Annotated in this window: 55 protein-coding genes and 1 pseudogene (2 of these 56 cut by a window edge); 36 read left to right on the top strand and 20 right to left on the bottom strand. The window is 68.5% G+C overall.

Annotated features, from left to right (window positions below; all coding sequences use genetic code 11):
- Positions 1-66, top strand: the 3' portion of a protein-coding gene (locus tag IG65_RS0111100) for a formylglycine-generating enzyme family protein (protein WP_030514795.1). Its footprint begins 912 nt before the window's first position; only the last 66 of its 978 coding nucleotides appear in the window; its start codon lies off the left edge, out of view; it ends in the stop codon at positions 64-66.
- A gap of 40 nt (positions 67-106) precedes the next feature.
- Positions 107-379 (top strand): SulP family inorganic anion transporter, encoded by a 273-nt coding sequence (locus IG65_RS0111095; RefSeq protein ID WP_030514794.1) that lies wholly within the window; start codon positions 107-109, stop codon positions 377-379.
- On the opposite strand, the gene IG65_RS0111090 is transcribed toward IG65_RS0111095, so the two are convergent.
- The 6 genes from IG65_RS0111090 to IG65_RS0111065 form a co-directional block, all read right to left on the bottom strand.
- The gene (locus tag IG65_RS0111090; RefSeq protein WP_030514793.1) at positions 340-948 is read right to left on the bottom strand and encodes a TetR/AcrR family transcriptional regulator; all 609 of its coding nucleotides are present in this window, start codon (positions 946-948) and stop codon (positions 340-342) included. The two genes, IG65_RS0111095 and IG65_RS0111090, sit on opposite strands and share 40 nt — an antisense overlap.
- 120 nt (positions 949-1068) lie before the next feature.
- Complete coding sequence (locus IG65_RS0111085) at positions 1069-1803, bottom strand: ABC transporter ATP-binding protein (protein WP_030514792.1); 735 nt, start codon at positions 1801-1803, stop codon at positions 1069-1071.
- Positions 1800-2924, bottom strand: coding sequence for an FtsX-like permease family protein (locus tag IG65_RS0111080; RefSeq protein WP_030514791.1), 1125 nt, complete (start codon positions 2922-2924; stop codon positions 1800-1802). The genes IG65_RS0111085 and IG65_RS0111080 overlap by 4 nt, the downstream gene beginning before the upstream one ends.
- A 183-nt stretch (positions 2925-3107) precedes the next feature.
- On the bottom strand, positions 3108-3821 hold the full coding sequence (locus tag IG65_RS0111075; protein ID WP_030514790.1) for an MBL fold metallo-hydrolase: 714 nt from the start codon (positions 3819-3821) through the stop codon (positions 3108-3110).
- Between the two features lie 104 nt (positions 3822-3925).
- Positions 3926-4897 (bottom strand): carbohydrate kinase family protein, encoded by a 972-nt coding sequence (locus tag IG65_RS0111070; protein WP_030514789.1) that lies wholly within the window; start codon positions 4895-4897, stop codon positions 3926-3928.
- Positions 4898-4999: 102 nt separating this feature from the next.
- The gene (locus IG65_RS0111065; protein ID WP_030514788.1) at positions 5000-5350 is read right to left on the bottom strand and encodes an iron-sulfur cluster assembly accessory protein; all 351 of its coding nucleotides are present in this window, start codon (positions 5348-5350) and stop codon (positions 5000-5002) included.
- A 290-nt stretch (positions 5351-5640) separates the two neighbouring features.
- Here IG65_RS0111065 and IG65_RS0111060 point away from each other — a divergent pair, with 290 nt between their 5' ends.
- The 5 genes from IG65_RS0111060 to IG65_RS0111040 all read left to right on the top strand — a co-directional run bounded on the left by IG65_RS0111060 (position 5641) and on the right by IG65_RS0111040 (position 12990).
- A complete protein-coding gene (locus IG65_RS0111060; RefSeq protein ID WP_228798044.1) occupies positions 5641-6333 on the top strand; it encodes a DUF3043 domain-containing protein in 693 nt (230 codons plus the stop codon).
- A gap of 226 nt (positions 6334-6559) precedes the next feature.
- Entirely contained in the window at positions 6560-8464 is a 1905-nt protein-coding gene (gene cobT, locus IG65_RS0111055; RefSeq protein ID WP_081879392.1) for a nicotinate-nucleotide--dimethylbenzimidazole phosphoribosyltransferase, read from the top strand.
- A 184-nt stretch (positions 8465-8648) separates the two neighbouring features.
- Positions 8649-9389: an adenosylcobinamide-GDP ribazoletransferase gene (locus tag IG65_RS0111050; RefSeq protein ID WP_030514785.1), complete on the top strand. Its 741-nt coding sequence runs from the start codon at positions 8649-8651 to the stop codon at positions 9387-9389.
- A 518-nt stretch (positions 9390-9907) separates the two neighbouring features.
- Positions 9908-10948, top strand: coding sequence for an acetyl-CoA carboxylase biotin carboxylase subunit family protein (locus IG65_RS0111045; protein ID WP_369801516.1), 1041 nt, complete (start codon positions 9908-9910; stop codon positions 10946-10948).
- A gap of 38 nt (positions 10949-10986) precedes the next feature.
- Positions 10987-12990 (top strand): hypothetical protein, encoded by a 2004-nt coding sequence (locus IG65_RS0111040; protein ID WP_030514783.1) that lies wholly within the window; start codon positions 10987-10989, stop codon positions 12988-12990.
- A gap of 96 nt (positions 12991-13086) precedes the next feature.
- On the opposite strand, the gene IG65_RS0111035 is transcribed toward IG65_RS0111040, so the two are convergent.
- Positions 13087-14679: a metallophosphoesterase family protein gene (locus IG65_RS0111035; protein WP_030514782.1), complete on the bottom strand. Its 1593-nt coding sequence runs from the start codon at positions 14677-14679 to the stop codon at positions 13087-13089.
- Between the two features lie 286 nt (positions 14680-14965).
- Here IG65_RS0111035 and IG65_RS38440 point away from each other — a divergent pair, with 286 nt between their 5' ends.
- Positions 14966-15535: a hypothetical protein gene (locus tag IG65_RS38440; RefSeq protein ID WP_197039817.1), complete on the top strand. Its 570-nt coding sequence runs from the start codon at positions 14966-14968 to the stop codon at positions 15533-15535.
- 13 nt (positions 15536-15548) lie between these two features.
- Here the strand turns inward: IG65_RS38440 and IG65_RS0111025 are convergent, their stop codons facing one another.
- From IG65_RS0111025 to asnB, 3 genes are all read right to left on the bottom strand, one after another.
- On the bottom strand, positions 15549-15818 hold the full coding sequence (locus tag IG65_RS0111025; RefSeq protein WP_030514780.1) for a DUF2277 family protein: 270 nt from the start codon (positions 15816-15818) through the stop codon (positions 15549-15551).
- Positions 15819-15870: 52 nt separating this feature from the next.
- Positions 15871-16224, bottom strand: a complete 354-nt coding sequence (locus IG65_RS0111020; RefSeq protein WP_051755728.1) for a hypothetical protein — start codon at positions 16222-16224, stop codon at positions 15871-15873.
- A gap of 222 nt (positions 16225-16446) precedes the next feature.
- Positions 16447-18372: an asparagine synthase (glutamine-hydrolyzing) gene (gene asnB / locus IG65_RS0111015; RefSeq protein ID WP_030514778.1), complete on the bottom strand. Its 1926-nt coding sequence runs from the start codon at positions 18370-18372 to the stop codon at positions 16447-16449.
- Positions 18373-18827: 455 nt separating this feature from the next.
- Here asnB and IG65_RS0111010 point away from each other — a divergent pair, with 455 nt between their 5' ends.
- Together IG65_RS0111010 and IG65_RS0111005 are read left to right on the top strand one after the other, a co-directional pair.
- Positions 18828-19826 carry a cytochrome c oxidase subunit II gene (locus IG65_RS0111010; protein WP_051755726.1) on the top strand — a complete coding sequence of 333 codons (999 nt, stop codon included), beginning with the start codon at positions 18828-18830 and terminating at the stop codon, positions 19824-19826.
- 18 nt (positions 19827-19844) lie between these two features.
- Positions 19845-20261 (top strand): cytochrome c oxidase subunit 4, encoded by a 417-nt coding sequence (locus IG65_RS0111005; protein ID WP_030514776.1) that lies wholly within the window; start codon positions 19845-19847, stop codon positions 20259-20261.
- Positions 20262-20405: 144 nt separating this feature from the next.
- Here the strand turns inward: IG65_RS0111005 and IG65_RS0111000 are convergent, their stop codons facing one another.
- Entirely contained in the window at positions 20406-21689 is a 1284-nt protein-coding gene (locus IG65_RS0111000; protein WP_030514775.1) for an FAD-binding oxidoreductase, read from the bottom strand.
- Positions 21690-21717: 28 nt separating this feature from the next.
- Positions 21718-22629, bottom strand: a complete 912-nt coding sequence (locus IG65_RS36770) for a CPBP family intramembrane glutamic endopeptidase (protein WP_063833574.1) — start codon at positions 22627-22629, stop codon at positions 21718-21720.
- A 366-nt stretch (positions 22630-22995) separates the two neighbouring features.
- On the opposite strand from IG65_RS36770, the gene IG65_RS37705 reads away from it, so the two are divergent.
- Positions 22996-23763: an SDR family oxidoreductase gene (locus IG65_RS37705; protein ID WP_030514773.1), complete on the top strand. Its 768-nt coding sequence runs from the start codon at positions 22996-22998 to the stop codon at positions 23761-23763.
- 35 nt (positions 23764-23798) lie between these two features.
- Here IG65_RS37705 and IG65_RS0110985 read toward each other — a convergent pair whose 3' ends face one another.
- The 3 genes from IG65_RS0110985 to IG65_RS39565 all read right to left on the bottom strand — a co-directional run bounded on the left by IG65_RS0110985 (position 23799) and on the right by IG65_RS39565 (position 26126).
- Positions 23799-24575, bottom strand: a complete 777-nt coding sequence (locus IG65_RS0110985; protein ID WP_030514772.1) for a hypothetical protein — start codon at positions 24573-24575, stop codon at positions 23799-23801.
- A 90-nt stretch (positions 24576-24665) separates the two neighbouring features.
- Positions 24666-25127: a PASTA domain-containing protein gene (locus IG65_RS35775; protein ID WP_051755723.1), complete on the bottom strand. Its 462-nt coding sequence runs from the start codon at positions 25125-25127 to the stop codon at positions 24666-24668.
- A gap of 117 nt (positions 25128-25244) precedes the next feature.
- Positions 25245-26126, bottom strand: a complete 882-nt coding sequence (locus IG65_RS39565) for an IclR family transcriptional regulator (RefSeq protein ID WP_030514771.1) — start codon at positions 26124-26126, stop codon at positions 25245-25247.
- A 415-nt stretch (positions 26127-26541) separates the two neighbouring features.
- Between IG65_RS39565 and cysD the strand changes: the two genes are divergently transcribed.
- Genes cysD through IG65_RS0110945 form a run of 5 tightly spaced genes read left to right on the top strand, consistent with a single transcriptional unit; the run spans position 26542 to position 32548 of the window.
- Positions 26542-27447, top strand: coding sequence for a sulfate adenylyltransferase subunit CysD (cysD, locus tag IG65_RS0110965; RefSeq protein WP_030514770.1), 906 nt, complete (start codon positions 26542-26544; stop codon positions 27445-27447).
- The gene (gene cysC, locus IG65_RS0110960) at positions 27447-29336 is read left to right on the top strand and encodes an adenylyl-sulfate kinase (RefSeq protein ID WP_030514769.1); all 1890 of its coding nucleotides are present in this window, start codon (positions 27447-27449) and stop codon (positions 29334-29336) included. The genes cysD and cysC overlap by 1 nt, the downstream gene beginning before the upstream one ends.
- Before the next feature lie 35 nt (positions 29337-29371).
- Positions 29372-30610: a hypothetical protein gene (locus IG65_RS0110955; RefSeq protein WP_030514768.1), complete on the top strand. Its 1239-nt coding sequence runs from the start codon at positions 29372-29374 to the stop codon at positions 30608-30610.
- Complete coding sequence (locus IG65_RS0110950) at positions 30607-31398, top strand: SDR family oxidoreductase (protein ID WP_030514767.1); 792 nt, start codon at positions 30607-30609, stop codon at positions 31396-31398. Before IG65_RS0110955 ends, IG65_RS0110950 begins: the two co-directional genes overlap by 4 nt.
- Positions 31399-31411: 13 nt before the next feature.
- Entirely contained in the window at positions 31412-32548 is a 1137-nt protein-coding gene (locus IG65_RS0110945; protein WP_030514766.1) for a sulfotransferase, read from the top strand.
- A gap of 74 nt (positions 32549-32622) precedes the next feature.
- Here the strand turns inward: IG65_RS0110945 and IG65_RS0110940 are convergent, their stop codons facing one another.
- Entirely contained in the window at positions 32623-33288 is a 666-nt protein-coding gene (locus IG65_RS0110940; RefSeq protein WP_036523997.1) for a TetR/AcrR family transcriptional regulator, read from the bottom strand.
- Between the two features lie 140 nt (positions 33289-33428).
- Here IG65_RS0110940 and IG65_RS0110935 point away from each other — a divergent pair, with 140 nt between their 5' ends.
- The 5 genes from IG65_RS0110935 to IG65_RS0110915 are packed head-to-tail and all read left to right on the top strand — an operon-like array spanning position 33429 to position 38517.
- Positions 33429-34580, top strand: a complete 1152-nt coding sequence (locus tag IG65_RS0110935; RefSeq protein WP_030514764.1) for an acyl-CoA dehydrogenase family protein — start codon at positions 33429-33431, stop codon at positions 34578-34580.
- A gap of 25 nt (positions 34581-34605) precedes the next feature.
- Positions 34606-35364, top strand: a complete 759-nt coding sequence (fabG, locus tag IG65_RS0110930) for a 3-oxoacyl-ACP reductase FabG (RefSeq protein ID WP_030514763.1) — start codon at positions 34606-34608, stop codon at positions 35362-35364.
- Positions 35365-35384: 20 nt separating this feature from the next.
- Positions 35385-36542 (top strand): acyl-CoA dehydrogenase family protein, encoded by a 1158-nt coding sequence (locus IG65_RS0110925; protein WP_030514762.1) that lies wholly within the window; start codon positions 35385-35387, stop codon positions 36540-36542.
- On the top strand, positions 36539-38023 hold the full coding sequence (locus IG65_RS0110920) for a long-chain fatty acid--CoA ligase (protein WP_030514761.1): 1485 nt from the start codon (positions 36539-36541) through the stop codon (positions 38021-38023). Before IG65_RS0110925 ends, IG65_RS0110920 begins: the two co-directional genes overlap by 4 nt.
- A gap of 41 nt (positions 38024-38064) precedes the next feature.
- Positions 38065-38517 carry a MaoC family dehydratase gene (locus tag IG65_RS0110915; RefSeq protein WP_030514760.1) on the top strand — a complete coding sequence of 151 codons (453 nt, stop codon included), beginning with the start codon at positions 38065-38067 and terminating at the stop codon, positions 38515-38517.
- A 20-nt stretch (positions 38518-38537) separates the two neighbouring features.
- Here IG65_RS0110915 and trpD read toward each other — a convergent pair whose 3' ends face one another.
- Both trpD and IG65_RS0110905 read right to left on the bottom strand, forming a co-directional pair.
- On the bottom strand, positions 38538-39590 hold the full coding sequence (gene trpD, locus IG65_RS0110910; RefSeq protein ID WP_030514759.1) for an anthranilate phosphoribosyltransferase: 1053 nt from the start codon (positions 39588-39590) through the stop codon (positions 38538-38540).
- A gap of 137 nt (positions 39591-39727) precedes the next feature.
- A complete protein-coding gene (locus tag IG65_RS0110905) occupies positions 39728-40165 on the bottom strand; it encodes a hypothetical protein (protein WP_030514758.1) in 438 nt (145 codons plus the stop codon).
- A 209-nt stretch (positions 40166-40374) separates the two neighbouring features.
- Between IG65_RS0110905 and IG65_RS0110900 the strand changes: the two genes are divergently transcribed.
- The 5 genes from IG65_RS0110900 to IG65_RS0110880 all read left to right on the top strand — a co-directional run bounded on the left by IG65_RS0110900 (position 40375) and on the right by IG65_RS0110880 (position 45190).
- Positions 40375-40986, top strand: a complete 612-nt coding sequence (locus IG65_RS0110900) for a heme-copper oxidase subunit III (RefSeq protein WP_030514757.1) — start codon at positions 40375-40377, stop codon at positions 40984-40986.
- Positions 40987-41067: 81 nt separating this feature from the next.
- Positions 41068-41946 carry a cytochrome c gene (locus tag IG65_RS0110895; protein WP_030514756.1) on the top strand — a complete coding sequence of 293 codons (879 nt, stop codon included), beginning with the start codon at positions 41068-41070 and terminating at the stop codon, positions 41944-41946.
- Positions 41947-41966: 20 nt separating this feature from the next.
- Positions 41967-43115 (top strand): ubiquinol-cytochrome c reductase iron-sulfur subunit, encoded by a 1149-nt coding sequence (locus IG65_RS0110890; RefSeq protein WP_030514755.1) that lies wholly within the window; start codon positions 41967-41969, stop codon positions 43113-43115.
- Positions 43112-44740, top strand: coding sequence for a cytochrome bc complex cytochrome b subunit (locus IG65_RS0110885; RefSeq protein WP_030514754.1), 1629 nt, complete (start codon positions 43112-43114; stop codon positions 44738-44740). The genes IG65_RS0110890 and IG65_RS0110885 overlap by 4 nt, the downstream gene beginning before the upstream one ends.
- Positions 44741-44914: 174 nt before the next feature.
- Positions 44915-45190: an Lrp/AsnC family transcriptional regulator gene (locus tag IG65_RS0110880; protein ID WP_030514753.1), complete on the top strand. Its 276-nt coding sequence runs from the start codon at positions 44915-44917 to the stop codon at positions 45188-45190.
- A 49-nt stretch (positions 45191-45239) separates the two neighbouring features.
- On the opposite strand, the gene IG65_RS0110875 is transcribed toward IG65_RS0110880, so the two are convergent.
- A complete protein-coding gene (locus tag IG65_RS0110875) occupies positions 45240-47075 on the bottom strand; it encodes a DEDD exonuclease domain-containing protein (protein WP_081879388.1) in 1836 nt (611 codons plus the stop codon).
- 551 nt (positions 47076-47626) lie between these two features.
- On the opposite strand from IG65_RS0110875, the gene IG65_RS0110870 reads away from it, so the two are divergent.
- From IG65_RS0110870 to IG65_RS0110825, 10 genes and pseudogenes are all read left to right on the top strand, one after another.
- A complete protein-coding gene (locus IG65_RS0110870; RefSeq protein ID WP_030514751.1) occupies positions 47627-48220 on the top strand; it encodes a C40 family peptidase in 594 nt (197 codons plus the stop codon).
- A gap of 174 nt (positions 48221-48394) precedes the next feature.
- Complete coding sequence (locus tag IG65_RS0110865) at positions 48395-49492, top strand: NlpC/P60 family protein (RefSeq protein ID WP_030514750.1); 1098 nt, start codon at positions 48395-48397, stop codon at positions 49490-49492.
- A gap of 53 nt (positions 49493-49545) precedes the next feature.
- Complete coding sequence (locus IG65_RS0110860; RefSeq protein WP_030514749.1) at positions 49546-50547, top strand: hypothetical protein; 1002 nt, start codon at positions 49546-49548, stop codon at positions 50545-50547.
- Positions 50548-50613: 66 nt separating this feature from the next.
- Positions 50614-51786 (top strand): glycosyltransferase family 4 protein, encoded by a 1173-nt coding sequence (locus tag IG65_RS0110855; RefSeq protein WP_030514748.1) that lies wholly within the window; start codon positions 50614-50616, stop codon positions 51784-51786.
- A 123-nt stretch (positions 51787-51909) separates the two neighbouring features.
- Complete coding sequence (locus IG65_RS0110850) at positions 51910-52293, top strand: hypothetical protein (RefSeq protein ID WP_030514747.1); 384 nt, start codon at positions 51910-51912, stop codon at positions 52291-52293.
- A 23-nt stretch (positions 52294-52316) separates the two neighbouring features.
- Complete coding sequence (locus IG65_RS0110845; protein WP_030514746.1) at positions 52317-52754, top strand: SRPBCC family protein; 438 nt, start codon at positions 52317-52319, stop codon at positions 52752-52754.
- Positions 52751-54052, top strand: coding sequence for an ArsA family ATPase (locus tag IG65_RS0110840; protein WP_336622520.1), 1302 nt, complete (start codon positions 52751-52753; stop codon positions 54050-54052). Before IG65_RS0110845 ends, IG65_RS0110840 begins: the two co-directional genes overlap by 4 nt.
- Positions 54049-54411 (top strand): annotated as a pseudogene (locus tag IG65_RS39770) (hypothetical protein); the annotation flags it as partial. The gene IG65_RS0110840 and the pseudogene IG65_RS39770, both read left to right, overlap by 4 nt.
- Positions 54412-54815: 404 nt before the next feature.
- The gene (locus IG65_RS0110830; RefSeq protein WP_030514743.1) at positions 54816-55877 is read left to right on the top strand and encodes an ROK family protein; all 1062 of its coding nucleotides are present in this window, start codon (positions 54816-54818) and stop codon (positions 55875-55877) included.
- Positions 55878-56197: 320 nt separating this feature from the next.
- Positions 56198-56923, top strand: coding sequence for a 1-acyl-sn-glycerol-3-phosphate acyltransferase (locus tag IG65_RS0110825; protein WP_030514742.1), 726 nt, complete (start codon positions 56198-56200; stop codon positions 56921-56923).
- Between the two features lie 75 nt (positions 56924-56998).
- Here the strand turns inward: IG65_RS0110825 and IG65_RS0110820 are convergent, their stop codons facing one another.
- Positions 56999-57346, bottom strand: the 3' portion of a protein-coding gene (locus IG65_RS0110820; protein WP_030514741.1) for a polyadenylate-specific 3'-exoribonuclease AS. 168 nt of this gene lie beyond the right edge of the window; only the last 348 of its 516 coding nucleotides appear in the window; its start codon lies off the right edge, out of view — the gene reads right to left on this strand; the stop codon is at positions 56999-57001.

Raw genomic sequence — 57346 nt, 5'->3', positions numbered from 1 at the left:
AGCGAGCCGGTCTCCTCGACGGGGAATCTGGGCTTCCGGGTGGTCGCGGACAGACCGGTGCGGTGAGGTCCCGCCCGGCCGAACCGACCAGGGGAGTGGAGGGCAGATGAGCAGCGCGGTGGCGCCGACGCTCACCGGTTACCGCCGCACCTGGCTGCGGCCCGATATCCTGGCCGGGCTCAGTGCGGGTGCGGTCGTGATTCCGCAGGCCATGGCCTACGCGACCATCGCGGATCTGCCGGTGCAGATCGGCCTCTACACCTGCATGGTGCCGATGGTCGTCTACGCGCTGCTGGGCGGGTCGCGTACCGCGAGCGTGAGTACTGGAGCGCGACCGACCTACGTGCCGTCGGGTGTGTGCGGGCCGGTCGCCGCGTGACGGAGATACGGAGTCAGTAGCTCTCGGACGCGCGTCGCCACAGTGTCGACGGGGGCGTGGTTTTCGACCATGCGCGAGGCGGTGAGGACGACGGCGTTGATCAGTTCGGCGGTCGTCGCCGGATCGGGTGCGCCGAGTTCGGTCAGCGCGGCGATCAGCGGCGTGCGGAGTTCGTCGTGAATGGCGCGGCCCTGTGCGGCGAGGGCATCGGGTGCGATATGGGTCGAAAGCCCTTGTACCACCGCGTGTTCGCCCTCGTCGACCAGTTCGAGATTGACCAGCGCATAGGTCAGGACCTTGGCGCCGGGGTCGTCGGCCGCGGCCATGCGCTCGGTGATCCGTGCGCTCCAGCGGGGTAGCGCATCGGCCAATACCGCCTCGAACAGTTCGTCTCGTGAGCCGAAATACTGATAGACGCTGGGCCGGGCCAGACCGGCGCGGGCGGCCACCTCGGCGAGGGTGGGCGCCGCACCGGTCTGTTCGGAGAGGATCGCGCGCGCGGCGTCGAGGAGGGCACGCCGCTGCGCCTGCCGGTGTTCCGCGACAGTCGCCGCCTGAATCCTCGGCACGAAACCTCCTTCTCGCCGCGGCCGGGACGGTGTTTCACCCGGCCGGGCCGCATCCGACCCTATGCGACAGTGCTATCACATCCTGTCGCGGTCACACTCGGTCGCGGTGTGCCCCGCCCCTCAGCGCTCGGGGGTGAGGCGGCCGTCGACCATGGTCAATACGCGGTCACAGCGGTCGAGGATGTCGTGGTCGTGGGTGACCATGACGGTGGCGACCGCCGCCGCGCGGGTTTCGCGAGCCAGCAGTTCCACCACCTCCGCGCTGCGGGCGCGATCCAGGGCAGCGGTCGGCTCGTCGACCAGCAGGACTCGCGGCGAGCCGATCAGCGCCCGGGCGATGCCGACGCGCTGGCGTTCACCGCCGGACAGCTGCTCCGGTCGCCGATTCGCCTTCTCGCCCATGCCGACCGCGCCGAGCAACTCTCGCGGATCGCGGCGGGTGCCGGTGAGGCGGGCGACCAGCCGCAGTTGATCGGCGGCCGTGAGCGCGGGCAGCAGGTTGCCCGATTGGAAGACGAAACCGATGTGGTGCAGCCGGAATCGGGTGCGCTCGCGCGGGCCCAGGGCGGTGAGATCGGTGCCGCCGATGCGAACCCGCCCGGTATCCGGAGTGGTGAGACCGCCCGCCACGGCGAGCAGACTCGATTTACCGGAGCCGGAGGGTCCCATGATCGCGACGAATTCCCCGGGGTTGACCGACAGGTGCACGTCGTCCAGCGCGGTCACCGTATCGGCGCCGTCGCCGAGGGTGAGGGTTACGCCGTCGAGTTCGAGTCCCGTCTTCGAGTCGGAAAGGTCGCCCGCGCGCGCATCCTCTTGTGTCGCAGCGCCTTTGCGTGTGGTGAAGATGCTCATCGGTTGGCTCCCAAGGCCGTGAGGGGATCGATTCTGGTGACGCGCACGATGGCGGCGGCCGCGCCCAGCACGCCGAGCAACACCAGCAGGCCGGCTCCGGTGGCGACGGCTGCGGGTTCGAGCGTGAACGGCATGCCGTGGATGAAACTGCTGCCGCCGACGGCGATCAGCACTCCGATGGCGGTCGCGCCGACCAGCACCACCACGGCCTGGGTGAGTCCGTCGACGAGCAGGAACCGCGTCGGCGCGCCGATCGCCCGCAACACCGCCAGTTCGCCCGTGCGCTGGATGGTCCACACCAGGAAGAACGCGCCGACCACCAGTGCCGAGATCGCGTAGAGGAACGCCTTGATCATCGTCATGGTCGCCATCTCCGCCGTATATCCGGGGGAAGCGTCGTAGGAGGCGGTGCGGGTCATGGCGGTCGTGTCCGCGGCCGCGTCGCCGGCGGTCAGGTCGAGTTTCGCACCCGGCTGCGCGCGCAGCGCCACGGCACTGGCCTCCCGGTAGGACTGCTCTCGCACCTGCTCACCCGGTTTCGCCCCGGCGTGGATCTGCTGCCAGGTGTGCAGCGGCACGTAGGCGACATCCACGTGGCCGAAGGTCTGTTTGCCGGCGGTGACACCGACGATCGTCAGCGTCGTGCCGAGCCGATCGATGACGACGGTGTCGCCGAGTCGCGCACCCTTGTCGAGTGCGGTCGCGCTCACGACGATGCCGTCCGGCCGATCCAGTCCTGTGCCCTGCGCCGCCGCCGGTGCCAGGAACGACTGCGGTTCGACGCCGAACAGCGCGAAGTCGACCGCGACCCCACCGCCGGTTTTGGCGTTGACCAGCGTATTGCCGAAGGGGGCCGCATCGGCCACGCCCGGCTGGGATCGCCACGCCGCTACCTGTGCGGTGTCGATCGTGCTGCGGGTGAATGCCGAATCGGTCTTCGTGCCGTGCGCGAAGGCGAAGGCGTCGACCGGCAGGGCGCGCAGGCCGGAGACACCGTCGTCGACGAGTCCGGACGACAGCCCGGACAGCATCACGGTCAGGATCGAGATGAGCGCGACCACGCCGCCCATCAGGCCGAATCTCACTCGCGCGTACCACAGTTCGCGCAGTGCCAGGAACATGACAACACTCCTCACGGCTGCCGCCGGTCGGACCGGCGGCGCGACAGCACCATCTTCCTGACGGTGCGTTGGTAAGATACCAACGCACCGTCGGCAAAAGTTCGCCGGGGTGGTGAATCGGCCGAGAAAATGCGAAAAGCCCTCTCGCACAAGGCGAAAGGGCTCGAGGTTGGAGGCGGTCGCTCAGCCGGGCATGAGCATATGCCACTGTTCGAGGGTGGTCGGGCGCATGACGTAGTTGTTCTCCCGCACCGACGACAGGGCCGCGCTGGGTTCTTCCGAGTACCAGTGGCCGGGGTAGACGACCGGGTCGCCGGACAGCTCGGCCAGGTGGCGCAGGCTGCGGAACATGGCGTCGGAATCGCCGCCGGGGAAGTCGGTGCGGCCGCAGCCATCCACGAACAGGGTGTCACCGGCGACGAGCCGGTCCTCGAACAGGAAGCACTGGCTGCCCGGCGTGTGGCCGGGGGTGTGCAGGAATTCGATCTCGACGCCACCGACGGCGAGGGTGTCGCCGTGGTCGTGCCCGGTCAGCTCACTCGGGGCGATACCGGTGACATTGGCGACCCAGGACAGTTCCTCGTGGTTCACGTGCACCGGAACCTGCACCCGCTCGAGCAGTTCCTTCACCCCGCGCAGGGTGAAGCCCATCATCGTGCCGCCCACGTGGTCGGGATGATGATGGGTTGCCAGCACACCGGTCAGCCGCAGGCCGTCGGCCTCGGCGATATCGACCAGATCACCCGCCGCGTACGCGGGATCCACCACCACACATTCGCCGGACTCGCGATCACCGATCAAATACGAGAAATTCCGCATCTGCGTGGCAATCGGATCGCCGACGGCCCAGTCCCGGCCCGCCAGCAGTTGACGAAAATATAAACGATCGGATCCCATACGCACACCCTATTGTTCGCCGGCGAACTCCGCGCATCCTGACGCAATGTTGTGAATCGTCACGGCCGCGGGCCGCCGGATGGCTCGGATTCTCGGGCCGGCGCTCAGCTCAGCAGCGCGCCGAGTTCGTCCGCGGCCTCCGGGCCGTACGCGCCGCGCAACCGTCGCAGCGCGTCGTCGCGGTCGAGCGACCACTCCTGGGTGCCCACGGTTTCCAGCACCAGCACCGCGGTCAGCGAACCCAGCTGGGCCGAGCGCTGCAGGCTGAGTCCGGCGGTATGCCCGGTGAGGAAGCCGGCCCGGAATGCGTCGCCGACGCCGGTCGGGTCGACCTGCGAAAGTTCCGGCACCACTTCGACATTCACCTCGACACCGTCACCGTCGACGATCAGCGCGCCCTTGGCGCCGAGGGTGGTGACGCGAATGCCGACCCGGCGGCCGATCTCCTCGGGGGACAGGCCGGTCTTCTGCAGCAGCAGGCCCCACTCGTACTCGTTGGTGAAAAGATATGTGGCGCCGTCGATCAGGGCGAGCGCCTGGTCGCCGTCGAGGCGGGCCAGCTGCTGTGAGGGGTCCGCGGCGAACGGGATACCGAGCTTGCGGCACTCCTCGGTGTGGCGCAGCATCGCGTCGGGATCGTTGGCGCCCACCAAAACCAGGTCCAGCGAACGGTTTTCGGCCACCTCGGCGATCGAGATGTCGCGGGCCTCGCTCATCGCGCCGGGATAGAACGACGCGATCTGCGCCATGCTCTCGTCGGTCGTGCAGACGAAGCGCGCGGTGTGCGCGGTCTCGGAGATCCGCACCGCCGAGCAGTCCACGCCGTGGCGCTCGAGCCAGTCGCGGTACTCACCGAAGTCGGGGCCGACCGCGCCGACCAGCAGCGGGTTCCCCCTCAGCAGACCCATCGCGTACGCGATGTTGCCGCCGACACCGCCTCGGCGAATCACCAGATCGTCGACCAGAAAACTCAGCGACACGTGCTGCAACTGATCGGCAAGCAGGACGTCGGAGAATTTCCCCGGAAAACGCATCAAATGGTCGGTCGCGATGGAAGCGGACACAGCGATGGTCACGAAGCCCGGTCCTTGTCTGTCGAGGGCGGAATCAGCCTTACCGTACCGTGTGCACGACACGGCGCGGAACCTCCGCAGAGATTCCGCGCCGGGAGCAGATCGTCAGTTGAAGCTGTCGCCGCAGGCGCAGGAGCCGGTGGCGTTCGGGTTGTCGATCGTGAAGCCCTGCTTCTCGATCGTGTCGACGAAGTCGATGGACGCACCCTGAACATAGGGGGCGCTCATCCGGTCGACGGCCAGCTTGACCCCGCCGAACTCGGCGGTCAGGTCGCCGTCGAGGATGCGATCGTCGAAGAACAGCTGGTACCGCAGACCCGCGCAACCGCCCGGCTGCACCGCGATGCGCAGCGCCAGATCGTCGCGGCCCTCCTGGTCCAGCAGCGCCTTCGCCTTGGACGCGGCGGCGTCGGTCAGGATCACACCGTGGGTGGTGGTCTCGTTCTGCACAGTCATGAAGTCTCCTCGCAGACCCTCGTTACCCGTGAACGTTGTTTCCGTGAACAGCGCACGGCTCGGTAGCTGTCAACGCCACGTCGCGGGTGGCTATTCCAATCTTGCCACTGCGCGCGCCGGCGTGGGCCCGTCGGCCCCGGAATTGCCGGGTGGACGGCGCTCGGACGTGCGAATCACCACACCCGCGGGGCGTGTCGCGGGGTACAGACCGGCCGGTCGGAGCCGGTTTGCCGGTATGGGCGGTATGACCGATCACACAGGCTCAGCGGAGACCGTATTTCCAGGCCGGTATGCCATCCAATAGCCTGGTCGGCGTGAAGTTCCTGCGCCGTGGCGATGCCAGCACCACCGACGACCACGTCGACGACACGTCGGCCGCGACCGACGACGACACGGCCACGGCAGCGCAGCGGCCCTCACCGACCGCCGGCAAGGGGCGTCCGACGCCCAGGCGCCGCGATGTCGAGGGCAGGCGCCGCGGGCCGGTCGCGCCCGCGCCGCTGACCGCCAAGGAGGCCCGGGCCAGGCGCAAGGCCACCCGCGGCAACCGCGAGGAACGCAAGGTCGCCTCGGCCGAACGCCGGGCCGCCGCCGCCGATCGCCGCGCCCGGATGCTCGCCGGTGAGGACAAATTTCTGCTGCCGCGCGACCGCGGCCCGGTTCGTGCCTACGTCCGGGACCTGGTCGACGCCCGCCGCAATCTGGTCGGACTGTTCATGCCGCTGGCGCTGGTGCTGATCCTGACCATGTTCCTCACCCCGCAGGTGCAGGCCTACGTCACCCTCGCGATGATCGTGATGATGCTTTTCATGGTCGCCGAGGGCTTCGTGATCGGCCGCCTGATCAACAAGCGGGTGCAGGAGCGCTATCCCGACGACACCACCTCGAGCTGGTCGCTGGGCTGGTACGCCTTCGTCCGTGCCTCCCAGATCCGCCGCATGCGCGCCCCGAAGCCGCGGGTGTCGCCCGGCGACGCGGTCTGAGTTCCGGGGATCCGGCGCCGGACCGCACGATCGTTCTCCGCGCGGGCGGCCGCATGTCCGGTCGGCGGGGCGGTTGCTGTGTACGTCCGGTCGAGGGCCGCCGCGAGTGTGCTGAACAGCCGCGCCGGACGGATCGGACTCGGCCGTTGCGGGGGCTTCGGGCTCGGAGAAGCAGCGCCTCGGGTGTGCGGCGGTCGGGGTACGGGCCGATTGGTACCGTGCTGACGTGGTGAACGATGCTGCGGGCGGCCGAGGGCTGCGGACGCTGGTGCTCGGTGGGGCGCGCTCGGGGAAATCCGCCTATGCCGAGGAGGTGGCCGGCCGCAGCGGACCGGTGCGCTACGTCGCGACCGCGGTTCCCGATCCCGCCGACGCCGACTTCGCCGATCGTATTGCCGCCCATCGCGTTCGGCGCCCCGGCAGCTGGCATGTGGTGGAGGGCGATCCGATCACCGTGCTCGGTGACTCGGCGCCGGTGACGTTGATCGACGACCTCGGCACCTGGTTGACCGCCCGCATCGACGCGCGCGCGGCCTGGGAATCGCCGCGCGGAACCGTCGGCCCCGATATCGACGCGCTGGTCGCGGCGGTGACCGGCTATGCGGACCGCTTGCTGATCGTGAGCCCGGAGGTGGGACTGGGTGTGGTTCCGGCGACCACGTCGGGACGACTGTTCCAGGACGAGATCGGGACGCTGAATCAGCGGCTCGCGGCGGTGTGCGACGAGGTCGTGCTGGTCGTCGCCGGAGTGCCGGTCGTGCTGAAGGGGGCCGGTACTTCGACCGGAAGCGGGATCGCGGCGGCCTCCGCCGCGGTCGCGGCCGCCGGGCTGGGAGATGTCGCGGCGCAGCGAGTTCCGGCTTCCGACAGCGCTGATTCCGCGGGCCGGGAGCGTCCGGTCCACGGGTCCGGTTTCGCCGACTCCGCTGCGGCGGAGAAAGCGTTGTCCTCCGGTCACGATGCGGACGGCGGCGCTACGCCGGCCTCGGGCGCCGGAGCTACCGCTGCCGGCTCGGTGGTGGGTTCGACCCCGCGTGGCCTCGCCGAATTCGACGGCACCACACCGGCGTTCGGTCCGGTCGCCGCGCCCGACGCACGGGTGCGGACCGAGGCCGAGCAGCGGCAGTTGCAGTTGACCAAACCGGCGGGGGCGCTCGGGCGGTTGGAGACGCTGGGCAATTGGGTGGCGGCGTGCCAGGGGGAGTGCCCGCCGCATCAGTTCCGGCGTGCCCGGGTCGTGGTGTTCGCGGGCGACCACGGTGTGGCGCGACACGGCGTGTCGGCGTATCCGAGCGAGGTGACCGCGCAGATGGTCGCCAACTTCCTGGCCGGTGGGGCGGCGGTGAACGCGCTGGCCCGCCTCGCCGACGCGACCGTGCGGGTGGTGGACATCGCGGTGGACGCCGACACCGATCCGTCGGTCTCGGCACACAAGATTCGCCGCTCCAGCGGCGCCATCGACCGTGAGGACGCCCTCACCGAAGCCGAGCTGTACGCCGCGCTGGCGGCGGGCCGCGCGATCGCCGACGAGGAGATCGACAGCGGGGCCGACCTGCTGATCGCCGGCGATATGGGGATCGGAAACACGACACCGGCAACGGTTCTCATCGCCACGCTCACCGACACCGAGCCGGTGGTGGCGATCGGCCGCGGCACCGGCGTCGACGATGCCGGATGGATGCGCAAGGCCTCGGCGATCCGCGACGCCATGTGGCGTGCGCGCCCGCACCGCCAGGACCCGTTCGCGTTGCTGCGGATCGCCGGTGGCGCCGATTTCGCCGCCACCGCTGGCTATCTCGCTCAGGCCGCCGCGCGGCGCACGCCGGTGATTCTCGACGGTGTGGTGGTCACCGCCGCCGCACTCATCGCCGAAATGCTCGCTCCCGGTGCGAAGCGCTGGTGGGTGGCGGGGCATCGCTCCACCGAGCCGGCGCACCCGCTGGCCCTCGCCAAGCTCGATCTGGAGCCGCTGGTCGAGCTCAACATGCGGCTCGGTGAAGGCTCCGGTGCGGTGAGCGCGCTGCCGCTGCTGCGCGCGGCCGTCGCCGCGCTCTCGGAGATGTCGACCTTCGGTGAGGCGGGGGTGAGCACCGCCGAATCCGATTCGGCCGCACCGGAAGTCGTGTCCTGAACGAGGGGCGCGGACCGGATCGCCCGGCCCGCACGGCCGGCCCCCTGAGCACGCGGCGGAAGGCCGGCCGGATCGGGTATCTCGTCGATCACCCGCGCGCCGGGTGTCGCGGTCGGTCGGCGGCACGGCACGCAGCATCGAGATGTGCGTGCTGTGGCATCGCCGGATCGGGGTTCCGGCCGTGATCGCGGCGGCTCGTCTCGCGCTCTCATGGTTGACGGTGCTGCCGGTGCGCGGACCCGAGACGGTCGACCGCAGGGCGGCGGCGGGAGCGATCGCGGCCGCACCGGTGGTCGGGGCGGTGCTGGGGGCCGGCGCCGCCGGGTTGCTGTGGGTACTGATCCGTGCCGGAACGGGTTTCGCGCTGGCCGGGCTGATCACCGTCGGTGCGCTGGGGCTGGCGACCCGCGGAATGCATCTGGACGGGCTGGCCGATACCGCGGACGGGCTGGGCAGTTACGGCCCGCCGGAGCGTGCCCGGGAAATCATGAAGAGCGGCGGGGCGGGGCCCTTCGGGGTGGCCGCGTTGATCTTCGCCATCGGGGTTCAGGCGCTGTCGTTCGCCGCTCTCGCCGAGCACGGCCGCTGGTTCGCGGTCGGGCTCGCGGTGGCCGTCGGACGGGTTGCGGTCGTCCTCGCCTGCCGCGGATACGCTTCCGCTCCCGGCGCCGGATTCGGTGCGCTGGTGGCGCGCACGCAGTCGGCGGTGACACCGGCGGTCTGGACTCTCGCCGCGCTCGTCGCCGGTGTTTTCGCCGCGCCCGAGTCCTGGCTCGGGCCGGTCGCGGTCGCCGTGGCGCTGGCGGGTGCGGCCCTGCTGGTGTGGCATTGTGTGCGGCGTTTCGGCGGGCTCAACGGTGATGTGCTCGGCGCCGCCGTCGAGGTGACCGTCGCGGTCACCGCCGCGGTGCTGTCACTGTCCTGAGTTCGTCGGACCGCCCGATCGGCCGTACCGTTTTCTCCGTCCCTGAAGGACCCGACCAGCGAAAATGATTGTGTGTCAATAACGCAACGGCGTTGCCCCTGTTTGGGAATGAAACATCGGGGTATCCGTGAGCAATGACGGTGATAGAGCGGATCGCCGTTGTTGCCGCCCGTCGACGATGCCGAGCGCACGCGCGGCGATACCGGAGCCCGCCGAATTCGCAGCCCCCGGTATCGAGCGCAGGACCACCGCGCGATAAGACGACCTCGCGATCGACGAACGGTGCACCGAGGTCGAAGAGGGGAGCAGGTTTGTCGATTTCATCCCGTGAATCGAAGCGCAGGAACCCGGACAAAGGCTATGTCGCCCTGCTGGGTTGGAGTCTGAACGCGGTCGAAGCGGTGGACCGATTCGATCGGCGTTATGTGGTCGTAGCCCCGGAGTGGGCAGAGGAATATTGCACCGAGAACGAAATACCCTACCTCTGCTGGAATTTCGAGCGACTCAACGACCGGTCGATGGAAATCGCGGAGACGCTGAAGGAGATGGGCGTCGACGTCGCCATCCCGATCTTCGAGGAGACCGTGGAATGGGCGGGTGCGATCAACTCGGTGCTGCTGGACAATCCGCGGCTGCTCGGCCAGGCCATGCTGCTGCGCGACAAATCGCTGATGAAGCGGCGCGCGCAACTGGGCGGTATCCGGGTGGGCATCTTCGAGGAGGCACACGAGCGTGACGACGTCATCCGGTTCCTCAAGCGCGTCAACCAGACCCTGCTCAAACTCGACGGCGATCCGAACGATCCGATCCATGTCAAGGCCTTCGACAAGGCCGGCTGCCTCGGTCACCGGGTGATCCGCACCCCCGACGAGATCGACGCCATCCCCGACGACGAGTTCCCGGTCCTGATGGAATCGCATTTGGACGGTTGGGAATTCGCGGTCGAGGCGTGGATCCACGACGGCAAGATCCGATTCCTCAACATCTCCGAATACGTGCGGCTCGGCTACTCCGTCTTCGTCCCCGCGACCCCGGAACTGGAAAAGTACCGGCCGGAGATCACCCGGCAGGTCGAAAAGCTGATCAAGACCTTCGATATCGAATTCGGGTTCGTCCATCCGGAGTATTTCGTCACCAGCGACGGTGAGATGTACTTCGGCGAGGTCGCCTATCGCCCGCCCGGGTTCAAGGTTTTCGAATTGCTCGAACGCGCATACGGATTCAACGCCTATCACGCGCTGGTGCTCGCATTCGATCCGAAGACCACCGAGGAGGAGATCGTGGAGTTCTTCCCTCGCGAAGTAGTGGATGCGAAAGGACATGCCGGTTCGTTCGGCGTCTACCCGCGGCGGCGGGTGGTCAGCCGGTTGTCGATCCCGGAGGAGACGGAGGATCACGAGTATTTCGAAACCCACGAACTCACCGCCCCGCTGGCGGAAAAGGTCACCAAGCGAACCGCATTCGGCAATCACTGGGGTCTGCTGTACTTCTTCGGCGAAGACCCGTACGCTCTGCGGGACCTGCTGAAGCGACAGGAAGAACTCGACTTCTACGTATGAATCCTTCTCGGCAGGAATGGATCACGGGAGGATCCTGATTGACTCCACTCGGCAGCGACGACGACACTCTGGACAGACGTCTCGCCACGCTGGACGAAGCCACGCGAATTCTGGGCGCCACCAGCGATTTCGGTAAGCAGGTGAAGCTGTCCAGGGTGCTGGGTGCGCTGCGGCGGGTGCTGCTGCTGCCCGGCGGCTGCGCGGCGGTGCGGGCGCGGGCGAGCGGTCTCGAGGCGGCCGGGCTGTTCCTGGGCACCGACTGGGCGAAACCGGAGATCCTCATTCCGGCGCTGAGTGTGGGCTCGTTGCGCAGCGCCAACGCCGACACGGTAGTGCTGGAGACGGTGAGCGATCTGCGCCTGCTGGCGGTGGCCAAGGGCGAGTTCACGCATCCGTCGGTGAGCGCGGAGCAGGCGCTGGGGCATCTGTCGCAGGTGCTGGCGGTGAACCTGAGCCTGCTGTTCACCCCGCCCAGCGAGGCCGAACGCGAACAGCAGGGGAGGATGGCGCGGGTCTCGCGGGAGCTGCTGCATCACCTGGTGGAGGAGATCGGCTACGAGAAGGTGCTCGAGCATCTCGTCGACGAGATCTGGCGGATTCTGCGCCAGCGACCCATCCAGGTCGAGCAGGTGAAGCGGATGATCACGCAGATCGCCGTCGCCCGCAGCAATCCCGATATCGATCTCGGCGCCACCGGGCTGGGTGCGGACCGGCTGATCAGCAGCCTCTACGGCACCACCGACGCCTGCCGGGAGGATCCGGGTGTCGAGGTCTACCGCACGCGCCTGGACGGTATGGACGACAGCGCATTGCAGTACGAGGCAACGGGTTTCGCGCGCTCGATGCACGACACCGGGCTGGTGTCGCCGTATCACGCGGTCCTGCTGCGGTTCCTGCTGACCAAGGGGGAGTATCTGCTCGGTGAGGCGCTGGGCTTGTCCAGCACCGGGCGCGACAGCCTGCTGTGCTACCACGAACTCGTGCGCAACCTGATCGAGGAGGCCGTGCACGTCGAGACCGCGCAGGGCATCTACGGGCTCGCGCTGCTGCTGGAGCGGGGGATTCTGTATCAACCGCCGGTCGCGCCCGCGCTGTGGCGGCAACTCGCGCTGCAGGTATCGCCGCGCTCGCGGGAGCGGCTGCACGAGGTGTTCGGGCCGGTGCCGGACGCACGGGCGCGGTTGCTTTCCGGGATGCTGTCGATTCTGGGCCTGCCGCTCGGCGTGGGCCAGGGCGACAACCCGACCTGCCAGTCGGCGCGCGCCCTGTCGATGTGGGCCTACAACGATCCCGACTATCTGTTGCAGACCGTGGCGTGGGCGGCCCGCGACGACGAGATCGTCATGCATTTCGAGGGACAGCCGATCTCCTCGAAAGAGGCCGGTGCCGGGGTCGCGACCTCGCTGCCGATGGACCTGGACCCGGTATCGCTGCTGGTCGTCCCGCATCTCGATCGGATCTACGCCGAAATGGGGCGGCGCTGCGCCGGGCGCGAGGGCGATCCGCATCGGTGGATCAACCCCGAATTCCACGGCTGGTGGTCCGGGCGCGGATTCCGCATCAATGTCGACGTCGAGACCGGGCGGCTGATCGACGTCGACGAATTCCTGCGGCACTTCTACGCCAGCTACCACCCCTTCTACAACGGCAATCAGCCGCTGATCCACCCGCAGCCGGCCGGCATCGCGGTGACCGACAGCGCCGCCCGGTTCGTCGGCTGGCACGCGATCACCATCCTGCGGGTCAGCCTCGATCCGCAGGACACCATGCGGGTCTACTTCTACAATCCGAACAACGACAGTGGCCAGGACTGGGGCGACGGCGTGGTCGTCGGCACGGCCGGGCACGGGGAACGGTTCGGTGAGGGATCGCTGCCGTTCGAGCAATTCGCCTCGCGGCTCTACATCTTCCACTTCGACCCGCTCGAACGCGGCGAACCGGCCGCGGTGGCGCGTCCGGAGCTGGATCGGGTCGTCGGCTACATCCACCGCAGCTGGGGTGCGGACCGGTTGCCGGAGATCGTGAGCGATGCGCCGTCGTGACCCGGCGGATAGGTTGCGTGCACGGACGATTCACGGTGGCGAGCGGCTCTCGTGGCCGAGGGCGACGCGACCGCCGCGCGATCGTCGTGCTGTGGGTCAGCTGTCGGAGCGGGGGCGGGTGAGGATGAAGGAGTCCACCGGTTTCAGCGTGTCGGTGACCGCGTAGTAGGTGGCCGTCATGGTGGTGTGGCCGCCGGGGGAGCCGGGGTTCACGTCGAAAGCGCAGAAACCGTATGGGTGTTCGGGGTCTTTGAAGGCGGACCAGGGTGCTTGCTCCATCACGTAGATCGGCGCCTTCTTACCCGTGCCGGGGTCGACGGCGCCGACACCGGTGATCACCCGGCACTGCTGTCCGGGGAAGAACAGCCCGTTCGAGGGGGCGGAGGTACCACCGCCGCCGATCACGAGATGCACTGTGCCCTTGGAGGTGTCGATGATTTCGGGTGCGGTCGCGGTGGCGGGTGTGACCGCCTCCGGGACCGGTTTCGGAGTGAGGGTGTCGCTGCCGAGGACGCCGCGGACGGGATGTGAACGCTCGTAATGGTGTTCGTGACCGCACAGCACCAGATCGACCTGGTAGCGGTCGAACAGCGGCAGCCACTCCTGGCGGATCCCCAGATCGGCGCCGTTGGCCTTGTCGGCCGAGGAGATCGCGGTCTGGTGCATGAACACGACGATCCAGTCGATGGCGCGGTCCGCCCGGGCGGCGGCCAATTCCTTGTCGAGCCAGCGCTTCTGGGCGCCGCCCGAGTAGCCGTGCACGTAGGAGTTGCCGCCGTCCTGCAGGCAGATGTCGTCGTTGGCCACCGCGATCACCCGGACCGCGCCGACCGTGAAGGCGTACCAGAGCCCGCGCGCGAGATCCTCGGCCCCGCTGTCGGGCACGGTGAAATACGTTTGGAACGCCTCGTAACCGATCGGACCGTTGCCGCGTTCGTTCTCGTGATTGCCGGGCGCCGGCATCCACGGTCGGTGGCGAGCCGAGCGAGAATTGTTGGCCCACCAGTCGTTCCAGGTGCGGATCCGGTCGGTGGCGAGATTGGCGTAGCACAGGTCGCCGTTGACGAGATTGAACAGCGGGGCGAGATGTTCGATCCCCGCGGTGACATCTCCGGCGACGGGGGAGCCGAGGTTGTCGTTGACGTAGCGGCCGTTGTCCAGTTTGCCGAGCGTCGGGGTGCCCTGATCGCCGAAACTGGTGAAGCGGAACGCGGCCCGGCCCGCGGGTGCGGTGCGATGAGTGCCCAATTCCGGTGTGGCGCCGTCGTGTCCGGCCGCGTAGATGTAGTCGGTGTCCGGCGTGAGCCCGGTCAGCACCGCGTGATGGGCATACACCTCCGTGCCCGAGGCGGCGTCCCGGTAGACCCGGGTCTGTGCCTGCGCGGTCGCGCCGAAACCCGTTGTCGCCGTGCCGAATCGCACCACCGGATTGCGCACCGAACCTGGACTCTGCCAGCTCACCACGGCCTCGCGCGCGGCGTCTGCGCCGAACTGCAGGTGCAACCCCGTGACCGGTGGTGCCGCCACCCGGGCCGGCCCGATCGCCAGTTCCGGCGACAGCGGCCAGAATCGCCCGCCGCTGCCGGTCGACGATCCGTCGCCGCGCAATGCCGCCGTCGTCCCCGCGCCCACGGCCAGCCCGGCGATCGCCGCCGCCCCCGACGCGCCGAACAGCCACCGCCGGCTCACCCCGCGCGATCGGTCGGGGCGAGCGCCGCCACTCTCCGGTCCTCCTACTCGAGCAGCGGCGTCCGGCCCGGCGGTGTCATCTCCGTGCGTACCGCCGCCCGGCGTCGAACCAGGACCCGCCCCCGCCCCGGCGCTACCCGCCTGCTCCGATACCGGCTCCGACGCATCCTGCTCGTCCATCCCTCCACCCAACCGTGCGCGGGTTCAGAAAACCCCACGCCACGGCGAACGCCGGGTGAATCACGAGCCGAAGCGTCCCGTGCCGCGCAGTTTGGCGGCCGGATCGGTGGTTAGCCGTGCACTATCGGTCAGCGACGACGATCTCGTCGGCCCGGGTCTAGCGGCAGCGGTCGATCCGTTCAAGATCACCATCGACGTCACCGGGCTCGGCATCGATGGGTATCAGGCCGCGGACTGGCTCTACCGGCAGCGGCACATCGCGGTCGGGGTGGCCGATCACCGCCGGATCGTCGCGCAGTTCACCTGTGCCGACGACGCGCGGACCGCGGACGCCTTCCTCGACGCTCTCACCGCGGTGACCGCCGCCGCCCCCGAATTACCGGCCGCGCCGCCCGTCGAGTTACCGAGCCCGGAGTGTCTGGAACCGGAGACCGCCATGCGACCGCGAGATGCGTTCTTCGCCCCGGCCGAGCAGATACCGACCGGCGGCGCGGCCGGGCGGATCGCCGCGGAGATCATCTCCCCGTATCCGCCGGGTGCGCCGGATGTGGTTCCGGGAGATGTGCTGAGTACGGCGGTACTCGACTATCTGCACAGCGGTCTCGCCGCCGGCATGCGACTGCCCGATGTCACGGATACCAGTCTGTCGACGGTCCGGGTCGTGGCGAAGGGATAGATCGCCACCCTGCTCAGGCGCGAGCGGCGATGCGGGCTTGCACTTCCGGGCGCCGCAGCGGCGGAACCGACTTCGGCGGGGCCTTGCGCTCGGGCAGCGCTGCCAGCAGCCGGGTGGTCGCCGCCGCGATCTCGGCGACGGCCTCCTCGACCGCCGGGCGGGTGGCCTCGGAGATGCTGCTCAGACCACCCACCTTGCGGACGTACTGCAGCGCGGCCGCGTCGATTTCCTCGGGTGTCGCCGCGGGGTCCAAGCCGCGCAGCGCGGTGATATTTCGGCACATGCTTACGAGGGTAAGCCGCGTGCCGGTTGCGATCGAGCCGTCTGATACCGGCTCAGGCGGCGCTGCCGCTCGAGAACGGCGAGTAGCCGTAGCCGTAGCCATACCCGTAGCCGCCGGTCCACGGGCTGTACCACCCGGGATAGAAGCCGCCGTAGCCTCCGCCCGGCACACCCCAGCCGGGCATTCCCCAGCCGCCGTGATGGCCCCAGCCGTGATGACCCCAGCCGTGGACGAACTGGATGTCGGTTCCGGTTGCCTGGACTTCCTGGGACTGGGCCGGGGCTACCGCCGGTTCGGCGAGAGCGGGGCCGGCGGCCGCCACGATCGGGGCCGCCGCGATGGCGACCGCGATCACCGTGCGGGACATGCGGGTGCGGATCTTCGAGGGCAGTTCGTTTCGAACCATCGGAATTCCTTATGTACGTGTCTCGGTCATATCCGTCCACGGCTCGAGCCGAGCCGCTCAACTTGCTTGACGCCATTCAATGTACCGCTATTTAACGGCACGTTCAAGAGCGTCGAAAAGATGACGTGACGTCTATGCGCGCGTACGAAAGGAATCGATGGGGCGAGCGCCGCACCGCCGGGCCGTGATCGGCCGCGGTGCGACGCCGCCTCGCGGTAACGGCTAGAGCCGCACGGGGTAGGTGGGCTCCTGAATATCGGGCTTGATCCGGTTCTCGACGAAGATGCCGTGCCAGATCATGAACACCAGCAGCGTCCACAGGCGACGGCTGTGGTCGCCGTTGCCGGCGCGGTGTGCCTCGAGCATCGCCTTGATCGCGGACTTGTCCAGCAGATGGTCGGTCTGCGATTCCGCGATCTGGGTGGCGGCCCAGTCGTAGAGCTCCGGGCCGCGCAGCCAGTGCCGCAGCGGCACCGGGAAGCCCAGCTTCGGCCGGTGCAGCACATGCGGCGGGACGATCGTCTCGAGTGCGCGACGCAGCGCGTACTTGGTGGTCTCCTTGGTGATCTTCTGCTGATACGGGATCTGCTCGGCGACCGCGAACACCTCGGGGTCCAGGAACGGCACCCGCAGCTCCAGCGAATTGGCCATGGTCATCTTGTCGGCCTTGACCAGGATGTCGCCGCGCAACCAGGTGAACAGGTCCAGATGCTGCATGCGCGCCACCGGATCCCAGCCGCGTGAGCGCGCGTAGATCGGGGCAGTCACATCCTGGTGCGTCCATTCCGGACGGAATTCGCGCAGCACCGACCGCAACTGGGCGTCGTTGAAGCTGCGGGCGTTGCCGTAATAGCGCTGCTCGAGCGGCAGCGAACCGCGATGCAGCAGGCTCTTGCCGCGCGTTCCGTCCGGAATCCGGTCCGAGAGCTTGCCGGCCAGTCGCCGCACACCCTTCGGCAGGTATTCGAAGGGCTTGAGCGACAACGGTTCCCGATAGATCGTGTAGCCGCCGAACAACTCGTCGGAACCCTCACCGGAGAGCACCACCTTGACGTGCTTGCGGGCCTCCTGCGCCACGAAATACAGCGGCACCAGCGCCGGATCGGCCACCGGATCGTCGAGGTACCAGACGATCTCGGGGATCGCGCCGGCGAACTCCTCGGGACTCACGGTGCGGATGAAATGCTTCGCGCCGATCGCCTCCGCGGTCTCGGCCGCCACGTCGGCCTCCGAATACCCCTCTCGCTCGAACGCCGAGGTGAAGGTGAGCAGATTCGGGTTGTGCCGGATCGCCAGCGCCGCGATCGCGGTGGAGTCGATGCCACCGGACAGGAAGGCGCCGACGGTGACGTCCGCGCGCATGTGCTTGGCGACCGAATCCTCGAGCACCGCCGCGATCTCGCGGTAGCGGGCCTCCTCCGAGCCGGCCGCGAACGGGCGTACCCGGAAGTTCGGCTCGAAGTAGCGGGTCACTTCCGGCGCGGCGCCGGGACGCAGCGTGGCGTAGCAGCCCGATTCCAGGCGGCGAATGTTCGCGTGCAGCGACTCCGGCTCCGGCACGTACTGCAGCACCGTGTAGTGCTCGAGCGCGCGCGGATCCAGCGCGTCCGACAGATTCAGCGCGGGCAGCAATTCCAGCAGGCTCTTCTTCTCGCTGGCGTAGGCGGTGCCGCCCGGGCCGGTGGCCAGGAACAGCGGCTTGATGCCGAACGGGTCGCGGGCCAGCACCAGCTCCTGGGTTTCGGTGTCCCAGATGGCGAAGGCGAACATGCCGCGCAGCTTGGAGAATGCCGCGGTGCCCCAGTGGTGATAGGCCGCGACGATCGCCTCACCGTCGCCCTCGGTGGCGAACCGCGCCCCGAATTCGTCGCTCAGCTGCGCGCGCAACTCCAGGTAGTTGTAGATCTCACCGTTGAACGCCAGCGCATAACGCTGCGGATTCTCCGGCGGGCCCCAGCGCAGCGGCTGATGCGAGTGCTCGATGTCGATGATCGAGAGGCGGTTGAAGCCCAGGATGATGTGTTCGTCGTGCCAGGTGCCGCGCTCGTCCGGGCCGCGATGGCGCCCGCACTGCAAGGCGTCGTACACCTGCTGTACGACGGAGTCGGTGGCCACATCGGCGGTCAGAAATCCCAGCAGTCCACACACTGCGTCGAGAACCTCGTTTCCGGATCGGGTACGCGGAGAACATTCGAAACCAGTCCCCGAGTATGCCGCACCGCGGCCCGGCTCGTCGCCTCGCTGGGCGGCGGTCGCGCTCGCCTGGGATTTCGCGCCCGCGCGCGCGGGCGGCGCAACCGATCGGCGGGGATCGCACCCGGTGGCCGGTGTGTCGAAAGCGACCCGGGCACAACGCGGGAGGCGGTTTGGTCTACGCTGCGTAGTACTCGGGAACTCTCGTGGTCGGCCGTGCGTTCGGTGCGGCTCGCGAAAGGCTCCCGAACGTGCTGAAAACGCGCCGCCCGGCATCCGGGTGGCGCCGTGTCGGATGGACGACCAGGAAGGCGTTGAGCGTGGCGCACAAGGCGAGCGAAGCGATAGGGGCACGACCCGCCCGGGTACGGCGGGGCCGCATCCTTCGGCGGGCCGGGCTGGCGGTGTCCATGGGGATCACCGTGATGCTCGTCTCGGGCTGCTCGATCGACAATCCCGTGCTTCGGTTCGGCTGGCCCTCGGGTGTGACCCCGCAGGCGACCCGGATGCGGGAACTGTGGACGTGGTCGGTCGTCGCCGCCCTGGCGATGGGTGTGCTGGTCTGGGGTCTGACCTTCTGGACCGTGACCTTCCACCGCAAGAAGAAGACCTCCCCGGAGTTCCCGCGGCAGACCGGGTACAACGTGCCGCTGGAGCTGACCTACACGGCGATTCCGTTCGTGATCATCGCGGTGCTGTTCTACTTCACCGTGGTCGTGCAGAACTACGTGCACGAGAAGACCTCGAACCCGGATGTGGTCGTCGACGTGACCGCGTTCCAGTGGAACTGGAAGTTCGGTTACCAGAAGGTCGTCGGTCAGAACGGCCAGGTCTACGACGGTGTCGACCAGACTCGTCAGGCGCTGAACGAGCGGATCCAGGCCGAGTACAAGGAGCGCACCGCCGACGGCCACCCGCAGCCGGGTCCGGTGCACGGCCTGCCCGCCAACGACATCTCCTACCTGCACTACGACAAGGTCGAGACCATCGGCTCGTCCAACGAGATCCCGGTGCTGGTGCTGCCGACCAACAAGGTCGTGGAATTCCAGCTGGCCGCCGCCGACGTCATCCACTCCTTCTGGGTGCCGGAGTTCCTGTTCAAGCGCGACGTGATGCCGAACCCGAAGGAAAACCACTCCGACAACACCTTCCAGATCACCAAGATCGAGCACGAGGGTGCTTTCGTCGGCCGCTGCGCGGAGATGTGCGGTACTTTCCACTCGATGATGAACTTCGAAGTGCGTGCCGTGACGCCGGACAAGTTCGACAAGTACATCGCCGCCCGCGAAGCGGGTAAGACCAATGCCGAGGCCCTGTCGAGCATCGGCGAGTCGCCGGTCGCGACCACCACGCACCCGTTCGACACCCGTCGCACCGCGCGTGAAGCCAGCCAGGCCGAGAGCAAGTAAGAAGGGTACTGAACAGACATGAAGGTCGAAGCACGCATCTTCGAGCTGCTCACGGTGTTCTTCATCATCGTGGCGGTCGTCTACGGATTCTTCACCGGCCAGTCCCGCACCGGCGTCGAGTGGGCGGGTACCACCGCTATCGTGCTGACCGCCGGACTGACGCTGATCGTCGGCACCTACTTCCGCTTCGTGGCGCGCCGGTTGGACCTGCGCCCCGAGGACTACGAAGAGGCCGAAATCGTCGACGGTGCCGGCGACCTGGGCTTCTTCTCGCCCGGCAGCTTCTGGCCCATCCTGCTGGCCGGTTCCGCCTCGGTCACCGCGCTCGGCTTCGCGTTCTTCCAGTACTGGCTGATCGGCCTGGGCGTGCTCTGCATCCTGGCCTCGGTCGCCGGTCTGGTGTTCGAGTACCACGTGGGTCCCGAGAAGCACTGAGCATCCGACGCGCGAGCGCCCCGGCTTCGGCCGGGGCGCTTCGTCGTTGATGGGCCTTTTCCGAGATATCGCCGAGAAGGGATATCGCCGGAAAAGCCGAACGCCCCGACATGTCTGCCGGGGCGTTCGGTCTTCGCAGTGGGGTCAGTCGGGGGTGTGGTAGCGGCGGGCGCGTTCGGAGCGGCAGATGTCGTCGATGCCGGAGGTGATGTCGCGCAACAGTTCCGGGGCGCCGGAGCGGCCCGAGTAGGTGCCGGTGGGGCGCAGGCGGCAGGTGAAGGTGATGAAGCCGTGGTCCTCGCCGGCGGATTCGTGCAGATACGGGGACCGCACGCCGTAGGTCATGGCGGAGATGACCGTGATGGCGCCGCTGCGCTCGCGATGCTCGGCGAACAGGTCGTGCAGGCGGTGGAAGACGGTGCTGTAGCTGCTCAGGGGCGCGAAGACCGCCACCCGGTAGGCCGGGCCGCGCTCGGAGGAGCTGATCACGGTGTCGGCGAGATATTCGGCGTCGCGCAGCGTGAGGACCTTGGGGGCGAACATCAGCGCACCGGCGGCGGCGTTGCGCACCGGCATACCGGCGCGGCCACCTGCGGCCGAGGCGATGGCGCCCAACGACTTTCGCGCCCGCGCACCCAGTTCGCGGCGGGCCCGCAGCGAGGGGGTGGCGGTGGTGGGGTGCAGACTCGACCACTGGCCGAAGCGGACCGTGCCGAGCTGGATGTTCCCGGTGCCCACCGGACGCGAGACGCGCAGCGGCGCGGTGTCGACCCAGCGGCCGACCTGCAGCAGGGCATCGCCAGGGCGGGTGATCTCGGCGTGCGAATGTTCGACGAAGGTGTCGAAGTCGAGGAAGCGGTGCGCGTCGGAGGTGAGCCAGGTGTGGTCCTTGTCGACCTCGATGGCTTGCAGCGTCAGCGCCGTGATGATGCCGGTGCGCCCGGCCCCGCCGAGGATGCGGTGGAATCGCTCGGCATGATGGGTGCGCCCGCAGGTGCCGAACCTGCCCTCGGGGTCCACGTATTCGAGGGCGACCACGTTGTCGCTGAACATGCCGTAGCGGTGCGAGGCCGCGCTGAGTCCGCCGACGGCGGCGAAACCGCCGGCCGTGATCTCGCGGTGGTCGCCGACGATCGGCAGGCCCAGGCCGTGTGCGGCCAGGGTGCGATCGATATCGGACAGCCGCGCGCCGGCCTGCACGCGCACCAGCCGCGCATCGGCGTCCACCGCCTGCACCCGGTTCATCCGGCGCAGCGACATCACGATGCGACGGTCGGGCGGGGCCGGTTCGTCGTCGAGCTGCTCGCTGCTGTGGTCGCCGCCGCGCACGGTCAGCGGTTGCGGTCGTGAATCCCGCACTGTGCGAACGACATCCGCGGTGTCGCGGGGCAGATATTCCTCCGGCAGAGCAGCGAGCGTGGTACTCATGGCCTCAAAGCTAACCACAGTAGCGGCGCTACGTCTGCACCGAAGTTTGCAGTGCAGGTGCGGGGGTTTTCGCCACCGGCGCGAAGGCGAACAACGCGGCCGCGACGGCCGCCCACAGGATCCACCCGGGGAGGCCGGAACCGCCCAATAGTGTGTGCGCGTGCTCGCTCGAGTCGGCCGACTGCAGGGCGCCGAAGATCAACGCTCCGCTGTTCCACGACGCGTGCGCGACCGCGGCGGGCCACACGCTGGCCGACCGCAGCCGCAGCCAGCCGAGGACGGCGCCGAAGCAGATGGCGAACGGGATGTAGGCCAATGCCGACCAGGCGCCGATATCGGTGAAGCCGTAACCGAGCAGTGTCAGCGGGGCGTGCCAGAGGGCCCAGACGACCCCGGTCGCGATCAGCGCCACCGGGGTGCCGTAGCGGGAGATCAATTGTGGCAGCAGCCAACCGCGCCAGCCGATCTCCTCGCCGAGCGCGTTCGGCAGCGTCGCGATGACGGACGTCGTCAGTGTCTCGAACAGTATTGCGACCACCGTCGAGGTGTCGAACTTGCCCAGATCGAAATGGAACCAGCCGAGCGCCGCGCTGATCTCGTAGGCGATCCACGCGACCATTTGCGTGCCGAGCCAGGCGGCGACGATCAACCGAGCGGTGCGGGCAGGTGCCGGGCCGAGGCCGAGGCCGACGTCGGCGGCGAAGCCGGGAGCCGCCGGGACGCCCGGTGCGGCGGGGCGCGCGAGCACAGGCTGCCGCATCCTCGACCGTGCGACGAGAACGGCCACTGTCGGGGCGAACATCATGAGGGCCGCTCCATCGTTCAGCCACGGGACCGATTCCAGCCCCTTCCCGTCGATCCAGGGAATCGACGCGAGCACCCACGCGAGTGCGTACGCCACCACGATGTATGTGGCTATATCCGAACGCCGAGCAATCATATGTCCGTCCTTGCGACTGAATCCGATGCCGATCGGGATCGGCCGCCACCGGTCTCGGCATTCGGCACCCCCGGATACTTCGACGCGGTGCAAGTGGAATCGGTTCCCGCGCAGTGTGGTTCGGACGGCGTGTCCGCCGATACGGCGCGGCGGACGTACCCTGAACTTTTCGTGCAAACCGCCACAGGAGATGCGGAAAACCGCCGAATTCGGCGAGGTTTGCACGATTGATTCACCATCACCGGATCTGCAGACACTTACCGTCTCGTGCGGCGGTCCGATGGTGGCGGGCGGGTGTGGTGATTCGGATGTGACATCGGCTATCGGGTGCTTGCCCGGACTCCGGGTGCGGGGTTGGGTAGGGGCATGAGCACAGTGCTGGTGACCGGTGGGACGGGAGCGCTCGGGCGGCATGTCGTGGATCGGCTGCGGGAACGCGGGCACGACGTGCGGGTGCTGTCGCGGCGCCCGGGTGCGGGGACGCATGTGGGGGATCTGACGACCGGTGCCGGGGTGCGCGACGCTGCCGAGGGCGCGGAGTCGATCGTGCACGCGGCTTCGGATTTCCGGCGGTTCGGTAAACCCGACATCGAGCAGACGCGGAACCTGCTCGCGGCCGCCGGGGAAGCGCGGCATCTGCTCTATGTGTCGATCGTCGGCATCGACCGCATCCCTTTCGGCTACTACCGCAACAAACTCGCCTGCGAACAACTGATCGCCGACAGCGGTGTGCCGCACACGATTCAGCGCGCCACCCAATTCCACGACCTCATCGCCGCGGTCCTGTCCGCGGTGCAGAAGCTCCCGATCGCGCCGCTGCCCTTGGATTTCCGCTTTCAGCCGGTCGCCACCGAAGATGTGGCCACCCGCCTCACCGACCTGGTAGAAGGCGAACCACGCACCCACGCGGACGATTTCGGCGGCCCACAGGTGCTCACCCTGAAAGAACTGGCGAAGATCTGGCAGCAACACCACGGCCGCCCGCACCGCACGGTGCCGCTCCCGCTACCCGGCACGATCGCCCGCGCTTTCCGCGCCGGTGACAACACCTGCCCCGACCATGCCGACGGCACGCGCACGTGGGCGGAGTATGTGGCCTCCGATCCGGGGCTGAGCTACCGCCTGCGCGGGTAGGGCCGTCGGGTGTCACGACGCCGGCCGGGTCGGGATCAGGCCAGTCGATCCGCCGGTGTCGCTCCTTCGTCGAACATCGCCGCTGGTTCGTCGGAGTAGAACAATTCGAGATCGCGTCCCCACAGCAGACCGAGATCGCGTTCGACGGCCCAGTCCACCACCGTCCAGAACGATTCCCGTTGCGACTGCCGATCCGCATCCGGGTCGTGACGCGGTAGCAGCGTCGCGAGTTCGTGCGTCTGCGGCGCGTTCAACCAGCCGCCGACACCTTCCCCGAAGCCGCCACCGCCGTGCACCCAGTAGCCCGAGTGCGTGTCCAGCCGCACGAGAAGCTCTTGTACCCGGAACACTTCGCTGTCCGGTTCCGGACGTGAGTCGTGCCGCAGAAGTAGCGACGGGAAGATCGACCACGGGGATGGCACCCTCAACCCCAGATGTCCCCAGGCCCGCACGGCCTCGCCGGTGACGACCCACTCCACCAGTTCAACCAGTTCCCAATACCCCCAGCCCGGCTCGCCCGGGCGGCGGCCCGGCTCGGTCAGTGTGCCGCCGACGACCCGAAAGTCGCGCCCCAGGTCGCCGGTGGCGAACGACTCGTCGAGGTGGGCCACTACCGCGGCCAATCCTTCGAACCGGCACGGCATGGGTTCGCCGAGGGGGTCGCCGTCGTCGATCATTCCGCGGCCGTGCGCGTACATGCGCTGCAATGCCCCGGTGACAACGGGATGTTCGTGCCCTGCGCGCAGCGCGGGAATCACGACATCGCGAAATCTCTGCTCGTCGAAGGCGCAGACGCCGCCCCATACACCCACTGCCACTCCCGCCGCTGTTCGATCGTGGACGCCATCATCGGTCGACCGCGGGGCCCGTGACAACCGAAAATCGCGCGGCGGTAGCCGATTTCAGCACTGGCCGCCGCCGACCTCGCCGGTGGTGAGCTCGATGGTGGCGCCGGTGGGGACCGAGACGCCCGCATCGGGATTCTGAGTGGTGATCACGCATTGGCCGCCGCCCGGGCCGCGGCTGGTGCCGCCGGTGATGTGTGCGTGCAGGCCCGCGGCGGTGAGGAGTTGGTCGGCGAGGGCCGGGCGGTCGCCGCGGACATCCGGGACGCTGACCGTGCCGGCCGCGGGGGATGTGGTCGTGCCGGTGGGCTGTGCCGGGTTGGCGGCATTCGGTGTGCCGGACGTGGCTGCGGTGGCGGCCGACGTGGCCGCACCGGTGGTAGACGTTGCGGGCGTGGCGGTTTCGGAATCGCAGCCGGACAAAACTGCGGTCAGTGCGAGTGCGGCGATCGAAATCCGCAGGGACAGAACGGTACGGCGGTTGTGGTTGGAACGGCGTGGGAAGGTTGTGGTCGGCACATCCCGACCGTAGTTGCTCCCGCGTCGATGCGCTCGGACCCTCGATGAGGAGATGATTGCCGTTGCCTTCGCTCGGTTGGCGGGCGCATCTGTGTGGGGGCAGAGCATGCCGATCGGTCAGGTGCCGGTGGTGGTTCGGGTGATCCTTTCTGCGGTGGCGGTGATCGCTGCGCCGAGGGCGGTGAGGCGCTGGGCGGAGAGGCGGGTGTCGGGGCAGGCGACTACGGCGGCGATGACGCCGTCGCCGGCGAAGATGGGGGCGGCGACGGTGACTACGGCGTTCTCGGCGCCGAGTTCGTCGGGGAGGTAGTCGATGGTGATCAGGTCGGTGATCATGCTGCCCAGGCGGTTGCGGAGTGGATCGGTGACCGGGGAATTGCGCAGGGCGGCAAGGGCTTCGAGTACGGGAGCGGATTCGTCCGCGAGACGCTCGACGGAGTAACCGCGGTCGCGCACGGCGTCGAGGACCGCGAGCAGGCGTTCGCGATGGGCGGGGTCGGCGTGGGCGATCCAGGCGGTGCGTTCGGAAGCCGGTGCCCAGGCGATGAATTCACGGGCCACCGGCGGTGCCAGGGGCAGGCGGCGGCCCTGCCGGATCCACGGGACCGACGGGGTGCCGGCGACCTCGGTGATGATGATCGAACCGTCGTCGCGCTCGGCCAGGAAAACCGGAAAGCCCTGTTCGGCAACGAATTCCCGCAGCAGGTCGGCAGCCAGGCGGCGCAGCGGGAAGGCCGCCTCCGCACGGCGTGCGACGGCGAGCAGCCCCATCCCGAGCCCGTAATTGCCGTCGAGATCGCGCACCGTCCAGCCGTCGGTAGTGAGCTGGGTCAGCACCGCATGTGCCGTCGCCCTCGAGAGTCCGGTCTCGCGCACAATCCGCGCCAGCGACAAGTGCTCGGCGGGCCGGCGCGACAGCAGGTCGATTACCCGCACCACGCGATGCGTGGGTGGTGATCCCGCGGAGGCGGTAGGAGTGACCTCGGTGCTCTCGGACATCGCGCCCTTTCTGGTCGATGGATGCGGTGACAAGTCACCCCGGTCCGCGCCGCCGCTCACCGTACCGGTGCGAGGCGGGCCGGCTTCCCGGTCCGGAGCGCTGAATGGTCGGCGAGGCCCGGCTTCGGCGCGGTGGAGGACCGGACTTCGAGGCGCTGGTCGGCTCTCGGGCCGTCGGATCTACGTGCGCCGAATCGGAGGCGCGGCTCAGGACGATGCAGCGACTTCGCACCCGGTATGGCGGCTACGAACATGCGCCGTCGTCGACAGCCACTTGACCGACGCGCAGCTGTCCGCTTATCGTCGGTGTCACAATATCGAACAATAGCGTCGAATATTCGACAACGCAACTCCGAAGTGGTCGAGATTTCGGATCCGGGGAAGCGATGCGAGCGATGCGGACAAGGCGAATGTGATGCGGACGGGATACGAGCTGTCGCATCTGTCGGCCCTCGAGGCCGAATCGGTGCACATCTTCCGGGAGGTGGCGGCCACCTTCGAACGACCGGTGCTGCTGTTCTCCGGCGGTAAGGATTCGGCGGTGATGCTGGAGCTGGCCCGCAAGGCGTTCTGGCCGGCGGCGCTGCCGTTCGCGCTGCTGCACGTCGATACCGGGCACAACTTCGACGAGGTGATCGAGTTCCGCGATCGCACGGCGGCCAGGCTCGGCGCGCGGCTGCTGGTGGCGCGGGTACAGGACGATATCGACGCCGGGCGGGTCACCGAACGCCCGGGGGAGAGCCGGAATCGGTTGCAGACCACCACATTGCTGCGCGCGATCGGCGAACATCGCTTCGACGCCGTATTCGGCGGGGCGCGCCGCGACGAGGAGAAGGCGCGCGCCAAGGAGCGGGTGTTCAGTTTCCGCGACGAATTCGGCGCGTGGGAGCCGCGGGCGCAGCGCCCGGAGGTGTGGAACCTCTACAACGGCAAACACCGTGCGGGCCAGCACATCCGGGTGTTCCCGCTGTCGAACTGGACCGAACTCGACATCTGGGAGTACATCGACCGCGAAGCGGTGGAACTGCCGCCGCTGTACTACGCGCACCGCCGCCCGGTCTTCCGCCGCGACGGAATGCTGCTGGCCGCCAATCCTTTCCTGACCCCCGGCCCGGACGAACCGGTGTTCGAGACGACGGTGCGGTTCCGCACCGTCGGTGACGCCACCTGCACCGGATGTATCGAGAGCGAGGCCGACAATCCGGCGGCCGTGATCGCCGAAACCGCGATCACCCGGCTCACCGAACGTGGCGCCACCCGCGCCGACGACCGCATCTCCGAATCCGGGATGGAAGACCGCAAGCGGGAGGGCTACTTCTGATGAGCCGCAATCTGTTACGTCTCGCGACAGCCGGCAGCGTCGACGACGGCAAGTCCACCCTCATCGGCCGCCTGCTCTACGACTCCAAGAGCCTGTTCTCCGATCAGCTGGCCGCCATCGAACGGGCCAGTGCCCAACGCGGCGACGCCGCAACGGATCTGGCGCTGGTGACCGACGGCCTGCGCGCCGAGCGGGAACAAGGCATCACCATCGACGTGGCCTACCGCTACTTCACCACGCCGCGCCGCAAGTTCATCATCGCCGACACCCCGGGCCACGTGCAGTACACGCGGAATATGGTGACCGGCGCCTCCACGGCGGATCTGGCGTTGATCCTGGTCGACGCGCGCAAGGGCGTGGTCGAGCAGACCCGCCGGCACGCGTTCCTGGCCTCGCTGCTCGGGGTGCCGCACCTGGTGGTGTGCGTGAACAAGATGGATCTGGTGGACTGGTCGGCCGCGCGATTCGACGAGATCCGCGAGGAATTCGCCGATTTCGCGGCGAAACTGACCGTCGGCGATCTGAGTTTCGTGCCGGTGTCGGCGCTGCACGGCGACAACGTGGTCACCGACTCCGCGCACACCCCGTGGTATGCGGGCCCGCCGCTGCTGAGCCACCTCGAACAGGTGCATATCGCCTCGGACCGCAATCTGATCGACGCGCGGCTGCCGGTGCAGTACGTGATCCGCCCGCACGCCGATGCCGGCACCAGCGGGGCCGGCCATCGCACCTACGCCGGGACCATCGCCGGCGGCATCTTCAAACCCGGCGACGAGGTGGTCGTGTTGCCGTCCGGGCGTTCGTCGCGGGTCGCGCGGATCTGGGGACCGGGCGGGGTGAAGGTCGACGAGGGGTTCACCGGGATGGCGGTCTCGGTGGAACTCGACGACGAAGTCGATGTCGGGCGCGGAGATATGCTGGCCCGCCCGGGAAATCGGCCGCATATCGCCGATGAGGTCGACGCCATGGTGTGCTGGTTCTCCGAGACCACCGAACTGCGGCCCGGTGCGCGCTATGCGATCCGCACCGCCGCCCAGACCACCCGCGTCCAGGTCCACGACCTCGACTACCGGCTCGACGTCAACACCTTGCACCGTGTCACGGACGCGAATGCCCTGGCGCTCAACGACATCGGCCGCCTCACCCTGCGCGGTCAGCGTCCGCTGATGGTCGACAGCTACCGCGACAATCGCCGCACCGGCAGTTTCATCCTGATCGACGAGGACACCGATCAGACCGTGGCCGCCGGGATGATCCTGGCCCGCGACACCGGGCCGGAGTCGGCGCCGGACGCCTCGGCGGCGCCGAAGGTGGTGCGCGAGGACGTGGTCTGGCACAGCTCCTCGGTGGGGCGCGGCCAGCGCCCGCACGCCGGTGCGACGGTGTGGCTGACCGGTCTGTCCGGCTCCGGAAAGTCCACGATCGCCGTGGAATTGGAGCGCCAGCTGGTGGCCGCCGGCCGCCCGGCCTATCGGCTCGACGGCGACAATCTGCGGCACGGGCTCAACGCCGACCTCGGTTTCACCGACGAGGACCGGCGCGAGAACATCCGCCGGGTGGCTCAGGTCGCCTCGTTGTTCGCCGACGCCGGTCTGATCGCCATCGTCTCGGTGATCAGCCCGTTCGCCGACCAGCGCGAGCAGGCGCGCGGGGTGCACGCCGCGAGTGGTCTGGACTTCCACGAGATCTTCGTCGACACCCCACTGGAGGTGTGTGAGCGCCGGGATCCGAAGGGGTTGTACGCCAAGGCCCGCGCGGGCCGGCTGCCGGAGTTCACCGGCATCGACTCGCCCTACGAACGTCCCGAAGACGCCGAGCTCGTGATCACTCCCGATCACGGCTCACCCGCCGAAATCGCCGCGCTGATCCGCCGCGAACTGAGACTGTGAACCGCAGTTCTGCCCGCACAACACCCTAGGACGACATGAGTACATCGACAGGATCGTCACCGGGAACCGATACCGCCGCCGGAAACGGACTTCCGGGCGGCGGGTCGCTCACCGAACCGTTCACCGCGGCGATCGCCGAGGCCGAGAAGCTGATCGCGGCAGCGGATTTCATCAACGACGAGAAGGATCTCGCCGAGGGGTACGACTACCTCGCGGGCAGTATCGCCGCGTGCCTGCAGCTGTCGGGCACGCACGGCACCAGCCACCCGTACTTCGTGAGCTCCACCGGCCCGCACGCGAAAATGGGCCTGGACAACCCGGATACGCTCTACTACCACGCCAATGTCGAGCCGGGTGCGGAATATCTGCTCACCGGTGTCCGCGGCAGTACCGTCGACCTCAGCTTCCAGGTGCTGCGCGGCGACTACACCGCCACCGACGTTCCCAACGGCGACGACGCCTTCGACGACCGCCGCCTGCAGATCGCCGCCGACGGCAGCTACCAGCTCCGCTTCGGCCCGCCGAAAGCCGATGCCGGGCCGAACTATTTCGTCCTCGGCGAGGGTGCCTCGATGCTCGCGGTGCGCGAGGTCTACGGCGACTGGAACGCGGAGACGAAGGGCAGCATCCGCATCGAGCGCCTCGACACCGTCGGCACCGCGGCCCCCGAGCCCGGTGTCGACCAGCTGCGCAAGCGGTATCGGGCCGCGTCGCGGGCGCTGGTGCAGCGCATCCACACCTGGTTCAACTTCCCCAAGTGGTTCTACCTCGACCTGCCGGTGAACACCCTCACCGAACCGCGGCTCACCCCGGGCGGACTCAGCACCCAGTACTCCTCGGTCGGCCACTTCGATCTCGACGACGACCAGGCGCTGGTGATCACGGTGCCGAAATCCGATGCGCCCTATCAGGGATTCCAGCTGGGTAGCCGCTGGTACATCTCCCTCGACTACGTCAACCACCAGACCAGCCTCAACAGCGCTCAGGCCCAGGTCGATCCGGACGGGATGATCCGCATGGTGGTCTCGGCTCGCAACCCGGGCATCACCAATTGGATCGAGACCACCGGACGCCGCCGCGGCATCCTGCAGTTCCGATGGCAGCGCGTCGCCCGGGAGATGACCCCCGCGGACGGGCCGCAATTCGCCCTGGTGCCCTTCGACGAGGTGGCGGCGCAGCTGCCGCACTACGAACTCAACCGGATCGACGAGCAGGGCTGGCGCGCCCGCATCGCCGACCGCCAGCGCGGTTTCGCCGATCGGATGCTCGGATGAGCGCCGGAACGGGCCTGCTGGCAGACAAGGTGGTCGTGATCAGCGGCGTGGGTCCCGGACTGGGCCGCTCGCTGTGCGTGCAGGCGGCCGCGGCCGGCGCGAAGGTGGTGCTGGCCGCGCGCACCGAATCGCGGCTGCGGGAGGTGGCCGACGAGATCGACGCCGCCGGCGGGACGAGCCTGATCGTGCCGACCGACATCACCGACGACGCCGCGGTCGCGAATCTGGTCGAGCGCACGGTGGAGACCTTCGGCCGGGTCGACGCGCAGGTCAACAACGCCTTCGCGATGCCGTCGATGAAGTCGCTGGCGCGCACCGACTTCCGGCAGATCAGCGACAGCCTCGAGCTGACGGTGCTGGGCACGCTGCGGGCGACCCAGGCCTTCACCGACGAACTGGCCAAGACCCGGGGCGCGGTGGTGATGATCAATTCGTCGGTGCTGCGGCACTCCGAACCGCGCTACGGCAGCTACAAGGTCGCCAAGTCGGCGCTGCTGGCCATGTCGCAGACGCTGGCAACGGAATTGGGCGCCAAGGGAATTCGGGTCAACAGTGTGGCGCCGGGCTACATCTGGGCCGATCAGCTGAAGTGGTATTTCGGTGAGGTCGCGAAGAAGTACGGCATCACGGTCGACCAGGTGTACGAGCAGACCGCCTCCCGGTCGGATCTCAAGCGCCTGCCCGAACCGGACGAGATCGCCAGGGTCGTGGTGTTTCTCGCTTCCGAGTGGGCCAGTGCCATCACCGGCCAGACCCTGGACGTCAACTGCGGCGAATACCACGTGTGAGGAACAGAATTTCATGACCGCTCGTACCAACGTCGGCACCGTCGAGGATCTGCACGCATCCGCCACCAAGGCGTGCGGCCTCACCGATTTCGGCCCCGACGACTACACCGAGGCGCTCGGTGTGCTGCTCGACTCGTATCGGCGCGACGCCGACCTCACCGAACTCGGTTCCAAGATGAACCGCTACTTCCTGCGCGGCGCACTGGTCGCGCGCGCGCTGAGCGAGGCGTCCTGGAAGGCCAATCCCGGCTACGCCGAGACCGCGATCGAGCGGCCGATCTTCGTCACCGGCCTGCCCCGCACCGGCACCACCGCGCTGCATCGGCTGCTGGCCGCCGATCCGCGGCATCAGGCGCTCGAGATGTGGCTGACCGAACTGCCGCAGCCGCGGCCGCCGCGCGAGACCTGGGCCGACAATCCGGTGTTCCAGCAGATCGACGCCGGTTTCGCGCAGCATCACGTCGACAATCCGGAATTCATGGGCCTGCACTACATGAGTGCCGCCGAGGTCGAGGAATGCTGGCAGCTGCTGCGCCAGACGGTGAAATCCATCGCCTACGAATCACTGGCCTATCTGCCGACCTATTCGCAGTGGTTGCAGAAGCAGGACTGGACCAACGCCTATCAGCGGCACAAGCAGAATCTGCAGCTGATCGGCCTGGGTGACACGAGGGGCTGGGTGCTGAAGAACCCGAGCCACCTGTTCGCGCTGGACGCGCTGATGGAGGTCTACCCCGACGCGCTGATCATCCAGACCCACCGCGACCCGGTGACCATCGTCGGTTCGTCGTGCAGCCTGTCCGAACAGGCCACCAAGGGCTGGTCGAACACCTTCGTCGGGGAGACGATCGGCCGCACTCAGCTCGAACTCTGGTCGCGGGGCCTGCGCGAATTCAATTCCGCGCGGGCGCGATACAACCCCGATCAGTTCCTCGACATCCAGTTCGAGGATCTGCGGGCGGACCCGTTCGGCACCGTCGAGAAGATCTATTCGACGTTCGGGCTGGATTACACCGAGGCGGCCCGGAACGCGATGCGGGCGCTCGACGAGGAGAGCAAATCGGGCGACCGCAAGCCCGCGCACAAGTATTCGCTGGCCGACTACGGGCTGACCGAAGACGAGGTGAGATCGGTCTTCGCCGACCTCTGAGATCGCTGTACCCGCCGCGGGCCGGCTCGGAATCACCGAGTCGGCCCGCGGCGTTTCCGCCGGGTGGGCCCGGGTCAGACCTCGGCGGATTTCTCGCGGCGGCGGGCGCGGCGCTGCTGGATGGCGGCGAAGCGGATCTCCAGGCCCGTGACGAACGATTCCAGCGCCAATTCGAAACTCTCCGAGTCGATTTCGTCGGCCTTCGCGCGCAGCAGGTGCGCCTGTTCCAGATGCGGGTAACGGTCGCGATAGACCTGGACGTCGTCGACGAAGCCGCGGGAGAACGAGCCGATGGTCGAACCCATCACCACATAGCGGGTGGCCGCGCCGATCATGGTGGCCTGGCGGGGTGGCCAGCCGGCGCCGACCAGGCCGCCGTGCACGGCGTCGGCCGCGCGTAGATTCTCCTCGCGCTTACCGGGGCCCGAGGCCAGGTAGGGGACGAAGTTGGGGTGGCGGACCAGGGCGGCGCGGTAGGAACGCGCCCACGAGATCAGGCCGGTGCGCCAGTCGGCGGTTTCGAAGGCCGAGGCGTCCACATGGGACATGATGCCGGCGGCGATATCGTCGAGCAGATCGTCCTTGGTGGGGTAGTGGCCGTACAGCGAGGCCGCCTGAACGCCCAGCTCGGCGGCCAGTTTCCGCATCGAGAGCTCGGGTAGTCCGTCGCGGTCGATCAATTCCAGTGCCGTCTCGCGGATGCGTTCGCGACTCAGTAGCGGTACCCGTGGCCGAGGCATCCTCGCCACCTCCTTCGCCGCGAAACCGGACCGTGCCGAGTCAACCTACACCGTCGAGCACCGGGGCCTTGAACATCCGAACGCTGTTAGTTTATCGTGGCAATCGATACCTAACAACGTTCGGTTAGGAGTTTTCCGTCATGGATCTGCAACTCGGCGATGCCCGCCGCGAGCTGCGCGAGGTCGCCCGCGCCTGGGTCGACAAGGAGGTCGTGCCCTACGCCGCGGCCTGGGATCGCGCCGAATCGGTGGATACCGCGATCGTGCGCAAGCTCGGCGACATGGGCTTTCTCGGTATCGAGATCCCGGAGGAGTACGGCGGCTCGGGTGGTGACGCGATGTCGTACTGCCTGCTGCTCGAGGAGCTCGGCCGCGGCGACAGCTCGGTGCGTGGCATCGTGTCGGTCTCGCTCGGGCTGGTCGGCAAGTCGCTCGAGAGCTACGGCAGCGAGCAGCAGAAACAGCACTGGCTGCCCCGCTTGTGCGCGGGAGAGTCGCTGGGCTGCTTCGGCCTCACCGAACCGGGCACCGGGTCCGACGCGGCGAATCTGACCACCCGTGCCGTCCGCGACGGCGAGGACTGGGTGCTCTCGGGCACCAAGATGTTCATCACCAACGGCACCTGGGCCGATATCGCGCTGATCTTCGCGCGCACCGGCGAACCGGGACCCAAGGGGGTCACCGCATTCCTCGTGCCCACGGACGCGACGGGTTTCGGCCGCACCGAGATCAAGGGCAAACTCGGTCTGCGCGGACAGGCGACCGCGGAAATCGTGCTCGACGGGGTGCGGGTGCCGGATTCGGCGCGACTCGGCGGCGAGGGACAGGGGTTCCGGATCGCGATGGCCGCCCTCGACAAGGGGCGCATGGGCGTGGCCGCGGGATGCGTCGGGGTCGCCCGCGCCTGCCTCGAGGCCGCCGTGCGCTATGCCGGGGAACGCGAACAGTTCGGTAAACCGATCGCCTCCTACCAGCTCGTGCAGGAGCTGATCGCCGATATCGCCGTCGATGTGGAGGCCGCGCGGCTGCTGGCCTGGCGAGTCGCCGACCTGGTCGATCGCGGCGAACCGTTCGGCACCGAGGCGTCGGTGGCGAAGCTGTTCGCCAGCGAGGCGGCGGTGAAGGCGGCCAACAACGCCATCCAGGTATTCGGCGGATACGGGTACATCGACGAATACCCGGTGTCGAAGTATCTGCGCGACGCGCGGGTGCTCACCCTCTACGAAGGAACCAGCCAGATCCAGAAACTACTCATCGGCCGCGCCCTCACCGGCGTGAACGCCTTCGTGTGACAACCGATTTCGAGGAGAGAATTCGATGACAGATCAGCGCAGAGTGGCCGTGGTGACCGGGGCCGCCCGGGGCATCGGTGCGGCCACCGCGGCCCGCCTGGCCGCCGACGGGGCGGCCGTGGCCATCGCCGACCTCGACGAGAACGCCTGCAAGACAACCGCGGACGAGATCGTCGCCGCCGGTGGGGTGGCCGTCCCGCTGGCCTGCGATGTCACCGACGAGGCGAGCGTCGACGCCGCCTTCGATCGCGTCGCCGCGGAGCTGGGGTCGCTCGACATCCTGGTCAACAACGCCGGCGTGCTGCGCGACAACCTGCTGTTCAAGATGTCGGCCGACGACTGGGACACCGTGATGTCGGTACACCTGCGCGGCGCGTTCCTGTGTTCCCGTGCGGCACAACGGCATATGGTCGCCCGACGCTACGGCAAGATCGTCAACACCTCCAGCGTCTCGGCGCTCGGCAACCGTGGCCAGGCCAACTACTCGGCCGCCAAGATGGGCATTCAGGGACTCACCCGCACCCTGGCGATCGAGTTGGGCCCCTACGGCATCAACGTCAATGCGGTCGCGCCGGGCTTCATCGTCACCGAGATGACCGCCGCCACCGCGGCCCGCGTCGGCGTGTCGGTCGAGGAATGGCAGGCGAAGTCGGCCGAGATCACTCCGGTGCGCCGGGTCGGCCGCCCCGACGACATCGCGAACACCGTCGCCTTCCTCGCCTCCGACGAGGCGTCCTTCATCACCGGCCAGACCATCTACGTCGACGGCGGCCGTCGGCTCTGAAACCGTTCCAGGAGAACATCATGCGCAGAACCAGCTTCACCGAGGACCACGAGACCTTCCGCGGCACGGTCCGCAAATTCGTCGAGACCGAAGTGGTCCCGGTCTACGACACGTGGCTGGAAGCGGGCATCGTGCCCCGCGAGTTCTATTACAAACTGGCCGAATTGGGCGTCTTCGGCATCGAGGTGCCCGAGGAATACGGCGGTGCCGGCATCGACTCGTTCAAATTCCAGACCATCCTCATGGAGGAGACGGCACGCGCTGGTGTGTCGTTCGGCGGATCCAGCGTGCACGTCGGGCTGTGCCTGCCGTATCTGAAGAAGCTCGCCACCGAGGAACAGAAACAGCGCTGGCTGCCCGGATTCGCCGCCGGTGAGATCATGTTCGCCATCGCCATGACCGAACCCGGCACCGGGTCGGATCTGGCCGGAATGCGCACCACCGCCAAGCTTTCCGAGGACGGCACGCACTACGTGCTCAACGGCGCCAAGACCTTCATCACCGGTGGCGTGAACGCCGACCGGGTGATCGTCTGCGCCCGCACCGCGCCGCCCCGCGAGGACGACCGCCGCTTCGGCATCTCCCTGCTCGTGGTCGACACGAAGTCACCGGGCTACACGATCGGCCGCAAACTCGACAAGCTGGGGCTGCGGGCCTCCGATACCGCCGAGCTGAACTTCACCGATGTCCGGGTGCCGGTCGAAGATCTGCTGGGCGAGGAGAACAAGGGCTTCTCCTACCTGGGCCAGAATCTGCCCCAGGAGCGGCTCTCCATCGCCGCCGGCGCCTACGCCCAGGCGGCGGCCGCGGTGCGGTTCGCGCAGGAATACACCCAGCAGCGCAACGTCTTCGGCAAACCCGTCGCCTCGTTCCAGAACACCAAGTTCGAGCTCGCCGCCTGCAAGGCCGAGGTCGACGCGGCCGAGGCCGTGGTGGACCGGGCTCTCGAGGCCCTCGACGCCGGTGAACTCAGTGCGGCCGACGCCGCCTCGGCGAAGCTGTTCTGCACCGAGGTCGCCGCGCGCGTCATCGACCGCTGCCTGCAACTGCACGGCGGCTACGGCTTCATCAACGAATATCCGATCGCCCGGCTCTACGCCGACAATCGGGTCAATCGCATCTACGGCGGGACGAACGAGGTCATGAAGATGATCATCGCCAAGGATATGGGGCTGTGAACGCGACGTTGTCGCTGGCGAGCATCCTCGCCGAACCGGCGCGGCGCCGGCCCGGGCACGTGGCGCTCATCGAGGGCGAGCATCGGCTCACCTTCGCCGAATTGTGGCGTGCGGCAAGGGAACAGGCCCGCGCGTTGATCGAGCGTGGTATCCGGCCGGGTGATCGGGTCGCGCTGATGTGCCCGAATACAGCCGACTTTCCCCGGGCCTACTACGCGATCCTCGCGGCGGGGGCGACGGTGGTGCCGGTGCATCTGCTGCTCACCGCCGAAGAGGCCGAATTCGTCCTGCGCGACAGCGGGGCGACGCTGCTGATCTGCCATCCGCAGGTGGAATCGGTCGGTGCGGAGGCGGCCCGCCGGGTCGGCATCGCCTGCGTGCGCCCGGACGGCCTGACGGGCGAGGCGATCGCGCTGTTCGTTCCGCGCTCGCCGCTGGATACCGCCGTGGTGTTCTACACCAGCGGGACCACCGGCCGGCCCAAGGGTGCGGAGCTGAGCCATCTCAATATGGTCATGTGCGCCACCGTGAACGCCTTCGACGCCAACGATGTGCACCGCGACGATGTGGCCCTCGGCGCGCTGCCGCTGTTCCACGTATTCGGGCAGACCGTCTCGATGAACTCCACCTGGCGGGTCGGCGCGACCCTCGTCCTGATGCCGAGATTCACCGCGCCCGAAGCGATTCGGCTCATGGTGACCGAACGCGTGAACACCTTCCACGGCGTCCCGACGATGTATCACGGACTGATCGAGGCGGCCGCCGGCGCCGTCGAACTCCCCGCACTACGGCTGTGCATCTCCGGGGGCGCGGCGCTGCCGCTGCCGGTGCTGGAACGGTTCGAGGAGGTGTTCGACGCGCGGATCCTCGAGGGGTACGGGCTCTCGGAGACCTCACCGACCGCGGCGGTGAACCAGCCGGTCTTCGGACCGCGCGCCGGCACCGTCGGACATCCGGTGTGGGGCGTGGACGTGGAGATCGCCGATCCCGGCGTCACCGACCGCATCGAGTTGCTGCCGACCGGCAGCGTCGGTGAGGTGGTGGTGCGCGGGCACAACGTGTTCAGCGGCTACACCGGCAATCCGGAGGCGAGCGAGCGGGCCGTGGTCGACGGCTGGTTCCGCACCGGCGACCTCGGCGTGCGCGACGAGCAGGGATATCTGCGGATCGTCGACCGGATCAAGGAGATGATCATCCGCGGCGGGTTCAACGTCTATCCCACCGAAGTGGAGGAGGCGCTGCTGCGGCATCCGAGGATCGCGCAGGTGGCGGTGATCGGAGTGCCGGACGAGAACTACGGCGAGGAGATCGTGGCAGTCGTCGTGCCGGCCGGTGAGGTCAGCGCCGAGGAAGTCATCGCCTACGGCCGCGAGCATGTGGCACGGTACAAATACCCGCGGCGCGTGGAGTTCGTCTCCGAGTTGCCGCTCGGGCCGACGCACAAGGTGCTCAAACGCGAACTGAAACAACGTTTCATGTGAGCTGCCGGCGCAACGCCCCGGCAGCACGGAAGGGACCGGACATGACCGATTTCGCCGATCTGGACGCGCTCGCCGCGGCTGTGGGCACCGAACTCGGTGTCAGCGACTGGTTGCAGGTCGACCAGGACCGCATCGATACCTTCGCCGACGCCACCGGCGACCACCAGTGGATCCACGTCGACGCCGAGAAGGCCGCGCAGGGCCCCTACGGGCACACCATCGCGCACGGATTCCTCACCCTGTCGCTGCTGGTGCCGCTGAGCAACCAGGCGACCACGGTGGGCGGCATCACGATGGGAATCAACTACGGGCTCAACAAGGTTCGCTTCATCACGCCGGTGCCGTCGGGCGGCCGCATCCGCGCCCGCGTCCACCTGGACTCGGTCTCCGAGATCCCCGGCGGCATCCAGGCGGTGCGGACCGTCACCGTCGAACTGGACGGGGCGGACAAGCCCGCGTGCGTCGCGGAAAGCATCGTGCGCTACCTGAAGTGACAGCTCGGGACTGTTCCCGTTCAGTCCCCGAGTTCGTTGCTCAATTTCACCCAGCGATCGAGCAACTGGGTGGCCGCGCCGGTGTCGACCGAGGCGGCCGCCCGCTCCAGGGCCGGGCGCAGCAGCTCGTGGATATCGGTGTGGGCGGTCTCGGGGGTCAGCTCGAAGGCCACGATCGCGGCGGCGGAGTTGAGCAGGACCGCGTCGCGGACGGGCCCCGGGGCGCCGTTGAACATGTCGCGGGCGATCGCGGCGTTGACGGTCGCATCGCCGCCGCGCAGTGCCGCCGGATCCACGCGGGGGATGCCCAGGCGCGTCGGATCGATGACGGTCTCGTACTTCTCACCCGCGGCGACGACCCATACATCGGTGGTGTCGGCGGTGGTGATCTCGTCGAGGCCGTCGTTTCCGCGTACCACCAGCGCATTGGCGCCGCGTTCGGCGAACGCCCCGGCGATCACGGGGACGAGCTCGGCGAAGGCGCATCCGATCAGGCCCGCGCTCGGCTGCGCCGGATTGGTCAGCGGGCCCAGCACGTTGAAGACCGTCGGAATGCCGATCTCCTTGCGCGCCGGACCGGCGAACCGCAGCGCCGGATGAAACAACGGGGCGAAGCAGAACCCGATGCCCACCTCGCGCACACACTGGGCCACCGACTCCGGGCTCAACGCGATCCGCACACCCAGCGCCTCGAGCACGTCCGCGCCGCCGCTCTTCGACGACGCGGCCCGATTACCGTGCTTGACCACCGGAATGCCCGCCGCGGACACCACGATCGAGGACATCGTGGAGATATTGACCGTGCCGGAGCGGTCGCCGCCGGTGCCGACGATGTCGACCGCGCCCATATCGAGCGACACCCGCCGCGCATGGCTCAACATGCCGGTCGCCAGGCCGGACAGCTCGATCGCGGTGGGGCCCTTCATCTTGATGGCCACGCCGAAGGCCGCGATCTGCGCCTGGGTGGCGTTGTCGGAGAAGATCTCGTCGATCGCCCACGCCGCCTCCTCCGCGGTCAGATCGACCCCGTCGGTCAGGGCACCGAGAATCTCGGGCCAGCTGCGCGCGCTCATCACATCTCCCGTTCGCGATCGGACACCCGCATCGCTCGTCCGCGCGGGCGTGGGGGCCGTCGGATAGTCGTCGGCCGCCCGGCTAGCAGCCTAATCGGCGGAGGCAATTTCTTTGTTCTCGGCGTTGCGGAAGAAGATTACGGAGAACCCGGCTCGATTCCGCTCGGCTGTAGTGCGTCCCAGCCCACCGCCGTGCCCTCGTGCCGCTGCGCCAATCCGGCCATCCGCGACCGTTCTTGCGAGCAGTGCAGCGCGTCCAGGACCTGCACCCGCTGTAATACCAATTCGATATGACTGCCGTTCGTGTCGGAGGCCTCGGACGTCGCGGCGGGGGAGTAGCCGTCCTGGGCGGCGATGTCGACGACCTCCTCCCGGGCGGCGGCCGGGATGCGCAGATGATGACGCAGCAGGGCCTGCTCCTCGGCGCGCCAGCCGCTCGCGCGCGCGAGCGCGCTCGAGCAGGCTTCGGCATCGTCGAAACTGGACACGACGACCATCAGATCCGTTCGCGCCGGATCCAATTCCGTCGCCGCACCCCGGCCCGACAGCCGCTGCCACACCGATCGAATTCCCATGCCACCCGCCTTCCTCCGCGCGTCGACGCAGCATCGCATACTCGGGATTTCCGCTGGTCACCGTGGTCGCATCGACGCTCGACCTGCGGGTTCACCGGACACGCCGAACCGGGCCCCAGACCCGCACGCGCGCTGATGATTCCGAGTCCGACACCCCGAATTCGCACCCGGCTACGCCTGTCGTACTACGACGAGTCATACTTACCGGCGTGACGACCGCAGTAGGGACCCCAGGATCGGCCATTACTCAGCGTGTGCATTCGCTGAACCGGCCCAACATGGTCAGCGTCGGAACCATCATCTGGCTGTCGAGCGAGCTGATGTTCTTCGCCGGCCTCTTCGCCATGTACTTCGTCGCTCGTGCCCAGGCTCATGGCAACTGGCCGCCGGAACCGACCGAGCTGAACCTCAAGCTCGCCGTGCCGGTCACGGCCGTGCTGATCGCCTCCTCCTTCACCTGCCAGATGGGTGTGTTCTCGGCCGAGCGCGGCGATGTCTTCGGCCTGCGCCGCTGGTACCTGCTCACCTTCTTCATGGGCGCGTTCTTCGTGGCCGGTCAGGGCACCGAGTACCACGCGCTCTACCAAGAGGGCACCACCATCTCTAGCAGCATCTACGGCTCGGTGTTCTTCATCACCACCGGCTTCCACGGTCTGCACGTCATCGGCGGTCTCATCGCGTTCATCTTCCTGCTGATTCGAACCAAGGTCAGTAAGTTCACGCCGGCGCAGGCCACCGCGGCCATCGTCGTCTCCTACTACTGGCACTTCGTCGACATCGTCTGGATCGCGCTGTTCGCCACGATCTACTTCGTCCGCTAGCCGGGCGGCGGCCGTCACGCGCGGTCCGCGACAAATACACACTTTGCACAAGTCGGTTCCGTCTACTCCAAAGGGACACAGATGAGTTCATCTCCCCCGTCAGCGCCAGATCCCACGAGCGGGATCGGCAGCGCTGAGAACAACCAGGCCATCAAGACCCGCAAGCAGCGCCGGATGCGCCGCAAGCTCGCCGGCGGTCTGGTTCTTCTGATGGGCCTCGTCGGAGCCGGCTTCGCGGCATCGGCGCTCACCCCGCACGCGCAGGTCGCGACGGCCAACGAGGATCAGTCGGCGCTGATCCGCGAGGGTAAGCAGATCTACGAGACCTCCTGCATCACCTGTCACGGCGCCAACCTGCAGGGTGTGCAGGACCGCGGCCCCAGCCTGATCGGTGTCGGCGAGGCGGCGGTCTACTTCCAGGTGTCCACCGGCCGCATGCCCGCCGCGGGTAACGGCGCGCAGATCCAGCGCAAGCCCCCGAAGTTCGACGCCCGCCAGACCGACGCGCTGGGCGCGTACGTGGCGGCCAACGGCGGCGGCCCGACCGTGGTTCGCGACCCGAACGGCGAGATCGCGCAGGATTCCCTGATCAAGGGTGCCGACCTGGGACGCGGTGGCGAGTTGTTCCGCCTCAACTGCGCGTCCTGCCACAACTTCACCGGTAAGGGCGGTGCGCTGTCCTCCGGCAAGTTCGCGCCGCCGCTGGAGCAGGCCAACGCGCAGCAGATCTACACCGCGATGCTCACCGGCCCGCAGAACATGCCGAAATTCTCCGACCGGCAGCTGTCTCCGGAGGAGAAGCGTGACATCGTGGCCTATGTGAAGGACCGCACCGAGACCAAGCCGGAGGCCGGATACGGCCTGGGTGGTTTCGGTCCCGCGACCGAGGCCATCGCCATCTGGGTCGCCGGCATCATCGTGCTGGTCGGCGCCGCGATGTGGATCGGATCGCGATCATGAGCGAACAGGAGCGAAACGAGATGAGCCGGCCTGAGGATGGCGGCGGTAAGGGCGTGAACCTGAACCCCACCGAGGAGCAGCTCGACGCGATGTCGACCGCCGAGCTGGTCGAACTCGGTACCGCGCGCGACGGCGTCGACGTCGTCTACCGCGCTCCGCGCTGGCCGGTTCCGGGCACACGCGCGGAGAAGCGTGCCGAGCGGCACGTGACGTTCTGGTTCGCCATCTCCGCCCTCGCGGCGGCCGGGCTGATCGGCGTCTTCCTGTTCTGGCCCTGGGAGTACAAGGGCCGCAACGAGGACGGCAACGGCCTGTACTCGCTGGCCACGCCGCTCTACGGCCTGCTGCTGGGTATCGCGGTGCTGGCCATCGGTGTCGCCGCGGTCATCATCCGCAAGAAGTTCATCCCGAACGAGATCTCCATCCAGACCCGCCACGACGGTCCCTCCGACGAGGTCGACCGGCGCACCCTGGGCGCGCAGCTGTCGGACGCGCTGGAGACCTCGACGCTGGGACGTCGCAAGATGATCACCCGTACCGCCGGACTGGGCGTGGGTGTGCTGGGCATCGGCGCACTGTTCCTGTTCGTCGGCGGCATGATCAAAAACCCGTGGGCCAAGGGCATGAAGTCCCCGCTGTGGGTGTCGGGCTGGACTCCGGACTTCCCGGGCCAGACCATCTACCTGCGCAAGGACACCGGCCGGCCCGAGGACATCGTGCTGGTGCGGCCGGAGGACCTCGACGCCGGCGCCATGGAGACCGTGTTCCCGTGGAAAGAGGAGTGGCGCGGCAACGAGGAGGAGACCCTCCAGTCGCTGCGTGGCATCCGTAACGCGGTCATGTTGATCCGCCTGCGCCCGGAGGACGGGCAGAAGGCGATCAAGCGCAGGGGCCAGGAGAGCTTCAACTTCGGCGACTACTGGGCGTACTCGAAGATCTGCACTCACCTGGGCTGCCCGACCTCGCTGTTCGAGCAGCAGACCAACCGGATCCTGTGCCCGTGCCATCAGTCGCAGTTCTCGGCGACCGAGTGGGGTAAGCCGATCTTCGGTCCCGCCGCCCGCGCGCTGCCGCAGCTGCCCATCACCGTCAACACCGACGGCTACCTGGTCGCCAACGGCGACTTCATCGAGCCGCTCGGTCCGGCCTTCTGGGAGCGTCGTTCATGAGTCCGAGCAAAGTGGTCGCACAGGCCAACGAAATGGACGAGCGGTACCGTGCCGCGGCGTTCGTGAAACGGTCGATCAACAAGGTCTTCCCGACCCACTGGTCGTTCCTGCTGGGTGAGATCGCGCTCTACGCCTTCATCATCCTGATCCTGTCGGGTATCTACCTGACGCTGTTCTTCGATCCGTCGATGAGCGAGGTCGTCTACCACGGCGCCTACCAGCCGCTGCGCGGCGTCACCATGTCGCGCGCGTACGAGACGGCGCTGAACATCTCCTTCGAGGTGCGCGGCGGTCTGTTCGTCCGCCAGGTGCACCACTGGGCGGCGCTGCTGTTCGCGTGCTCGATCATCATCCACCTGTTCCGCATCTTCTTCACCGGCGCGTTCCGCAAGCCGCGTGAGGCGAACTGGGTGATCGGCTCGCTGCTGCTGATCCTGGCGATGTTCGAGGGCTTCTTCGGTTACTCGCTGCCCGACGACCTGCTGTCGGGTACCGGTCTGCGGGCCGCCTTCGGTGGTATCACCATGGGTATTCCGCTGGTCGGCACCTGGATGCACTGGCTGATCTTCGGCGGTGACTTCCCGGGCACGATCATCATCCCGCGTCTGTACATCGCGCACGTGCTGCTCTTCCCGGGCATCATGCTGGCGCTGATCGCGGCGCACGTGGCGATCGTCTGGTACCAGAAGCACACCCAGTTCCCCGGACCGGGCCGCACCGAGAACAACGTGGTCGGTGCCCGCATCGTGCCGGTGTTCGCCGCCGACCAGGGCGCGTTCTTCATGTTCACCCTGGGCGTGCTCGCCGTCATGGGTGGTGTGCTGCAGATCAACCCGATCTGGAACCTGGGTCCCTACAACCCGTCACAGGTCTCGGCCGGTTCGCAGCCCGACTTCTACATGATGTGGACCGACGGTATGGCCCGTCTGATGCCGCCGTGGGAGCTGTATCTGGGCCGCTACACCGTTCCGGCTCCGTTCTGGGTCGCGTTGATCATGGGTCTGGTGTTCGCGGTGCTGATCGCCTACCCGTGGATCGAGAAGCGCCTCACCGGCGACACGGTGCCCCACAACATCCTGCAGCGTCCGCGTGACGTGCCGGTGCGCACCGCGATCGGTGCCATGGCCATCGCCTTCTACCTGGTGCTGACCCTGGCCTGTGTCAACGACATCATCGCGCTGAAGTTCGATGTGTCGCTGAACGCGACGACCTGGTTCTTCCGCATCGCCCTGCTCCTCGCGCCGCCGATCGCCTACTTCCTGGCGTACCGGTTGTGCCTGGGCCTGCAGCGCGCCGACCGCACGGTCCTCGAGCACGGCATCGAGACCGGTGTGATCAAGCGCCTGCCGCACGGTGAGTACATCGAGGTGCATCAGCCGCTGGGCCCGGTCGACGCCCACGGCCACCCGATTCCGCTGGAGTACCAGGGCGCACCGGTGCCGAAGAAGATGAACAAGCTGGGCTGGGCCGGCAAGCCGGGTTCGGGTTCGTTCCTGCGGGCCGATCCGGCCGCCGAGGCCGAGGCGCTCACCGCGAGCGAGCACGAGGCCGAGCACAAGCAGCTGGAGGTCCTGGCCACCTACCAGGAGCAGAACGGCGGCAGCGGCGGCAAGCACAGCCACTGAGTTCGCAGTTTCGGAGCCCCGAGTCGATCATTCGGCTCGGGGCTCCGTCGTATGTGCGGCAGGGTCATGTGCGGCCGTGTCATGCGTGGCCGGTGTGGTGTGTGGCCACCGCGTTCCTGCGGCGATACGGCCACGGTGCGGGCTCGTCGCCGGCGCGCAATTAGACTCGCGCTCATGATTACCGCGATCGTTCTGATCCACGCCGAGGCGGCCCGGATTCCCGAAACCGCGCAGGCACTGGCCGATCTCGACGGCGTCGCCGAGGTCTACTCGTGCGCGGGAGACGTCGATTTGATCGCGGTGGTGCGGGTGCGCGATCACGAACGGATCGCCGAGGTGGTGACCGGCCGGGTGAACAAGACCGCCGGAGTTCTGCGCACGACGACCCATATCGCCTTCAAGTCGTATTCGAGTGCGGATGTGGAGGCGGGGTTCTCGCTGGGGGAGTGAGTGCCGCGCTTGCACCTGGTGTTCGGTGAAAACCGCCGGCCGTGAGCTACTACGCGGTGGTACGTGTGAGGTATTCGCTCGCAGCCGATTCCGCGCGGGTGGCCGCCTCCGCACGTTCGACCCAGGCGAGCCAGGGACCCGCGCCCAGCCGCGGTTCCCGGTAGCCGTCGCTGGTGCGGACGATGCGGGTCCCGGGTTGGTCGAGCCAGCGGGCGATCACGCCGGTCTCCTCGGGTGGTGCGCCGCGCAGCGGCGGGTGGTCGGGATCGTGCAGATCATCCGTGTCGGTGGGGATGCGCGGCTCCGCTGACGTGCCTGCTGTGAACGTGGTCGGGCGGACCGTCTCGGCGGCGGCGACCAGGCTCTCGACCACCGCCATCGGCGGGATACCGCGCGCGGCGGTTCCGGCGGCAGCGAGGCGGCCATAGCGGATCACCGCGAACTCCCAGCCGCCTCTGCCATCGGGGCGGGCCGCGATCAGCTCGGCGATCCGGGCGAGGGCTGCCAGGCGCTGAGTGCGCCGTAGCGCCCGCACCACGGCGCAGGTGCGATCACGCAGCCGCGCGGCGGCCTCGAAATGCTCTGCGGCGACGTACTCGTCGATGCGGGCGGCGATCGCGCGCAAAGGTGCGTCGTCGCGTCCGGTGAACAGATCCCGCACCGCCCGCGGGGCGGCCGCGTACTGTGCGGCCGGCACCCGCTCGCCGAAGATCGCCGCCGGGCACCCGCCCACGGCCGCGGGCGGACAGTCGCCGCCGTGCACACCGCCGCGGGGGATGCGTGTCGTGCAGGTCCGTAGTCCGCTGTATTCCGCGAGCGTTGCCGCGACCTCGGTGGCGTCGGTGCGGGAATGAAAGGGCCCCAGAGCATCTGCGGTGGGGGTGCGGCTCACCGCGAATCGGGGGAAGGGCTCGTCGGTCATCGTCAGCCACCAGGCGCGCTTGGGGAATTTCGAGCGCCGGTTGTAGGGCGGGGTGTGCGCTACCAGCAGGCGCAGCTCGCGCACTCCCGCTTCCAGTCCGTGCGCGCAGCGGACGTGATCGACGCGGGTGGCGAGCATGACCATTTCCCGCATGCGGGTGCGGGTTTCGGAGCCGGTGAAGTAATTGCGCACGCGCCGGCGCAGATTCACCGCCGTCCCTATATAGAGGACCTCCTCCGAGGGCCCCCGGAATAGATACACCCCCGGTGCGGCGGGCAGATCGGCGGCGAGGATGCGCTTGGAGCGCTGGCGACGGGTGACCTCGGGCAGATAGTCCATCAATTCGGGCAGGGTCTGGACCCCGAGATTGCCCACCCGTTCGAACAGCGCGTGCAGGACGTCGACGGTGGCGCGCGCGTCGTCGAGGGCGCGGTGGGTGGGCCGGGTGGAGGCGCCGAGGAGCTGAGCCAGCGCCGAGAGCCGCACCGTCGGCGCCTCGTCCCGATCGAGAATGCGCCGCGCCAGCTGAACCGTGCACAGCACCTGGAAGGCCGGCCATGCGGTCTCGCAGCGCTGGGCCGCCGCCTTCAGGAAGGACATGTCGAAGCGCGCGTTGTGGGCGACGAGCACTGCGCCCGACGCGAATTCGAGAAATCCGGGGAGCACGGCCTCGATCCGCGGGGCCTCCAGGACCATCGCGGTGGTGATGCCGGTGACCTGCACGATCTGCGGCGGAATCGCGCAGCCGGGATCGACCAGCGTCGCGAATTCGCCGAGTACTTCGCCGGCGCGCACCTTCACCGCACCTATTTCGGTGATGGCGTCCCCGTCGGGCCGGGTCCCGGTGGTCTCGAGGTCCACCACGACGAAGGTGACGTCTCGCAGTGCGATCTCGGGCTCGTCACCGCCGTGACCGGGAAGTTCGAGGGCCAGCTGGGCCGGTCGCGGGACGGGTGAGGGCACGGCGAGCAGCGTAGGCGCAGGGTCCGACAGGATCGTTCCGGATGTCGGCGGGCAGCCGGGCCGGCGCGAGATTTGCGCTCTGCGAGGTTCGGATTGCACGAGTATGCCGAAAAGTGATCAGGGTCACGGTAATTCGGTATAGCTATGAAATAGCGGCGAATGGGCGAGGTCCGCGAGGGCGCCGGCGAAGCCGGGCTTGACTGTGTAGTGCCGGTCCTCAAACGTGCGGACTGTTCGGTTGGTTTCTGGCCGACATGCTCTCGGTTACTTGCGGTTTCCCGCTCGGAGCGCCTCTCGGCTCCGGTGGTGGCTCGTCTGATCTCGGGGCGGGACGCACCTGGGTAAACGCATCCGGCGATAGCTGTCGTTATCGTTTCGTGATCATTGTGAGCTATCTCGCATGCAGTCGGGCGGGGGCTCTTACCTGAAGCCGGCTCGACGCGTCCGGGCTTTACAACGCACCGTTATGCCCTCGTAATCTTTTCGAGACCTCACGGAGTCCGACGCACCACCGGGTGCGGCGTCGTGGGGCAGATGAGGAGTACCGCATCATGGCGATCAAGCGACAGGTTCAGGGGCTGCCTCGTACCGCCCGCCGGGCCGTTGCGGCCGGAGCCGTTGGCGCAGCAACCCTCAGCGCTCTGCTGCTCCCGGCGACCACCGCCGCGGCCGCGCCGGTCACCGTACCGGGCGTCGGCACCTTCGATGTTCCCGATCAGGTTCTCGGCGCCGTTCCGCCGGGCGCTGTCCCGCCGGGCATTCAGATCCCCGGGATCGCTCCTGCGCCGTTCGCGCCGCAGCAGACCGTCGGTCAGCGCGCGGCCGATGCCGCCCTGTCCAAGGTCGGCGCCCCCTACTCGTACGGTGCCGCCGGCCCGAACGCCTTCGACTGCTCGGGCCTGGTGAAGTGGTCCTACGAGCAGGCCGGGCGCGAACTGCCGCGCACGAGCTACGAACAGCTCGAGGAGGGCGCCCCCGTCTCGCTGGACGCGCTGCAGCCCGGTGACGTGGTGTCCTTCTACGGCGGCAGCCACTCCGCGCTCTATGTCGGCGACGGCAACGTGGTGCACGCCTCGACCGCCGGTGAGCCGGTGAAGGTCGCCCCGATCTCCTCGATGCCGGTCGCGGGCGCTCGCCGCTACTGATTCGACCCGCCCGGATCGGCGCATTCCGCACAGTTCGGACCGCCGATCCGGGCATTGGGGCTATACGGCGTGATCGTTTCGTGCCCTGCTGGACATGGACGGTCGCCGTTCCGTAACCTTATCGAGACCTTCGTGATTTCCAGCTCGGGACGAGAGAACGGGGCACGGCAGGCCGTGACAGCGCACAAGGGCAACGCGCAACGCAACAACAGAACCAGACGCCTGGTCGGCGGCTCACTGGCAGTGGGCGCGCTCGTGTTCGGAGCGTCTTCCGGCGGTCTGGCGACGGCCGATCCGGCTCCGGCGGAACAACCGGCCACCGCCGGTGACGCGGTGCAGCGGCTCATCGAGTTGTCGCATCAGTCCGAGCAGCTCAACCAGCAGGCGCTGGCCGCGCAGGGCGATCTGGAAGCCAAACAGGGCGTGGCCCGCGACGCCGATGCCAAACTCGCGACCGCGACCCAGGCCCTCGATGCCGCCAAGGCCGAGGTGCGCAAATATCAACCGGCCGTGGACCGGACCGCGATCGCCGCGTATCAGGGCGCCCGGACCAACCGGCTGTTCTCGGTGCTGGTCTCCGATTCCCCGCAGCAGCTGCTCGACCAGATGTCGACGCTGGACGTGCTGTCCACGCAGACCGCCGATCAGCTGACGCAGTTCTCCAAGGCCACCGATTCGGCCACCGCCGCCGAAACCGCCGCCAAATCCGCCTCCGACGCCGCGCAGGCCGCCGCGCAGAAGGCCGACCAGGTGCGCGCGGACCTCGAACACAAGCGCGCCGATCTGCAGGGCGCGATGGCTCAGGTCATCCAGGCCTGGGGTGCGCTCTCGGCCGGGGAGAAATCCACCCTCGCCGGATCGCTGTTCCCGCCCGGCTTCGACCGCGACACCCTGCTGCGCGGCCTGGTCCCGGGCAGCGGTACCAGCGCGCTGGCCGCGGGACTGACCCGCGTCGGCGACCCGTACGTCTGGGGTGCGACCGGCCCCGATCAGTTCGATTGCTCCGGCCTGGTGCAGTGGGCGTTCCATCACGTGGGTATCGATCTGCCGCGCACCAGCCAGGCGCAGGCCACCGTCGGCACGCCGGTGTCCCGGGACTCGTTGCAGCCCGGCGACGTGGTGTTCTTCTATTCGGACGCCTCGCACGTCGGCATCTACGCCGGAAATGGCATGATCCTGCACGCCTCCACTTTCGGTGTGCCGGTCGCGGTGGCGCCGATGGGCAACACCCCCTTCCATTCCGCGCGCCGATACTGGATCGGAATGCCGTAAACACTGCGAGAATCTGGCGGCGAGTCATCACACCGACGTGAGGATCGTGTCGTATGAGCGGATTGTTGCGGGTCCGGACATGGCTGGCGCATCGTGGGCGCTTCGAATTCGTCGCCACCCTCGCCGTGGTGGTGGCGCTGACCGCGGCCGGCGGCGCCTTACTGCTGCTGCCGAAGACGGGCCTGCACACCGTGCCCGCCGCCGCGGAAACCGATTCCGCGCCCTCGCACGCCGATCCGCAGTTGCCCGAGTTGCGGCGCATCATGAGTTCGTACGGACCCGTTGTCGCGCAACACGTTTCGGGTGACGACGGCAAGTTGTCGGTGGTGCTGGGGCATCCGTACCAGCGCGGCGACGTCGACCAACTCGCCCGCGAGGCCGGCCCGGCCGTCACGGCGGTCTCCCAGGTGTGGGGTACCGACTGGGCCCACGAAGCCGTGGTGGCCGTCGCGTCGAGCAGTTCCGAATTCGCGGCGCTGACCCACGCCACCGGTCCGGTGTCCGACCAGGTCGCGGCGGCCTCGGTGTCGGATCCGTTCGTACCCGGCACCCAGCCCACCGGTCAGCGGATCGTCTTCTCGCCCGATGCCGGGCGCCGGCTCGGCCCGGACGGTCTGCGCGAAACCCTGCGCCACGAACTCACCCACGTCGCCGCCCGGGCCGGGACCGTCGACGGTTCCCCGCAGTGGGTGCTGGAAGGGTTCGCCGAGTACTGCGGCCACCGCGGAAATCAGCAGCGTTTCGCGCAGCTCGCGCCGACCGTCACCACCCGCGCCCGCTCCGGTGACCTGCCCGCGGACCTGCCGTCCGATACCGCGTTCACGCCGAGCCCCGGTGCCGATGCCGCCCTGGCCTACGAACAGGCCTGGTCGGCCAACGCGTTCGTCGCCGACCGATTCGGAGAGCCGAAACTCGTGGCGCTCTACCACCGGCTCGCCACCGGCCCTCAGGACCAGGCCGCGCTGGATCGTGGCCTGCGGGAGACGCTCGGCCTGGGCCGTACCGAATTCGTCTCCGCCTGGCGCGACTGGATCAAGGCCCGCGTGGCCGCCTAGGGGCCCGGTCGCGGCGGCCACACCCGTTGCGCCGGACGCGGCGGCCACACCCATAGACTCGCCCCCATGGGCCGCACGCTGTTGATCACCAACGACTTTCCGCCCCGGCCGGGCGGCATCCAGTCGTATGTTCATTCGCTCGCGCTGCGGATGCCGCCGGAGGACCTCGTGGTCTACGCGCCCCGCTGGCGCGGCGACTCCCATCTGCGGTTCGATGCCCAGCAGCCGTTCCGGGTCGTGCGCCACCCGACCACCCTGATGCTGCCGACCCCGCTGGTGCTGCGCCGCGCCGCCACGCTGCTGCGTGACGAACGATGCGACACCGTCTGGTTCGGTGCGGCCGCACCACTGGCCCTGATGTCCCCGGCGCTGCGCCGCTTCGGCGCGGATCGGATCCTCGCCAGCACCCACGGCCACGAGGTGGGCTGGTCCATGCTGCCGGGCGCCCGGCAGGTGCTGCGCGTGATCGGTGACCACACCGATGTCGTCACCTACGTCAGCAAATACACGCGCCGCCGCTTCGCCGCAGCCTTCGGCGCCCAGGCTGCCCTGGAATATCTGCCGCCGGGGGTGGACAGCACCGTCTTCCGTCCCGATCCCGCCGCGCGGGCGGAACTGCGCGCCCGGTACGGCCTGGGCGAGCGGCCCACGGTGCTGTGCCTGTCGCGGCTGGTCCCGCGCAAGGGCCAGGACATGCTGATTCTGGCGATGCGCGAGATCCGCCGCCGCATCGACGGCGCAGTGCTGGTCATCGCGGGCGGTGGCCCGTACGAGGAGAAGTTGCGCGCGCTGGTGCGCGCGCTGGACCTGGAGTCGGACGTGGTGTTCACCGGGCGCGTCCCCGCCGCCGAACTGGCCGCCCACCACACCCTCGCCGACGTCTTCGCGATGCCCTCGCGCACCCGCGGCGCCGGGCTCGACGTGGAGGGCCTCGGCATCGTCTATCTGGAGGCATCGGCGACCGGCGTGCCCGTGGTCGCCGGAAAGTCCGGCGGCGCACCGGAAACCGTTCTCGAGGGCCGCACCGGCACAGTGGTCGACGGGCGCGACGAACGAGCCGTGGCCGCCGCCGTCGTCGACATCCTGTCCGATCGCGACGCCGCGGCGCGGATGGGCGCCGCCGGTCGCGAATGGGTCGCCGACCAGTGGCGCTGGGACGTTCTGGGCGGCCGGCTGCGCGGTCTGCTCGATCCCGGCGCGCATTCCGGTGTCCTGGGATCCGACGGCTCCGTCCGGTGAGCCGGCCGGCGCCCCGGCCGCGCGTGAGGGCAGGTCGCGCGGGCTCGGCACTGCGTTACCGCCTCCGGGCTCCGACCCAGTAGGCTCGGGCCTCATGAGCGAGCGCAGCAGCGAGCCACAGCCGTGAGCAGCATCCAGGTGGCCGACCAGACCTTCGTCGCCGCGCCCGGCGCCGCGGTCGCCGAGGTCCTGGCCGATCGGTCGCGATGGCACCGCTGGTGGCCCGACCTCACCCTCGAGGTGCGAGAAGACCGGGGTGACAAGGGAATTCGCTGGTCGGTCAGCGGGCCGCTGACCGGCACCATGGAGGTCTGGCTGGAGCCGTCGCTGGACGGGGTGATCCTGCACTACTTCATGCATGCCGAACCGCCGGGCGCGGCCGCACTCTCGCCCCGAACCCTGATGGCCGCCAACCGTTCCCGGCGGGTAGCCGGCAAGAAGATGTCGTTCGAGGTGAAATCGCGGCTGGAGGCCGGCCGTCCGGCCGGTGTGGCGCCGTCACGCTAGGTCGAAAGGAAACGCTGTCAGTCATGGCCGACCGGACCCAGAGGTCGATCACCATCGATGCCCCCTCGGATCGGGTGATGGCCGTCATCGCCGATCTACCGTCGTATCCCGAATGGGTATCGGCGGCACGATCGGTGGACGTACTGGAGACCTTCCCCGACGGACGGGCCCGCACGGCGAAATTCGTGCTGGACGCCGGCGTCGTCAAGGACACCTACGTGCTGTCCTACACCTGGCGGGCCGACGGCCGGGCGGTGAGCTGGAAACTGGTCAGCGGTGACCTGCAGAAGGCGCAGGACGGTACCTACGAGCTCATCGAGCAGCCCGACGGAACCACCCAGGTGGTGTACGAGCTGACCGTGGATCTCACCATCCCGATGATCGGGATGTTCAAACGCAAGGCCGAGAAGGTGATCACCGATACGGCCCTCAAAGAACTCAAGAAACGGGTCGAAGGCTGACCCGGCCTCCGCAGCGCGGTCGTGGTGCCGTCACGACCCGTCTCGAACTGTTCATCGGCAAGGGCGGAGTCGGTAAGACCACACTCGCCTGCGCGGCGGCCATCGCCGCGGTGCAGGCCGGACAGCGCGTGCTGGTCGCCTCGGTCGACCAGGCTCATTCGCTCGGCGACGCACTGGGTTTCCGCTTCGCGCACGATCCCGGCACGGTTGCCGGGGTGGTGACCGTCGCCCCCGGATTCGACGTCATCGAGATCGATTCGCTTGCGCTGCTGGAGGATCGGTTCCGCGACGTCGCGCGGATGCTGTCCGGCGCCGGCCACGATCACGGCATCGACCTCGCCGCGCTCGATCCGGCCGAACTCACCGGACTGCCGGGCGTGCAGGAACTACTGGCTTTGACCGAGATCGCCCAGTTCGCAGGGGAGGACGACTGGGATCTGATCATCGTGGACTGCCCGCCCTCGGCGGATATGTTGCGCATCGTCACCGCACCCGACACCCTGCTCGGCTACCTCGAGCGAATCTGGCCGACCCATGCCCGGGTGATGAGCGCGACCGGTACGGATATGCGGCGCGCGGTGCTGGCGGCGACGGTGGAGCGGATAGCGGCCGCGGTCACGGCGATTCGGGATCTGCTCGCCGATTCGCACCGCACCGGGGCGCGGCTTATCACCGGCGCCGAACGGGTCGCGCTGGCCGAATCCGCGCGGGTGCGTTCGGCGGCGGCGCTTCTGGGTATACGTCTGGACGCGGTGGTGGTGAACAAAGTGCTGCCACCGGTGCCGCCGGCCGACGGTGGCGCGCACCCCGCGGTGCAGTGGTACCTGCAGCGGCGCGCGGAACAACTCGACGTGATCGCGGACCTGCGCCGCCGGATGCCCGACGTGCCCGTGGTGATCGCCCATCACAGCGGCCCGGAACCGGTCGGACCGCGGGCGTTGTCGGCGCTGGCACAGGCATTGCCCGTTCGTGGCAACCCGCCGACTGCCGAACCAGACCCTATGCTGGGCGACACGACGCCGGAGCCGGGCACCGCGGCAGGGGAGCCGGAGGTGCGGTGGGAGTCGGGCACCGGGCTGGATTCGGTATTCACGCTGCGGATGCGCCTGCCGGTGGTCGACCCGGGCACGCTGCGACTCGGACGAGTGGAGGACGATGTGATCGTGGGAGCGGACGGGGTCCGGCGGCGGCTACGACTGGCGCCGGTATTGCGGCGGTGCACGGTCGACAGCGCCGAACTCGACGGTGAGCAGCTCATCGTGCGTTTCCGGCCCGACCCGGGGGTCTGGCCGCAATGACCCACACCCACGAGGACAGTTTCGGCGAATTCGCCCAGGAACTGCGTGCCCTTGCCGAAACCCTGCTCGAACGAGTCGAACCCGCCCTGCGCCGCGCGGCCGCCGACGGCCGCGAATGGGACAGCTGCAGCTGGTGTCCCGTCTGCGCGACCGCGGCGCTGGTTCGCGGCGAACACCACGAGGTGGTCGCCGCGGTGGCCGACCACGGCACCGCGATCGTGACCGTGCTGCGCGAGGCGCTGGCCGGAGTGCCGGTCGAACCGCTGCTCCCGGACGACCTTCCGGACGCCGACGACGAATCCGGCGAATACGATTCCGCGGCAACGGAAGTCGGCGCCGATCCGAGTTCGGAGCGAACGGAGCACGACGGGTGGATCGCGGGCGGGGCGGCCGGCGATGTGTCGGACGGCGGTGCCGAGGTGCGCGGCAGTGGGACCGAAGCCGAAACACGCGGCAGTGATCCGAGGGCCAAAACACGCGACAGTAGTCCCAGGGCCGAAGCGTGCGGGAGTGGTCCCGGTGCCGACGCGCGTGGCAGTGGTCCCGGTGCCGACCGCCGCGCGAAGGGTGTCCGACGGGATGCGGACGCGCCCGGAGACGAGCGCGGCGGCGCTACGGAGAAGGCCCGGGGCGCGAAGCCGGCGGCCGACGATCAAGGAAGCAAGGCGCGCCGCGGTGGCCGGCGCGCGGCCGAACGTGCTGGGCGGGGGCGGGATTCGGTCGAGCGACCCGGATACGTTCCCATCCCGGTGCGGATCAAGAAATGACCAGCAGGGTCGGAAGAGAGGCTCCGCTCACCGTCGGCATCGATGTCGGCGGGACGAATATCCGGGCGTCGGTCGTCGACGGGGACGGGGAGGTGCTCGACACCGTCCAGGCGCCGACGCCGCATTCGGCGCACGCACTCGAGGACGGCCTCGACCGCGCGGTCCGGGAACTGTGCGCGCGCCACGACATCGGGGCGGTCGGGCTGGCGGTCGCCGGATTCGTCGACGAATCCCGCTCCTCGGTGCGTTTCGCGCCGCATCTGCCGTGGGAGGACACCGCGGTCGCCGGCCGGCTCGGACGCCGGCTCGGGTTGCCGGTGATCCTCGAACACGATGCCAACGCGGCGATGTGGGCCGAATACCGGTTCGGCGCGGCCGCGGGCGCGCACAACGGCGTGCTGGTCGCCATCGGCACCGGCATCGGCGCGGCGCTGCTGGTGGAGGGGCGGCTGTATCGCGGAAGTTACGGCGTCGCACCGGAATTGGGCCATCTGCAGGTGGTGCCGCACGGCCGGATCTGCCCGTGCGGCAAACGCGGTTGCTGGGAGCGCTACTGCAGCGGTACCGCCCTGGTCGACACCGCGATCGAAATGCTGGCCACCGATCCGATGCCCTCGACGATCCTGGCGCGCGAGGTGGTCGGCGATCCGGGATCGCTGACCGGGCGCCGGGTCGCGGGCGCGGCCCACGACGGTGATCCGGTGGCGCTGCACGTGATGGCCGATTTCGCCCGCTGGCTCGGGCTGGGACTGGCGTTCGTCAGCGACATCTTCGATCCCGACCTGATCGTCATCGCGGGTGGCGTCAGCTCCTCGGCGCCGCTGTTCCTCGACGACGCGCGCGAGCATTACGCCGCCGCCATCACCGGCGGCCGTCATCGCCCGCTGGCCCGCATCCGCACCACGCAACTGGGTGAGGCGGCGGGGATGATCGGCGCGGCCGAACTCGCGCGCACGGCGCTCGAGACCGGGGCGGCCGAAGGGCGTTCGCGGACAACCGGCAGCGGTGTCGATTCGGCGGTCGTGAGCCGACCTCGCTCCGCCGCGGGCCGGGAATAGTCTTCGTCCTCCCCGCCGATGCCGCGCGACGGGAAGCGGATCGGCTTCTCGCGCCGGGGCGTCGAACGGGCGGCCGGGTCGCACGAGGTAGGGAGCAAACGATCCGGGGCGTCATACATCTCGCCGATTCGCTCGACGCCCGGTCGGTTTTCGCGCATGTAAGCACCTCATGTGTACCCGATTTCACCGATGTGATTGCGGGCATGTGAAATACCTCGTGTGGGGTTGGTCGCAGCAGGTCGGCGACGGTAGAGTCGGTGCCGACGGAGGTGCCTGCGACGAGGCCGGTCCCGTTCGACAATCACAGGGGAAAGGACGCAATGTTCTACTGGCTGCTCAAATTCGTGCTGGTCGGGCCCTTCATGCACATCTACAACCGGCCGAAGGTCGAGGGCGTGGAGAATATTCCCGCCGACGGAGCAGTCATCCTCGCCGGCAATCATCTGTCGTTCACCGACTGGTTGTTCACCCCGTTGCTGAGCCCGCGTCGCATCACCTATCTGGCCAAGGCCGAATACTTCACCACGCCCGGACTCAAGGGCCGGCTGCAGAAGTTCTTCTTCTCCGGCACCGGCCAGTATCCGATCGACCGCAGCGGCGCCAGCGCCGCCGAGGATGCGCTCAACACCGCTCGCAAACTGCTGAGCGAGGGTCGCATGGTGGGCCTGTACCCGGAAGGCACCCGCTCGCCCGACGGCCGCCTGTACAAAGGCAAGACCGGTGTGGCACGCCTCGCCCTGGAGACCGGTGTGCCGGTGATCCCGGTGGCGCTGATCGGGACCGACGAGGTGTGCCCTCCCGGCCCGTTCCGGTGGCGCCGCCGCCGCGTCACCGTGAAATTCGGTGCGCCGATCGACTTCTCCCGCTACGAGGGAATGGGCGGTAACCGCTTCGTCGAGCGGGCCGTCACCGACGAGATCATGTACGAGCTGATGCGGATGTCGGGTCAGGAGTACGTCGACGTCTACGCCGCCAGCCTGAAGAAGGGCGTGCCCTCCGGCAGCCGCCCCGAGGCCGAACGGATCCCGGAGACCCTGGCGAGCTGACTTTCGCCGTTACGTTCTAGGCCCCCGGACAACCGTCCGGGGGCCGAGTCGTATCGGCAGCGCGGCGCCCGCCGCCTACCGCCGATCGATACCGGTGATCGCGCCGCTGCGCCGGAACGCCTCGATGGCCTCGTACTTGGCGAGATTGTGCCGGGCGTCGGCCAGCGCGTCGTGCGCGTCGGCCGGCACCGGCGGCAACTCCGGCCGGCCGTGGTGATCCCAGTGCTGGCGCAGCTCGTTGGTGTAGCGCGGCAGTGCCGTCGGCAGATCCACCATCGACCCCCACAACTGGCAGAACGCCACATGGTCGTAGGCCCCCACCCACGCCCACAATTCCGGACGCACGGTCGGTCGCGGTACCAGGAATTGATAGAGGTCGTCGCGAATGCGCTGCCGGCTGCGCCACAGCGGCGAGGAGGGGGA

Origin of the sequence: Nocardia sp. NRRL WC-3656, assembly GCF_000720265.1 — a bacterium.
GTDB classification, from domain to species: domain Bacteria; phylum Actinomycetota; class Actinomycetes; order Mycobacteriales; family Mycobacteriaceae; genus Nocardia; species Nocardia nova.
The sequence above is the reverse complement of the archived record's forward strand: the minus strand, read 5'-3'. Positions and strand labels throughout refer to the sequence as shown.

Coding starts and splice junctions, on each gene's coding strand:
- IG65_RS0111095 (WP_030514794.1), top strand. CDS start 107: ATGAGCAGCGCGGTGGCGCCGACGCTCACCGGTTACCGCCGCACCTGG.
- IG65_RS0111085 (WP_030514792.1), bottom strand. CDS start 1,803: ATGAGCATCTTCACCACACGCAAAGGCGCTGCGACACAAGAGGATGCG.
- IG65_RS0111080 (WP_030514791.1), bottom strand. CDS start 2,924: ATGTTCCTGGCACTGCGCGAACTGTGGTACGCGCGAGTGAGATTCGGC.
- IG65_RS0111075 (WP_030514790.1), bottom strand. CDS start 3,821: ATGGGATCCGATCGTTTATATTTTCGTCAACTGCTGGCGGGCCGGGAC.
- IG65_RS0111065 (WP_030514788.1), bottom strand. CDS start 5,350: ATGACTGTGCAGAACGAGACCACCACCCACGGTGTGATCCTGACCGAC.
- IG65_RS0111060 (WP_228798044.1), top strand. CDS start 5,641: ATGCCATCCAATAGCCTGGTCGGCGTGAAGTTCCTGCGCCGTGGCGAT.
- IG65_RS0111045 (WP_369801516.1), top strand. CDS start 9,908: ATGGAAATCGCGGAGACGCTGAAGGAGATGGGCGTCGACGTCGCCATC.
- IG65_RS0111025 (WP_030514780.1), bottom strand. CDS start 15,818: ATGTGCCGAAATATCACCGCGCTGCGCGGCTTGGACCCCGCGGCGACA.
- IG65_RS0111020 (WP_051755728.1), bottom strand. CDS start 16,224: ATGGTTCGAAACGAACTGCCCTCGAAGATCCGCACCCGCATGTCCCGC.
- IG65_RS0111010 (WP_051755726.1), top strand. CDS start 18,828: ATGGGGATCACCGTGATGCTCGTCTCGGGCTGCTCGATCGACAATCCC.
- IG65_RS0111005 (WP_030514776.1), top strand. CDS start 19,845: ATGAAGGTCGAAGCACGCATCTTCGAGCTGCTCACGGTGTTCTTCATC.
- IG65_RS0111000 (WP_030514775.1), bottom strand. CDS start 21,689: ATGAGTACCACGCTCGCTGCTCTGCCGGAGGAATATCTGCCCCGCGAC.
- IG65_RS36770 (WP_063833574.1), bottom strand. CDS start 22,629: ATGATTGCTCGGCGTTCGGATATAGCCACATACATCGTGGTGGCGTAC.
- IG65_RS37705 (WP_030514773.1), top strand. CDS start 22,996: ATGAGCACAGTGCTGGTGACCGGTGGGACGGGAGCGCTCGGGCGGCAT.
- IG65_RS39565 (WP_030514771.1), bottom strand. CDS start 26,126: ATGTCCGAGAGCACCGAGGTCACTCCTACCGCCTCCGCGGGATCACCA.
- cysD (WP_030514770.1), top strand. CDS start 26,542: ATGCGGACGGGATACGAGCTGTCGCATCTGTCGGCCCTCGAGGCCGAA.
- cysC (WP_030514769.1), top strand. CDS start 27,447: ATGAGCCGCAATCTGTTACGTCTCGCGACAGCCGGCAGCGTCGACGAC.
- IG65_RS0110955 (WP_030514768.1), top strand. CDS start 29,372: ATGAGTACATCGACAGGATCGTCACCGGGAACCGATACCGCCGCCGGA.
- IG65_RS0110950 (WP_030514767.1), top strand. CDS start 30,607: ATGAGCGCCGGAACGGGCCTGCTGGCAGACAAGGTGGTCGTGATCAGC.
- IG65_RS0110945 (WP_030514766.1), top strand. CDS start 31,412: ATGACCGCTCGTACCAACGTCGGCACCGTCGAGGATCTGCACGCATCC.
- IG65_RS0110940 (WP_036523997.1), bottom strand. CDS start 33,288: ATGCCTCGGCCACGGGTACCGCTACTGAGTCGCGAACGCATCCGCGAG.
- IG65_RS0110935 (WP_030514764.1), top strand. CDS start 33,429: ATGGATCTGCAACTCGGCGATGCCCGCCGCGAGCTGCGCGAGGTCGCC.
- fabG (WP_030514763.1), top strand. CDS start 34,606: ATGACAGATCAGCGCAGAGTGGCCGTGGTGACCGGGGCCGCCCGGGGC.
- IG65_RS0110925 (WP_030514762.1), top strand. CDS start 35,385: ATGCGCAGAACCAGCTTCACCGAGGACCACGAGACCTTCCGCGGCACG.
- IG65_RS0110915 (WP_030514760.1), top strand. CDS start 38,065: ATGACCGATTTCGCCGATCTGGACGCGCTCGCCGCGGCTGTGGGCACC.
- trpD (WP_030514759.1), bottom strand. CDS start 39,590: ATGAGCGCGCGCAGCTGGCCCGAGATTCTCGGTGCCCTGACCGACGGG.
- IG65_RS0110905 (WP_030514758.1), bottom strand. CDS start 40,165: ATGGGAATTCGATCGGTGTGGCAGCGGCTGTCGGGCCGGGGTGCGGCG.
- IG65_RS0110895 (WP_030514756.1), top strand. CDS start 41,068: ATGAGTTCATCTCCCCCGTCAGCGCCAGATCCCACGAGCGGGATCGGC.
- IG65_RS0110890 (WP_030514755.1), top strand. CDS start 41,967: ATGAGCCGGCCTGAGGATGGCGGCGGTAAGGGCGTGAACCTGAACCCC.
- IG65_RS0110885 (WP_030514754.1), top strand. CDS start 43,112: ATGAGTCCGAGCAAAGTGGTCGCACAGGCCAACGAAATGGACGAGCGG.
- IG65_RS0110880 (WP_030514753.1), top strand. CDS start 44,915: ATGATTACCGCGATCGTTCTGATCCACGCCGAGGCGGCCCGGATTCCC.
- IG65_RS0110870 (WP_030514751.1), top strand. CDS start 47,627: ATGGCGATCAAGCGACAGGTTCAGGGGCTGCCTCGTACCGCCCGCCGG.
- IG65_RS0110860 (WP_030514749.1), top strand. CDS start 49,546: ATGAGCGGATTGTTGCGGGTCCGGACATGGCTGGCGCATCGTGGGCGC.
- IG65_RS0110855 (WP_030514748.1), top strand. CDS start 50,614: ATGGGCCGCACGCTGTTGATCACCAACGACTTTCCGCCCCGGCCGGGC.
- IG65_RS0110845 (WP_030514746.1), top strand. CDS start 52,317: ATGGCCGACCGGACCCAGAGGTCGATCACCATCGATGCCCCCTCGGAT.
- IG65_RS0110830 (WP_030514743.1), top strand. CDS start 54,816: ATGACCAGCAGGGTCGGAAGAGAGGCTCCGCTCACCGTCGGCATCGAT.
- IG65_RS0110825 (WP_030514742.1), top strand. CDS start 56,198: ATGTTCTACTGGCTGCTCAAATTCGTGCTGGTCGGGCCCTTCATGCAC.